General features: G+C 73.4%; 53 protein-coding genes and 2 tRNA genes (1 of these 55 only partly in view). 42 read left to right on the top strand and 13 right to left on the bottom strand.

Annotated elements, in window-relative coordinates; translation table 11 throughout:
- From ispF to rlmB, 3 genes are all read left to right on the top strand, one after another.
- Positions 1–334, top strand: the 3' portion of a protein-coding gene (gene ispF / locus AOM09_RS10130; RefSeq protein ID WP_062387714.1) for a 2-C-methyl-D-erythritol 2,4-cyclodiphosphate synthase. The gene continues 143 nt to the left of window position 1, outside the view; 334 of the gene's 477 nt are visible here — the last part of the coding sequence; its start codon lies beyond the left edge, outside the window; its stop codon occupies positions 332–334.
- 63 nt (positions 335–397) lie between these two features.
- Positions 398–1,822 (top strand): cysteine--tRNA ligase, encoded by a 1,425-nt coding sequence (gene cysS / locus AOM09_RS10125; RefSeq protein ID WP_062387711.1) that lies wholly within the window; start codon positions 398–400, stop codon positions 1,820–1,822.
- 157 nt (positions 1,823–1,979) lie between these two features.
- Positions 1,980–2,945 (top strand): 23S rRNA (guanosine(2251)-2'-O)-methyltransferase RlmB, encoded by a 966-nt coding sequence (gene rlmB, locus AOM09_RS10120; protein WP_062387708.1) that lies wholly within the window; start codon positions 1,980–1,982, stop codon positions 2,943–2,945.
- 22 nt (positions 2,946–2,967) lie between these two features.
- Here the strand turns inward: rlmB and AOM09_RS10115 are convergent, their stop codons facing one another.
- Together AOM09_RS10115 and AOM09_RS10110 are read right to left on the bottom strand one after the other, a co-directional pair.
- The gene (locus AOM09_RS10115) at positions 2,968–4,428 is read right to left on the bottom strand and encodes a DUF4032 domain-containing protein (protein ID WP_082099021.1); all 1,461 of its coding nucleotides are present in this window, start codon (positions 4,426–4,428) and stop codon (positions 2,968–2,970) included.
- 193 nt (positions 4,429–4,621) lie between these two features.
- Positions 4,622–5,785 carry an ABC transporter ATP-binding protein gene (locus AOM09_RS10110; protein WP_062387705.1) on the bottom strand — a complete coding sequence of 388 codons (1,164 nt, stop codon included), beginning with the start codon at positions 5,783–5,785 and terminating at the stop codon, positions 4,622–4,624.
- A 189-nt stretch (positions 5,786–5,974) separates the two neighbouring features.
- Between AOM09_RS10110 and AOM09_RS10105 the strand changes: the two genes are divergently transcribed.
- From AOM09_RS10105 to AOM09_RS10090, 4 genes are all read left to right on the top strand, one after another.
- Positions 5,975–7,570: a serine/threonine-protein kinase gene (locus AOM09_RS10105; protein WP_062387702.1), complete on the top strand. Its 1,596-nt coding sequence runs from the start codon at positions 5,975–5,977 to the stop codon at positions 7,568–7,570.
- Positions 7,571–7,651: 81 nt separating this feature from the next.
- A complete protein-coding gene (locus AOM09_RS10100; RefSeq protein WP_169747641.1) occupies positions 7,652–8,143 on the top strand; it encodes a MauE/DoxX family redox-associated membrane protein in 492 nt (163 codons plus the stop codon).
- Between the two features lie 54 nt (positions 8,144–8,197).
- Positions 8,198–9,022 carry a DsbA family protein gene (locus tag AOM09_RS10095; protein ID WP_062387696.1) on the top strand — a complete coding sequence of 275 codons (825 nt, stop codon included), beginning with the start codon at positions 8,198–8,200 and terminating at the stop codon, positions 9,020–9,022.
- 83 nt (positions 9,023–9,105) lie between these two features.
- Positions 9,106–9,181 (top strand) — tRNA-Thr (locus tag AOM09_RS10090).
- Between the two features lie 44 nt (positions 9,182–9,225).
- Here the strand turns inward: AOM09_RS10090 and AOM09_RS10085 are convergent.
- Entirely contained in the window at positions 9,226–9,900 is a 675-nt protein-coding gene (locus AOM09_RS10085; RefSeq protein WP_062387694.1) for a uracil-DNA glycosylase, read from the bottom strand.
- 81 nt (positions 9,901–9,981) lie between these two features.
- Between AOM09_RS10085 and AOM09_RS10080 the strand changes: the two genes are divergently transcribed.
- The 3 genes from AOM09_RS10080 (at position 9,982) to groL (ending at position 12,732) form a co-directional block, all read left to right on the top strand.
- Positions 9,982–10,275 (top strand): DUF3263 domain-containing protein, encoded by a 294-nt coding sequence (locus tag AOM09_RS10080; protein WP_062387691.1) that lies wholly within the window; start codon positions 9,982–9,984, stop codon positions 10,273–10,275.
- Between the two features lie 16 nt (positions 10,276–10,291).
- The gene (locus AOM09_RS10075) at positions 10,292–10,891 is read left to right on the top strand and encodes a LytR C-terminal domain-containing protein (protein ID WP_062387687.1); all 600 of its coding nucleotides are present in this window, start codon (positions 10,292–10,294) and stop codon (positions 10,889–10,891) included.
- A gap of 215 nt (positions 10,892–11,106) precedes the next feature.
- Positions 11,107–12,732 (top strand): chaperonin GroEL, encoded by a 1,626-nt coding sequence (gene groL / locus AOM09_RS10070; protein ID WP_062387684.1) that lies wholly within the window; start codon positions 11,107–11,109, stop codon positions 12,730–12,732.
- Between the two features lie 148 nt (positions 12,733–12,880).
- On the opposite strand, the gene AOM09_RS10065 is transcribed toward groL, so the two are convergent.
- From AOM09_RS10065 to AOM09_RS10055, 3 genes are all read right to left on the bottom strand, one after another.
- Complete coding sequence (locus AOM09_RS10065) at positions 12,881–13,144, bottom strand: DUF4031 domain-containing protein (RefSeq protein ID WP_062387681.1); 264 nt, start codon at positions 13,142–13,144, stop codon at positions 12,881–12,883.
- Between the two features lie 88 nt (positions 13,145–13,232).
- On the bottom strand, positions 13,233–13,520 hold the full coding sequence (locus AOM09_RS10060) for a WXG100 family type VII secretion target (RefSeq protein WP_062387678.1): 288 nt from the start codon (positions 13,518–13,520) through the stop codon (positions 13,233–13,235).
- Positions 13,521–13,603: 83 nt separating this feature from the next.
- Positions 13,604–14,314, bottom strand: a complete 711-nt coding sequence (locus tag AOM09_RS10055; protein ID WP_062388117.1) for an HD domain-containing protein — start codon at positions 14,312–14,314, stop codon at positions 13,604–13,606.
- A gap of 172 nt (positions 14,315–14,486) precedes the next feature.
- Here AOM09_RS10055 and AOM09_RS10050 point away from each other — a divergent pair, with 172 nt between their 5' ends.
- Genes AOM09_RS10050 through AOM09_RS10040 form a run of 3 tightly spaced genes read left to right on the top strand, consistent with a single transcriptional unit; the run spans position 14,487 to position 16,994 of the window.
- On the top strand, positions 14,487–14,867 hold the full coding sequence (locus AOM09_RS10050; protein ID WP_062387675.1) for a cold-shock protein: 381 nt from the start codon (positions 14,487–14,489) through the stop codon (positions 14,865–14,867).
- Positions 14,867–15,793, top strand: a complete 927-nt coding sequence (locus AOM09_RS10045; protein WP_062387671.1) for a DUF3027 domain-containing protein — start codon at positions 14,867–14,869, stop codon at positions 15,791–15,793. Before AOM09_RS10050 ends, AOM09_RS10045 begins: the two co-directional genes overlap by 1 nt.
- Before the next feature lie 52 nt (positions 15,794–15,845).
- A complete protein-coding gene (locus tag AOM09_RS10040; RefSeq protein WP_062387668.1) occupies positions 15,846–16,994 on the top strand; it encodes an MFS transporter in 1,149 nt (382 codons plus the stop codon).
- A gap of 1 nt (position 16,995) precedes the next feature.
- On the opposite strand, the gene AOM09_RS10035 is transcribed toward AOM09_RS10040, so the two are convergent.
- On the bottom strand, positions 16,996–17,826 hold the full coding sequence (locus AOM09_RS10035; protein ID WP_062387665.1) for a CAP domain-containing protein: 831 nt from the start codon (positions 17,824–17,826) through the stop codon (positions 16,996–16,998).
- Positions 17,823–18,947 carry a phosphoserine transaminase gene (gene serC / locus AOM09_RS10030; protein ID WP_062387662.1) on the bottom strand — a complete coding sequence of 375 codons (1,125 nt, stop codon included), beginning with the start codon at positions 18,945–18,947 and terminating at the stop codon, positions 17,823–17,825. The genes AOM09_RS10035 and serC overlap by 4 nt, the downstream gene beginning before the upstream one ends.
- Positions 18,948–18,988: 41 nt before the next feature.
- Here serC and manA point away from each other — a divergent pair, with 41 nt between their 5' ends.
- From manA to AOM09_RS10000, 6 genes are all read left to right on the top strand, one after another.
- The gene (manA, locus tag AOM09_RS10025) at positions 18,989–20,191 is read left to right on the top strand and encodes a mannose-6-phosphate isomerase, class I (RefSeq protein WP_228375117.1); all 1,203 of its coding nucleotides are present in this window, start codon (positions 18,989–18,991) and stop codon (positions 20,189–20,191) included.
- 30 nt (positions 20,192–20,221) lie between these two features.
- Positions 20,222–21,550, top strand: a complete 1,329-nt coding sequence (locus tag AOM09_RS10020; RefSeq protein ID WP_062388113.1) for a UDP-glucose dehydrogenase family protein — start codon at positions 20,222–20,224, stop codon at positions 21,548–21,550.
- Between the two features lie 4 nt (positions 21,551–21,554).
- Positions 21,555–22,235: a metal-dependent transcriptional regulator gene (locus tag AOM09_RS10015; RefSeq protein ID WP_062387656.1), complete on the top strand. Its 681-nt coding sequence runs from the start codon at positions 21,555–21,557 to the stop codon at positions 22,233–22,235.
- Positions 22,236–22,402: 167 nt separating this feature from the next.
- Complete coding sequence (locus AOM09_RS15645) at positions 22,403–23,119, top strand: C40 family peptidase (protein ID WP_062387653.1); 717 nt, start codon at positions 22,403–22,405, stop codon at positions 23,117–23,119.
- Positions 23,120–23,332: 213 nt separating this feature from the next.
- Complete coding sequence (locus AOM09_RS10005) at positions 23,333–24,319, top strand: aldo/keto reductase (RefSeq protein WP_062387650.1); 987 nt, start codon at positions 23,333–23,335, stop codon at positions 24,317–24,319.
- A gap of 85 nt (positions 24,320–24,404) precedes the next feature.
- Positions 24,405–24,480: transfer RNA gene (locus tag AOM09_RS10000), tRNA-Arg, on the top strand.
- Positions 24,481–24,499: 19 nt separating this feature from the next.
- Here AOM09_RS10000 and AOM09_RS09995 read toward each other — a convergent pair.
- Positions 24,500–25,672, bottom strand: coding sequence for a 4-hydroxybenzoate 3-monooxygenase (locus AOM09_RS09995; protein ID WP_062387648.1), 1,173 nt, complete (start codon positions 25,670–25,672; stop codon positions 24,500–24,502).
- 89 nt (positions 25,673–25,761) lie between these two features.
- Positions 25,762–26,511: an IclR family transcriptional regulator gene (locus AOM09_RS09990; RefSeq protein ID WP_062388101.1), complete on the bottom strand. Its 750-nt coding sequence runs from the start codon at positions 26,509–26,511 to the stop codon at positions 25,762–25,764.
- A 40-nt stretch (positions 26,512–26,551) separates the two neighbouring features.
- Between AOM09_RS09990 and AOM09_RS09985 the strand changes: the two genes are divergently transcribed.
- On the top strand, positions 26,552–27,202 hold the full coding sequence (locus AOM09_RS09985; protein ID WP_062387645.1) for a hypothetical protein: 651 nt from the start codon (positions 26,552–26,554) through the stop codon (positions 27,200–27,202).
- On the opposite strand, the gene AOM09_RS09980 is transcribed toward AOM09_RS09985, so the two are convergent.
- On the bottom strand, positions 27,193–28,110 hold the full coding sequence (locus AOM09_RS09980) for a LysR family transcriptional regulator (protein WP_062387642.1): 918 nt from the start codon (positions 28,108–28,110) through the stop codon (positions 27,193–27,195). The genes AOM09_RS09985 and AOM09_RS09980 overlap by 10 nt on opposite strands.
- Positions 28,111–28,212: 102 nt before the next feature.
- Here AOM09_RS09980 and AOM09_RS09975 point away from each other — a divergent pair, with 102 nt between their 5' ends.
- The 19 genes from AOM09_RS09975 (at position 28,213) to AOM09_RS09885 (ending at position 52,565) form a co-directional block, all read left to right on the top strand.
- The gene (locus AOM09_RS09975; RefSeq protein ID WP_228375116.1) at positions 28,213–29,187 is read left to right on the top strand and encodes an amidohydrolase family protein; all 975 of its coding nucleotides are present in this window, start codon (positions 28,213–28,215) and stop codon (positions 29,185–29,187) included.
- Position 29,188: 1 nt separating this feature from the next.
- Entirely contained in the window at positions 29,189–30,532 is a 1,344-nt protein-coding gene (locus tag AOM09_RS09970) for a protocatechuate 4,5-dioxygenase subunit alpha/beta (RefSeq protein ID WP_082099018.1), read from the top strand.
- On the top strand, positions 30,529–31,485 hold the full coding sequence (locus AOM09_RS09965) for a Gfo/Idh/MocA family oxidoreductase (protein WP_062387639.1): 957 nt from the start codon (positions 30,529–30,531) through the stop codon (positions 31,483–31,485). Before AOM09_RS09970 ends, AOM09_RS09965 begins: the two co-directional genes overlap by 4 nt.
- A complete protein-coding gene (locus AOM09_RS09960) occupies positions 31,482–32,456 on the top strand; it encodes an aldo/keto reductase (RefSeq protein ID WP_228375115.1) in 975 nt (324 codons plus the stop codon). The genes AOM09_RS09965 and AOM09_RS09960 overlap by 4 nt, the downstream gene beginning before the upstream one ends.
- A gap of 76 nt (positions 32,457–32,532) precedes the next feature.
- Positions 32,533–34,818, top strand: a complete 2,286-nt coding sequence (locus AOM09_RS09955; RefSeq protein WP_062387636.1) for a heavy metal translocating P-type ATPase — start codon at positions 32,533–32,535, stop codon at positions 34,816–34,818.
- A gap of 6 nt (positions 34,819–34,824) precedes the next feature.
- On the top strand, positions 34,825–35,979 hold the full coding sequence (locus tag AOM09_RS09950; protein WP_062387632.1) for a lycopene cyclase family protein: 1,155 nt from the start codon (positions 34,825–34,827) through the stop codon (positions 35,977–35,979).
- A gap of 42 nt (positions 35,980–36,021) precedes the next feature.
- Positions 36,022–37,326 carry an ROK family transcriptional regulator gene (locus AOM09_RS09945; RefSeq protein ID WP_062387629.1) on the top strand — a complete coding sequence of 435 codons (1,305 nt, stop codon included), beginning with the start codon at positions 36,022–36,024 and terminating at the stop codon, positions 37,324–37,326.
- A 235-nt stretch (positions 37,327–37,561) separates the two neighbouring features.
- The gene (locus AOM09_RS09940; protein WP_062387625.1) at positions 37,562–38,188 is read left to right on the top strand and encodes a GntR family transcriptional regulator; all 627 of its coding nucleotides are present in this window, start codon (positions 37,562–37,564) and stop codon (positions 38,186–38,188) included.
- Positions 38,189–38,332: 144 nt separating this feature from the next.
- The gene (locus AOM09_RS09935; RefSeq protein WP_062387622.1) at positions 38,333–39,358 is read left to right on the top strand and encodes an ABC transporter substrate-binding protein; all 1,026 of its coding nucleotides are present in this window, start codon (positions 38,333–38,335) and stop codon (positions 39,356–39,358) included.
- 82 nt (positions 39,359–39,440) lie between these two features.
- The gene (locus AOM09_RS09930) at positions 39,441–40,280 is read left to right on the top strand and encodes an ABC transporter permease (RefSeq protein ID WP_082099017.1); all 840 of its coding nucleotides are present in this window, start codon (positions 39,441–39,443) and stop codon (positions 40,278–40,280) included.
- Positions 40,247–41,062, top strand: a complete 816-nt coding sequence (locus AOM09_RS09925; protein ID WP_228375114.1) for an ABC transporter permease — start codon at positions 40,247–40,249, stop codon at positions 41,060–41,062. Before AOM09_RS09930 ends, AOM09_RS09925 begins: the two co-directional genes overlap by 34 nt.
- Positions 41,063–41,064: 2 nt before the next feature.
- On the top strand, positions 41,065–41,940 hold the full coding sequence (locus AOM09_RS09920) for an ABC transporter ATP-binding protein (RefSeq protein WP_082099016.1): 876 nt from the start codon (positions 41,065–41,067) through the stop codon (positions 41,938–41,940).
- Position 41,941: 1 nt separating this feature from the next.
- A complete protein-coding gene (locus AOM09_RS09915) occupies positions 41,942–42,637 on the top strand; it encodes a 4-carboxy-4-hydroxy-2-oxoadipate aldolase/oxaloacetate decarboxylase (RefSeq protein ID WP_062387619.1) in 696 nt (231 codons plus the stop codon).
- Positions 42,634–43,686, top strand: a complete 1,053-nt coding sequence (locus AOM09_RS09910; protein WP_062387615.1) for a PrpF domain-containing protein — start codon at positions 42,634–42,636, stop codon at positions 43,684–43,686. The genes AOM09_RS09915 and AOM09_RS09910 overlap by 4 nt, the downstream gene beginning before the upstream one ends.
- A gap of 39 nt (positions 43,687–43,725) precedes the next feature.
- The gene (locus AOM09_RS09905; protein WP_082099014.1) at positions 43,726–44,745 is read left to right on the top strand and encodes a VOC family protein; all 1,020 of its coding nucleotides are present in this window, start codon (positions 43,726–43,728) and stop codon (positions 44,743–44,745) included.
- Entirely contained in the window at positions 44,742–45,638 is an 897-nt protein-coding gene (locus tag AOM09_RS09900; RefSeq protein ID WP_062387612.1) for an NAD(P)-dependent oxidoreductase, read from the top strand. Before AOM09_RS09905 ends, AOM09_RS09900 begins: the two co-directional genes overlap by 4 nt.
- The gene (locus AOM09_RS09895; RefSeq protein WP_062387609.1) at positions 45,635–46,648 is read left to right on the top strand and encodes an amidohydrolase family protein; all 1,014 of its coding nucleotides are present in this window, start codon (positions 45,635–45,637) and stop codon (positions 46,646–46,648) included. Before AOM09_RS09900 ends, AOM09_RS09895 begins: the two co-directional genes overlap by 4 nt.
- Before the next feature lie 199 nt (positions 46,649–46,847).
- Positions 46,848–48,155 carry an MFS transporter gene (locus AOM09_RS09890; protein ID WP_228375113.1) on the top strand — a complete coding sequence of 436 codons (1,308 nt, stop codon included), beginning with the start codon at positions 46,848–46,850 and terminating at the stop codon, positions 48,153–48,155.
- A 243-nt stretch (positions 48,156–48,398) separates the two neighbouring features.
- Entirely contained in the window at positions 48,399–52,565 is a 4,167-nt protein-coding gene (locus AOM09_RS09885) for a PDDEXK-like endonuclease domain-containing protein (protein WP_062387606.1), read from the top strand.
- Positions 52,566–52,591: 26 nt separating this feature from the next.
- Here the strand turns inward: AOM09_RS09885 and AOM09_RS09880 are convergent, their stop codons facing one another.
- Positions 52,592–52,798: an FmdB family zinc ribbon protein gene (locus AOM09_RS09880; protein ID WP_082099045.1), complete on the bottom strand. Its 207-nt coding sequence runs from the start codon at positions 52,796–52,798 to the stop codon at positions 52,592–52,594.
- Between the two features lie 10 nt (positions 52,799–52,808).
- Positions 52,809–53,438, bottom strand: coding sequence for a 5-formyltetrahydrofolate cyclo-ligase (locus AOM09_RS09875; protein WP_062387603.1), 630 nt, complete (start codon positions 53,436–53,438; stop codon positions 52,809–52,811).
- A gap of 67 nt (positions 53,439–53,505) precedes the next feature.
- On the opposite strand from AOM09_RS09875, the gene AOM09_RS09870 reads away from it, so the two are divergent.
- The 3 genes from AOM09_RS09870 to AOM09_RS09860 are packed head-to-tail and all read left to right on the top strand — an operon-like array spanning position 53,506 to position 56,319.
- Complete coding sequence (locus AOM09_RS09870) at positions 53,506–54,738, top strand: molybdopterin molybdotransferase MoeA (RefSeq protein WP_062387600.1); 1,233 nt, start codon at positions 53,506–53,508, stop codon at positions 54,736–54,738.
- A complete protein-coding gene (locus AOM09_RS09865; RefSeq protein WP_228375112.1) occupies positions 54,738–55,316 on the top strand; it encodes a GNAT family N-acetyltransferase in 579 nt (192 codons plus the stop codon). Before AOM09_RS09870 ends, AOM09_RS09865 begins: the two co-directional genes overlap by 1 nt.
- 52 nt (positions 55,317–55,368) lie before the next feature.
- On the top strand, positions 55,369–56,319 hold the full coding sequence (locus AOM09_RS09860; protein ID WP_156162325.1) for a hypothetical protein: 951 nt from the start codon (positions 55,369–55,371) through the stop codon (positions 56,317–56,319).
- The last annotated feature ends 21 nt before the right edge of the window (positions 56,320–56,340 follow it).

Below are 56,340 nucleotides of genomic sequence, written 5' to 3'. Positions count from 1 at the left end.
GTGCGACGCGCTGCTGTCTGCCGCCGGGCTCGGCGACCTCGGATCGAACTTCGGCACCGCGCGTCCCGAGTGGGCGGGCGCGGCCGGGGTGGCGCTGCTCGCGGAGTCCGCGCGCCTGGTGCGTGAGGCGGGCTTCACGATCGGCAACGTCGCGGTGCAGGTCATCGGCAACCGTCCCAAGCTCGCGCCGCGGCGCGCCGAGGCGGAGGCTGCGCTGACGGCCGCATGCGGCGCGCCCGTGACCGTGGCCGGCACCACCACCGACGGACTGGGGCTCACGGGGCGCGGCGAGGGCGTCGCGGCCATCGCGACCGCGCTCATCGTCGAGGCCTGACCGCCGCGCGACGGCGAGACCGTCGCATCGTTCCCGGCAGCACGCGACCGGTAGCCTGGGCGCGTGACCCTGCGCCTGTACGACACCGCCACCCGCGAGGAGCGAGACTTCGTTCCGATGACCGCCGGCAAGGCGGGCATCTACCTGTGCGGTCCCACCGTCCAGAGCGCGCCCCATGTGGGCCACCTGCGCAGCGCCGTCGCGTTCGACGTGCTGCAGCGCTGGCTCGAGCGCTCGGGCTACGCGGTGACGCTGGTGCGCAACGTCACCGACATCGACGACAAGACCCTCGCGAAGGCCGCGGACGCCGGCTGGGAGTGGTGGGCGTGGGCGCTGCGCTACGAGCGCGAGTTCCAGGCCGCCTACGCGGCGGTCGGCGTCAAGGCGCCCGCCGCGGAGCCGCGCGCGACCGGCCACATCCCCGAGATCCTCGGGATGATCGAGCGCCTTGTCGCGAACGGCCACGCGTACGAGCAGGGCGGGTCGGTGTACTTCGACGTGCGCTCGTTCGTCGGCTACGGCGCGCTCACCCGTCAGGCGCTCGACGACCTGTCACCGGCGCAGGACGCCCCGCTCGAGGACAAGCGCGACACCCACGACTTCGCGCTGTGGAAGGCGCGCAAGGACGATGAGCCCGCGACGGCCTCGTGGGACTCGCCCTGGGGGCCGGGCCGCCCGGGCTGGCACATCGAGTGCTCGGCGATGGCGCACCGCTACCTGGGCGAGGAGTTCGACATCCACGGCGGGGGCCTCGACCTGCGCTTCCCGCACCACGAGAACGAGCAGGCGCAGTCGCGGGCCGCGGGCTACGGCTTCGCGCGCCTGTGGATGCACTCGGCCTGGGTGACCCAGTCGGGCGCCAAGATGTCGAAGTCGCTGGGCAACGGGCTGCTGGTGTCCGAGGTGCTCGCCGAGCACGAGCCCGCCGCGCTGCGCCTCGCGCTCGCGGCTGTGCACTACCGGTCGATGCTCGAGTACTCGCCGTCGACGCTCGACGAGGCCTCCGCCCAGTGGGCCCGCTTCCAGGGCTTCGTCGCGCGGGCCTCCGAGAAGGTGGGCGCGCCGTCGGCCGCGACGGTCGCGACCGCCGAGCTGCCCGCCGCCTTCGTCGAGGCGATGGACGACGACCTGGGCGTGCCGCGCGCGCTCGCGGTCATCCACGAGACGGTGCGCGCGGGCAACGCCGCGCTCACGGCGGGGGACGATGCGGCGGTCGCGGCGGCGCTGCTGGCGGCGCGGTCGATGCTCGACGTGCTGGGCCTCGACCCGGGCGCCCCGGAGTGGGCGGGGGAGAAGGCGGGCGCCTCGGACGCCGCGATGGGCGCCCTGGACTTCCTGGTCAAGGCGGACATCGAGGCGCGGGCGGCGGCGCGTGCCGCGAAGGACTGGGCCACCGCGGATGCCATCCGCGACCGCCTGGCCGGCGCCGGCATCGTGATCTCCGACGGCGCCGACGGCGCCCGCTGGTCCCTCGCCTCGGAGTCCTGACCCCACCCCTCCCGGACACGTCCAACGGACCTGGTCCCGGGTTGTCGGCGTGTCGCGCGGGAGCGGGCCTGCCTCACCCGCGTGTCGCCGCGAGATCCGTTGGCAGTGTCACGGGGTGGGGCGCCGGTGCGCATCGTCCCCTATTACCCTTGTAGCCATGGCTGGTAACTCGAAGCGCCGCGGCGCGACCCGTAATGCAGGCTCGAAGAAGGGCGCGCAGGTCGGCACGGGCGGGCACGGACGCAAGGCGCTCGAGGGCAAGGGCCCTACCCCCCGGGCGGAGGACCGCCCCAACCACAAGGCCTACAAGGCGAAGGTGCGCGCCGAGAAGGACGCCGCCAAGGCGTCGCAGCGACCGGCGAGGTCGACGCCGCGCGACCGCACGTCGGGTGCCACCGACCTGGTCGTGGGCCGCAACAGCGTCCTCGAGGCGCTGCGCGAGGGCATGCAGGCCACCATGCTCAGCATCTTCAACCGGATCGACGCGGACGACCGCATCACCGAGATCGTGTCCCTCGCCGTCGAGCACGGCGTCACGGTGCGCGAGGTGACCAAGGCGACGCTCGACACCCTCGCGGACGGCTCGCCGCACCAGGGCGTCGCGCTCGAGGTACCGCCGTACCAGTACGCCGAGCCGCAGGACCTCCTCGAGGCGGCGTCGCCCGTGCGGATCATCGCGCTCGACGGCATCCAGGATCCCCGCAACCTGGGCGCGATCGTGCGCTCGGCGGCGGCGTTCGGCGCCTCCGGCGCGCTCATCCCCGAGCGCCGCGCCGCGGGCATGACGGTGGCCGCGTGGAAGGTATCCGCGGGTGCGGCCTCGCGCCTCCCGGTCGCGCGCGCGGTCAACATGGTCCGCACGCTCGAGGAGTACAAGAAGGCGGGCCTGTTCGTGCTCGGGCTCGCGGGCGACGGCGAGGTGGACCTGCACGAGTCCAACCTGCTCGACGGCCCGCTCGTCATCGTGGTCGGCGCCGAGGGCGAGGGCCTGTCGCGCCTCGTGCGCGAGGCCTGCGACCAGGTGGTGTCGATCCCGATCGCCGCGACCACCGAGAGCCTCAACGCGTCCGTCGCGGCCTCGATCGCGCTGTACGAGGCGTCCAAGGCGGCCGCGCGGGCCTGACCCGCGTCGCGCCCGGGCGAGGCTAGAAGCCGGACTTCTCGCCCGCATCGTCCTCCGCAGGGGACGATGCGGCGCGCGCCGTGACCTCGCCCGACAGGGGCGAGCGCTCGGGCGCGGGGAGGCGCGTCGACTGGCGCCGCACCTGCGGGGGCTCGCTGACCTCGGGCGCGGGGACCTCGCCCCACGCGTACGTGTTGTCGTTCTCGAACGGGTCGCGCGCCTCGAACTCGGTGCCGACCTCGTCGGTGAGCGCGGGCAGCTCGGCGGTCATCTCCGCGAGGGAGCGGCCCAGCACGGCGCGCTCGTCGGGGCGCAGCGGCAGCACGTTCTTCACGTACGAAGCGGTGGCCACGGGCATCGGCACGTCCTCGCCGGCGGCCTCCGCGAGGTACCAGCGGTGGTCGAGGACCTCGTGGAACACCTGGGCGGGCTCGAGCTTGCCGCGGAGCTCGCGCGGCACGGCGCGGACCGTCGGCTCGAAGATGCTGGTGAGCCAGGCGTGCGCGCCGAAGGCCTCGTCCTCGCCGATCTCGGGGTGGACCAGCCGGAACTCGTCCAGGTCGTTGAGCAGGCGACGCGCCTGGTTCTCCTGCACGTCGAGACCCGTGAGCCGCATGAGCCGACGCGAGTGGAAGCCGGCGTCGACCACCTTGGGGCGGATGCGCAGCCCTTGCCCGTCGGGGGTGGAGAGCATGTCGAGCTCGCCCACGTCGAAGCCCATCTCGTTGAGCGCGCGTACGCGCTCGGCGACACGCAGCGGCACGTTCGCGTCGAACGTCTCGGTCGCGGTGAGCGCGGCCCACAGCCTGCCGTACTTCGACTCGAGGCGCTCGCCGATCTTGAACGGGTCGATGCCCTCGTCGAGGTCCTCGTTCGCCTGCAGGTCGAGGATCTCGCCGATGATGTTGGTGGTCGCGATCTCGAGGTCGTAGGACCGCTGGCCGTCGGTGAGGGCGTCGTGGATGTCGCCGGTCTCGGCGTCGACCAGGTAGGCGCTGAACTCGGACGCGTCGCGGCGGAAGAGGGCGTTCGACAGCGAGACGTCGCCCCAGTAGAAGCCGTTGAGGTGCAGGCGCACCAGCAGCACCGAGAGCGCGTCGATGAGGCGGTTGAGCGTGCCCTTGCGCAGCGCGGTCGAGAACAGCGCGCGGTAGGGCAGGGAGAACGCGAGGTGCTCGGTGACGAGCGCGGCCGACAGCTCCTCGCCCATGGGCGTCCTGCGCTGGGTGACCACCGCGACCGCATGGACGCACGGCGCCTCCATGCGCTCGAGGTCGCGCAGCATCTGGAACTCGCGATGCGCGATCTCGCGGTTGGTCTCCTTGACCGCGAGCACGGTGCCGCCGTGACGCACGAAGCGCACGACGTGACGCGACAGTCCGCGGGGCAGCGCGGCGATGACGTCCTCGGGCCAGGCGGAGAGCGGGATGTCCCATGGCAGCTCCATGAGCGCCGGATCGGCGGCCCCGGTGATGTGCGGCATGGTTCCAGCGTAGCGAGGGCGTGCCCTCGCCCGGACAGCGGCAACGGAGTTCGGCGGCGCGCCCCGGCGCGCCGCCCCCGATCCGGCGCGACACGCCGGCGAACCGGGACCAGCTCCGTTGGCAGTGTCCGGGAGGGGAGACGACAGGAGGGCGGCCCCTGACGGGGCCGCCCTCCTGGTGGAACGCTGAGCGTTAGTTCGCGAGCGTGCGCGAGGCGTCGGTCTGGACCACGTGGGTCGAGATGCGCTCCTGCGTGGCGGACGAGAACACGTGCTGCTCGCCCTCGCGGATGGTCACCCAGATGGTGTCGCCCTTGCCGGGGACGTCGCGCGGGTCGACGCGGACGATGCCCTCGCCGGTGCCGCCCACGACGTTCTTCGAGCCGGTCGCGAGCGGGGTCGGGATGGTGCCGTACACGAAGGCGTCCGAGCCGAGCTCCTCGACCACGTTGACCTCGACCGGGAAGGCGCCGGGCGTGTTCGGCGCGACGCGGTCGAGCGACTCCGGGCGGAAGCCGAGGATGACGTCGCCGCCGTCGGCCTCCGACATGTTGGCGAGCGTGTCGCGACGCAGCGGGACCTTCGAGTCGCCGACGAGCGCGTGGCCGTCCTCGACGCGGAAGGTCGACAGGTTCATGGCCGGCGAGCCGATGAAGCCCGCGACGAACACGTTCTGCGGGGTGTCGTACATCTCGCGCGGGGTGCCGACCTGCTGGAGCACGCCGTCCTTGAGGACCGCGATGCGGTCGCCCATCGTGAGGGCCTCGACCTGGTCGTGGGTCACGTAGACGGTGGTGGTGCCCAGGCGACGCTGAAGCGCGGCGATCTGGGTGCGGGTCTGGACGCGGAGCTTGGCGTCGAGGTTCGACAGCGGCTCGTCCATGAGGAACACCTGGGGCTGGCGCACGATCGCGCGGCCCATGGCGACGCGCTGACGCTGACCACCCGAGAGGGCCTTCGGCTTGCGGTCGAGGTACTCGGTGAGGTCCAGGATCTTCGCGGCGGCCTCGACGCGCTCGCGGATCGTGGCCTTGTCGACCTTCGCGATCTTGAGGGCGAAGCCCATGTTGTCCGCGACGGACATGTGCGGGTAGAGCGCGTAGGACTGGAACACCATCGCGATGTCGCGGTCCTTGGGCTGGACGTGCGTGACGTCGCGGTCGCCCACGTAGATGCCGCCCTTGTCGACGTCCTCGAGGCCGGCGAGCATGCGCAGCGAGGTCGACTTGCCGCAGCCGGACGGGCCGACGAGCACGAGGAACTCGCCGTCGGCGATCTGGAGGTCGAGCGAGTCGACCGCGGGACGCTCGGTGCCGGGGTAGATCCGCGACGCCTTGTCATAGGTAACGGTGGCCATGGCCGTGTTTCCCTTCACCGGCAGGTACGTGCCGGACGATCCGTAGTGAAGAAATGCCGTTGTGGTGTCCACAGTGACACTGCCGGGGTCCTCCCGGCCCGCCCATCATGACACAGCCCGGACGGGACCCGGCACCCCCGCAGGTCCCACGCGGGTCGAGCCTGGACGATGCGCCGGTAGGTTGGGTCCATGGCCGGGCTTCAGCGCGAGGTAGGTGACGTCGTCGGCGGCTATCGCGTGCAAGGGCGGCTGGGCTCGGGGGGCTCGGGCTCCGTGTACCGCGTCGTGGATGAGGGCGGCCAGGAGGCCGCGCTCAAGCTGGTCGACGCGCGCGAGGACGAGGTCGCGGCCGCGCGCCTGGCCCGCGAGGTGCGCGCGCTGCAGTCGCTGCGGCACCCCGCCGTGCCCCACATCCTCGACGCCGAGCTCGACGACGCGGAGACCTTCGTGGTCTTCGAGATCGTGCCCGGGGAGACGCTGTTCGACCACATCCGCCATCACGGCCCGCTTGCAGGGGAGGCGCTCGCCGCGTTCGCCGAGCGCACCGCCTCGGCCCTCGAGGCGGTCCACGCGGCCGGGGTGGTCCACCGCGACGTCACGCCGTCGAACGTCATGATGGGACCGGACGGCCCCGTGCTCATCGACTTCGGCCTCGCGCACCGGACGGAGGACGCGCGACTCACGCGCGAGGGGCTGGTGAGCGGGACGCCCGGCTACGTCGCGCCCGAGGTGATCGACGGTGCCGAGCCGGGCGCGCAGGCCGATCGGTGGTCCTGGGCCGCGACCGTCGCGTTCGCGATGACGGCGCAGGCGCCCTTCGGCTCCGGCACGGGCGCGATCAGCCGGACCCTCGAGGCCGAGGTGCGGCTGCCCGACGTCCCCGGCGCGGCGACGCTGCGCGCGGCGCTCGGCCGCGACGTCGCGGCGCGTCCCGGCATGCGCGACGTGGTCGCGGCGCTCAGCGGGGCCACCGACGTGCTGCCCGCGCTCCCGCCCACCGCGGTCGCGCCGGTCGGCCTCGCGGAGGCGGCGTGGGGCGCGGACGCCGAGGCGACCGCAGTGCTGCCCAGCGGCGAGCACGTCCCGGTGCACGATGCGGCGGCAGGGTGGGGCGACCAGGACGGCCTCGAGCCCGACGAGCCGGCGTGGGAGGACCTGGTCCCCGAGGACGACGAGGGCTACCTCGAGCCCGCTCCCCGGCGCCGGCTGCTGCTCCTGCTCGCCGCGCTCGTGGTGATCGCCGCCGCCGCGCTCGCGCCCGTCGTCACCGCGCTGGTGCTGCTCGGCGTCGCGATCCTCGCGCGCGGCGTGCAGCGTCGCGAGCTCGCGCTCGAGGCCGCCGATGCGCGTCGCGGCAGGCGCCGCACCACGGACACCGTCGTGCAGACCATCGGGCTCCCGTGGCACGTGCTGCGCGCCGCGGTCGAGACCATCCCGGCCGCGCTCACGGCTGCCGCCGCGGGCGGCGGCGTGGCGGCGGGGGCCTGGTGGCTCGTGGGCTCGGGCAGCCTGGGCCTGAGCGCGGACGCCGTGGAGTACGCCCAGGCGGGAGCGCTCGCGCTCGGCGCCGCGGCGGCCGTGGTCGCGATGGCCTACGGACCGTTCATGCGCGAGACCCGCGCGGGCGCGCATCGCCTCGCCGCGGCGGTGTCCCCGACCGCCGGTCTCGCGGCCGCGTGGGCGCTCGTCGCGGTCAGCGCGGTCCTCGTCGCGGGCATCGCCGTGTACGCGCACGTGGGGATCTGGTGGTGGCCGCTCACGGTTAGCATGGGCGCATCGTCCTGACACCCCGGAACACGCAGGCGACCTCGGGCGTTCGCCCGGCAGCGAGGCACGGGTGACGAAGGGACCACGATGAGCTCGGAGATGACGGAGACGACCGCGACCGCAGGGCGCTGGGAGACGGTGCAGCCGTGGCTCAGCACCGTGGTCCGGCTGGCGATGGCGGGCATCCTCGTCGCCGCCGCCATCCCCAAGATGCTCGACATCCCCCAGTCGATCATCGCCGTGCGCGCGTACCGCCTGCTCCCCGAGGCCATCGTGCCGTTCGTGGGCACCATGCTCCCGTTCTTCGAGCTGCTGCTCGCCGTGTTCCTCCTGGCAGGCCTGTTCACCCGGACGGCGTCGATCGTGTGGCTCGTCATGATGGCCGGCTTCGTCACGGGCGTGATCTGGGCGTGGGCGAACGGGCTCAGCATCGACTGCGGATGCTTCGGCGGGGGCGGCGACGTCGCCGAGGGCACCACCAACTACCCGCTCCATATGCTCGAGCGCGCCGGCTTCATCGTGCTGGGCACGTACCTCGCGATCTGGCCGCGCAGCCGCTACTCGCTCGACGGCTGGATGAAGGCCGCCTGACGAGCATCGTCTAGATTTCATGTGACACCCGACCGCAGAACCCTGGAGAGATCGATGTCGAGCAAGGACCAGAAGACGGACGCGCGCGCCGCCGCCAAGGCGAAGGCGCAGGCGCAGGTGCGCGCACAGGAGCGCAGGACGATGCTGATGATCGTCGCGGGCTCCGTGGTGGGCATCGCGGTGTTCGCCGGCCTCATCCTCTTCATCGTCAACCAGGGCAAGGTGGAGCCGCTCGGCACCGAGGGCGCGACGGCCCCCGCCGCCGCGGACGCGACCGGCGGCATCCCCGTCGGCACGGGCGGCGTGGTGGGCGAGGACGTCGCCACCGACGCACCGCGCGTCGACGTCTACCTCGACTTCATGTGCCCCATCTGCAACGTCTTCGAGCAGACCAACGCCGAGGACATCGACGCGATGCGCGAGGCCGGCGAGATCCAGGTGTACTACCACCCGATCTCGATCCTCGACCGCTACTCGAACGGCACCAGCTTCTCGACCCGCGCGGCGGGCGCGGCCGGCGTGGTCGCGCACCTCGCCCCCGAGGCGTACCTCGACTTCACCACCGCGCTGTTCGCCAACCAGCCCGAGGAGAACTCGGACGGGCTGAGCGACGAGCAGATCGAGCAGATCGCCGTCGACGCGGGCGTGCCCGCGGACGTCGCCGCGAGCCTCACGGACGATGGCATGCGCAAGTGGGCGACCGCCGCGACCGAGCAGGCGTCGATCGACGGCATGCAGGGCACGCCGACCATCCGCGTCTCCGAGACCGGCGACTTCGCGGACGGCGTCATCCTCAACGACCAGAGCAACGAGAACTCGCCCTCGGTCGACTACTTCACCGCGGGCAACTTCAAGGCGTACATCGAGAGCCTGGGCTAGCCCGCAGCAGCCGAGCGCCGCATCGTCCCCTGCCGGGGGCGGTGCGGCGTCGGCGTGTCCGGCCCCGGTATCCTGGGTGCCCTGCTGGCATGGCGCAATTGGTAGCGCACCGCTCTTGTAAAGCGGTGGTTGCGGGTTCGAGTCCCGCTGCCAGCTCCACTGTCACCCGTCGGGACCGAGCGTCCCGCACGGCGGGGGAGCGCTCAGAAGAGGGCGGAGCCGTCCGGCGGTGCGCCCCAGCGGACCGGCGCGGCGTCCTGCTCCTCGAGGAGCGCGTTCACGCGCGAGAACGGCCGCGAGCCGAAGAAGCCGCGGGACGCGCTCAGCGGGCTCGGATGCGCGCTCTCCACCCGCGGCACGTCCCCGAGCAGCGGCGCGAGGGCCTGCGCCTGGCGACCCCAGAGGAGCGCGACCAGCGGCCCTCCCCGCGCGGCGAGCGCCTCGATCGCGATCGCCGTGACCGCCTCCCAGCCCCGGCCCTGATGCGAGCCCGCCTCGCCCGGCCGCACGGTGAGCACGCGGTTGAGCAGCATGACGCCCTGATCGACCCACGGGGACAGGTCCCCGCTCGCGAGCTCCTCGCCGGTGTCGGCGCGCAGCTCGCGCGCGATGTTGGCGAGCGAGCGCGGCATCGGTCGCCCGGGGGCGACGGAGAAGCTCAGCCCGACTGCATCTCCCGGCGTCGGGTACGGGTCCTGCCCGACCAGCAGCACGCGCACGTCCGCGAGAGGCAGCGCGAACGCGCGCATGACCGACTCGGGTGCCGGCAGGTACGCCTCGCCGCCCAGCTCCGCCGCGAGCCGCTCGAGCGTGGGCGCCGCGGGGGCGAGCACGCCGGCCCAGTCCCGCGCCATCGAGTCGAGCCACTCCGCGTGCATGGCGCTCACCCTAGCGACGGGGGACGATGCACCGCGCGCCTGTGCTCGACGCCTCCCGCGCGCGATTACTGTGGAGGCGACATGAACGAGGAGACCACGGACGCGGACGTCGCCACGGCACCGGTGTCGGTGCTCGACGCGCGCGCGCTCGAGATCCTCGCTCTCGAGCGGCGGTGGTGGCGCTACGCGGGTGCCAAGGAGGATGCCGTACGCGACGCGCTGGGCCTCAGCGCGACGCAGTACTACCAGGTCCTCAACGCGCTCATCGACACGCCCGAGGCGCTCGCGCAGGATCCCGTGCTGGTCCAGCGGCTGCGTCGCGTGCGCGACGCGCGGGGGCGTGGACGCGCGGCAACAGCCCGCGCACGAGGGTGAACGGTAGGGTGTCCGCGTGACGAGCGACTACCAGCCCGACGAGTTCGACGAGATCGCCGCGAGCGGCGGCCCCGTGGGGGTCCACCGCGCGCCGCGCCCGTGGTGGACGGTCGCGCTGGTGCCTCTCGTGGTGTTCGTGGTCGCGGGGCTGGTTGCGTTCGTGGTGGCGCAGCTGTTCTGGAACACCGGAGTGACGCCCGCCTCATCCGCCAGCGAGTCGCCCACCGTGGAGGCGACGGTCAGCGGGGAGGCGAGCACCGAGCCGAGCGCCGATGCGTCCGAGACCACGTCGCCGGAGCCGAGCGAGGAGCCCTCCGAGACCGCCGAACCCGAGCCGGTGATCGACTACGACGCCTCGATCGCCGTGCTCAACGGCTCGGGCATCACCGGGCTCGCGGGCACCCAGGTGTCGATCCTCGAGGGCGCCGGCTTCGCGACGCTCTCGGCGGACAACCTCTCCGGCGAGATCCCGACCGCGAACCGTGTGGTGTACGGCGACGATGCGATGGCGGACACCGCGGCCGAGGTCGCATCGCAGCTGGGCATCGACACCGTCGAGCAGGGCACGCCCACCACCGACGTCGACGTCGAGGTGCAGCTGGTCTCCGAGCCGTAGGCCCGGCCGCTCCACGCCCTCGGCGAACACTGCTCAGGGCGTTTGCACTCTCCCGGGGAGAGTGCCAGAATCGGCGTTAGCACTCGGCCTACCCGAGTGCTAAGAGACCTAGGGTTCTCCGCCGAGGTGCGGGGTGCGGCGTGACGTGAACGCCGGACCGCGCATCGTCCGTCGCGGGCGGTGGGAACCGTCATCTTCGAAAGAGGACATACCCCATGGCAAAGATCATCGCCTTCGATGAGGAGGCCCGCCGCGGCATGGAGCGGGGCATGAACGCCCTCGCCGACGCCGTCAAGGTCACCCTTGGCCCCAAGGGCCGCAACGTGGTGCTCGAGAAGAAGTGGGGCGCCCCCACGATCACCAACGATGGTGTCTCCATCGCCAAGGAGATCGAGCTCGAGGAGCCCTTCGAGAAGATCGGCGCCGAGCTGGTCAAGGAGGTCGCCAAGAAGACCGACGACGTCGCGGGTGACGGCACCACCACCGCCACCGTGCTCGCCCAGGCGCTCGTGCAGCAGGGTCTGCGCAACGTCGCCGCCGGCGCCAACCCGATCGCCCTCAAGAAGGGCATCGAGAAGGCCGTCGAGGCCGTCACGGCCGAGCTGCTCGCCGCCGCCAAGGAGGTCGAGACCAAGGACGAGATCGCCGCGACCGCGGGCATCTCCGCCGGCGACCCCGCGATCGGCGAGCTCATCGCCGAGGCGATGGACAAGGTCGGCAAGGAGGGTGTCATCACCGTCGAGGAGTCCTCGGCTCTGGGCCTCGAGCTCGAGCTGACCGAGGGCATGCGCTTCGACAAGGGCTTCCTCTCGGCGTACTTCGTCACCGACCCGGAGCGCCAGGAGGCCGTCCTCGAGGACGCGTACATCCTGCTCGTCGAGTCGAAGATCGGCTCCGTCAAGGACCTGGTCCCCGTGCTCGAGAAGGTCATGCAGACCGGCAAGCCCCTCGCGATCATCGCGGAGGACGTCGAGTCCGAGGCCCTCGCGACGCTCGTCGTCAACAAGATCCGCGGCACGTTCAAGGCCGTCGCCGTCAAGGCGCCCGGCTTCGGCGACCGCCGCAAGGCGATGCTGCAGGACATGGCGATCCTCACCGGCGGCACCGTGATCTCGGAGTCGGTCGGCCTCTCGCTCGACAACGCGGGCCTCGAGCTCCTCGGTCAGGCGCGCAAGGTCGTCGTCACCAAGGACGAGACCACCATCGTCGAGGGTGCCGGTTCGGAGGAGCAGCTCGCGGGCCGCGTCCGCCAGATCCGCTCCGAGATCGACAACTCCGACTCGGACTACGACCGCGAGAAGCTCCAGGAGCGCCTCGCCAAGCTCGCCGGCGGCGTCGCCGTCATCAAGGCGGGCGCGGCCACCGAGGTCGAGCTCAAGGAGCGCAAGCACCGCATCGAGGACGCCGTCCGCAACGCGAAGGCCGCCGTCGAGGAGGGCATCGTCGCCGGTGGTGGCGTGGCCCTCATCCAGGCCGGCACCACCGCGTTCGAGGGCCTCGAGCTCGAGGGTGACGAGGCCACCGGTGCCCGCATCGTCGAGGCGGCCATCACCGCGCCGCTGCGCCAGATCGCGATCAACGCCGGCCTCGAGGGCGGCGTCGTCGTGGAGAAGGTCAAGGGCCTCCCGGTCCACTTCGGCCTCAACGCGGCGACCGGCGAGTACGTCGACCTGCTCGCGGCGGGCGTCAACGACCCGGTCAAGGTGACCCGCTCGGCGCTGCAGAACGCGGCGTCCATCGCGGCGCTGTTCCTCACCACCGAGGCGGTCGTCGCCGACAAGCCCGAGCCCGAGCCGGCCATGCCGGCCGGCGGTGGCGACATGGGCGGCATGGGCTTCTAAGCCCTCGCCTCTCGGCTGAAGCCAGCGCGCAGGCCCCCGTCCCGGGTTCTCCCGGGCCGGGGGCCTGCGTCGTCTCCGGGGCACGATGCGGGCGGCGGCCCGGCGGCCCGGCGGCCCGGCGGGCGGCGCGCGAGGTGCGCGGGGGCGTTCAGCGACGCTGGGCCGCGGTCACCCGCAGCCCCGAGGCGCGCAGCCGCGTGATGAGCTCGCGCGTCGAGACCTCGACGGCGCCGAGCCCGGCGAGGTCGCCGCGGCGCTCGATCGGGTAGTCGTAGTGGTCACGGTCGAAGGCCCGGGGCGGGATGCCCGCGCGCGCCGCGAACTCGTGGAGCTCCTCGAGCGACGCGTCGGACACGAGGTGGCCCCACACCGTGCCGTGGCGCGGCCACAGCGGCGGGTCGATGAGGATCACGCCCCGAGCCTAGGATGCGGCGGACCTGGACGTCCCGCGAACCGCGGATCCGGCACCGTCGCCAGCACGGCGTGTCCCGAGCCCGGGGTCAGCGGCTGAACAGGCGTGACGCGGTCGCCTCGGCCTCCTCGTAGGAGCGGGCCGCGTTGCCGAGCGCCTGGGTGATGGCGTCGAGCGCGGACTCGACGTGCGCCTGCGCACCCCGCCAGCGCTCGCGCACGTCGCCGAACGCGGAGGCCGCGCCTCCGCGCCACGTGCTGTCGAGGCTGGTGAGCTCGGCCATGAGGGAGGCGACCTCGGCGCGGATCGCGTCGGCGGTGCGGGCGGCGCGGGCGGAGGCGGCCGAGACCTCGGCCGCATCGACGTGGTACTGCATGGGTCCTCCTCGGGATCGGGTGATCCCGACGCTAGGACGCGTGCGGCCCGGGGCGGCGTGGGCGCCGGCGACCTGTGGAGGGCTCAGCCGGCGTCCGCGGCGGTGGACATCGCCGCGATGGCCTTGTCGAGCCGCGCGAGCTCGGCGGTGAGGTTCTGGCGGGCCTGCGCCTCCCACGTGGTGCCGAGCGGGCTCGTGTAGAGGCGGTCGCGCGACAGCAGCCGGGCGACGATCGCGCGCCTGCTCGCCAGGAACCGGTCCTCGGGGATCTCCGCGTACTCCTCGCGCACATCCGTGATGTAGGCCTTGTACCGCTGCGGATCGGACGCGAGGATCGCGAGATCGGCGTCCGAGAGCACCGCGGCGTCGGGGCTGTCCGGCACCGTGACGTGGCGCGCGAGGCCCTTCACCATCGCGGCGACCGCGTCGATCTTCTTGTCCGGGACGCCCAGGTCGCGTAGCTCCATGCGGGCGTACTCGGCGCTCGCGTCCTCGTCCTCGCCGCCGCGCGCCGCGTAGGCCGACTCGGAGTCGGAGGCGAACACGGCGCCGTGGTACCAGGCCGCGAGGCGTACGCAATGCGGCAGGCGGGTCTCCTGCTGAAGCTCGTCGACGCGCGTGAGCAGCTCGACCAGGTGACGCACGTCGTGGAACCGGCGCGCGGGGTTCTGCCAGCGCGTCAGCAGGCGCGCGCCCGCCTCTGCCACGTCCTCCTCGGACGCGGTGGCGCCCGCCGCGATCGCCTCCCGCACGAATGCGGGGAGGAGCCAGGCGGGCGTGGTGGCCGTGGGCATGTTCACCTCGAGTGGTTCCGGGATTCCCTCTACGCCTCCAGTCTGCCCACATCACACCGTCCGAGGCAAAGCCCCGGCGGGCGCGTCGCGGCCAGGGGCCGCTGTCCCCGGCTGCGGCTAGAATCGTGCGGGGTGCCGAGCAGCGGTGCCCTCGAGGACGAACGAGGTAGATGTGCCCACTGGCAAGGTGAAGTGGTTCGACTCCGACAAGGGGTTCGGATTCATCGCGAGCGACGACGGCGCGGAGGTCTTCCTGCACGCCTCCGCGCTGCCCGCAGGCACCACGGTCCGCCCGGGTGCCAAGGTCGACTTCTCCGTCGCGGACGGTCGTCGAGGCCCGTCCGCGCTCAACGTGACCGTGGTCGAGGCCGCGCCGTCCGTCGCCGCGAACCTGCGCAAGAAGCCCGAGGAGATGACGGTCATCGTGGAGGACCTCATCAAGATGCTCGACGGCGTCTCCAACGCCCTGCGCAAGGGGCGCTACCCCGAGCCGGCGCGCGGCTCCCAGGTCGCCGCCGTGCTGCGTGCCGTCGCGGACCAGCTGGACGTCTGATGGCCAAGGATGCAGTGCTCACCGAGGCCGTCGACCTCGCGCGCGAGGTCGCGGTGGAGCTCGCGGGTGACGATGCGCTGGTGGGCGACCACCTGACCGTCACCACCGTCGAGGACCGCCTGGTCACGCACCTGTTCGCGTGCACGATGCCCGGGTATCGCGGGTGGGTGTGGTCCATCACGCTCGCGCGCGCGCCGCGCCAGAAGGCCGCCTCCGTGTGCGAGGCGCACCTGGTGCCCGCGGACGATGCGCTGCTCGCGCCCGCGTGGGTGCCGTGGGCGGACCGGGTCCGCCCCGGTGATCTCGAGGCGTCGATGGTCCTGCCCTACGTCGCCGGCGACGGCAGGCTCGTGCAGGGCTACGAGGCCACCGGCGAGGAGGACGAGGACCGCCTCGCCAACTGGGAGCTCGGCCTGGGCCGCCCGCGCGTGCTCGGACCCGACGGCCGCACCGAGGTCGCCGACCGCTGGTACCGCGGCTCGCACGGCCCGAGCGCCGCCTCGGCCATCGCCTCGGCCTCGCCGTGCTCGACGTGCGCGTTCTTCATCCCGCTCACCGGCTCGATGCGCCTGCGGTTCGGCGCGTGCGCCAACGAGTGGTCGCCGTCCGACGGTCGCGTGGTGAGCGTCGACCACGGGTGCGGCGCACACTCGGAGACCGACATCGAGCGCGGTGCCACGCAGTGGCCCGACCCCGACCCGGTCTTCGAGAACGACGTGCCCGTCGCGCTCGACCTCACGGCCGAGCCGGAGCCGGAGCTTGAGCCTGAGCCGGAGGTCGTCGACGAGGCGCCCGCGCCGGAGGCCGAGCCCGCGCCCGAGGTCGCCGACGAGGCGCCCGCGCCGGACGCCGCCGAAGCGGACGTATCCGCGGACGCGCCCGCCGACGAGGCGCAGGCCGAGGACCCGGAGCGCCAGGCTGACTGAGGCCGCGAACCCGGCCTCCTCGAGGCACGTCGCGCGCGCGCTCGCCGCGCGCGTGTACGTGCCCACCTTCGTCGCCGAGATCGGCATCGGCGCGATGCTGCCCGTGCTCGCCCTCACGGTCATCGACATGGGGCACACGGCGGCGTTCGCCTCGCTCGCGGTCGCGGCCTATCAGCTCGGGCGGCTCCCCGGCTCGGCGCTCGGCGGGGCGCTCGCGCATCGGCTCGGCGCGGCCCACGCGGCGCTCGCCTCGCTCGGAGTCCTGGGCCTGGGCGCCGTGGTCGCCGCCCTCGAACCCGATCTCGCGGTGTTCCTGGCCGGGACCGTGCTCGTCGGCCTGGGCCACGCGGCGTACCACGTCGCCCGTCAGGAGCAGATCCTCGGCGTGATCCCCCGGGAGCGGACGGCGCGCTCGCTCACGTCGCTGGCGGGCGTGTGGCGCATCGGCAACTTCATCGGCCCGCTGCTCGGCGCGGGCGTGATCGCGGCCTGGGGCGTCACCGCGACGTACTGGCTGGGAGCGGCCTGCATCGCCGTGGCCATGGCGCTCCTCGCGCTGGTCGGGATGCGCGGCGACCGGCGCATCGTGCCCCGCCGGGACGGCGTGGAGCTCGGCGAGCTGATCCGCGCGCATCGGCGCACGCTCTCGACGCTCGGGCTCACCGTCGTCGCGACCGGGGCGCTGCGGCAGGCGCGGATCGCGGTGATCCCGCTGTGGGCGTCGTACGTCGGGCTCAGCCCCGAGGTGTCGACCCTGATCTTCTCGATCTCCGCGGGCATCGACATGCTCCTCTTCTATCCCGCGGGGGCCACGATGGACCGGCGCGGCCGCCTGTGGACCGCGATCCCGTCCTCGCTCCTGCTCGCGGCGGGCTTCCTGCTGCTGCCGCTCACGCACGGCGCGGCGCAGGTGACGGCCGCGGCGCTCGTGCTCGGCGTCGGCAACGGCTGGGGCTCGGGGCTCGTGATGACGCTCGGCGCGGACGTCGCGCCGCGCCGCGGGCGATCGATGTTCACGGGAGTGTGGATGGTGCTGCAGGACGTCGGCGGGCTGGCCGGTCCCGCCCTCGTCTCGGCGGGGGCGCTGATCGCCCTGCCGGTCGGCTTCGTCGCGGTCGGCGGCATCGGTCTCGCGGCGGCGGCGGGGCTCGCCGCATGGGTGCCGCGCCGGCCGCCGGCGCGCGCGCACCGCGTCGACTGACCTAGCGGAAGTTCTCCGTCGCGTACCACGTGGTGCCGTCGGAGGTGACGGCGGAGCCCGCGCCGAACTGCGTGTACGCGGGGTTCATGAGGTTGGTGCAGTGGCCGTACGAGTACACCCAGTTGACGTGGAGCTTGTTCATCGCCGCCGACTCGGAGATGCCCGTGGAGCGGTAGGTCACGCCCACGTTCTCGGCGCCCGGGCGCGAGGGGTTGTGCGCGAGCGCGTCGGCGAGCGCCTCGGTCGACGAGTCCTTGGCGGCCATCGACTGCGACCACGAGGTCGCGGCGGAGGCGAGCGCGCTCGACCAGATGAGCGGCGCGATGCCGGCCTTGGCGCGCTCCGCGTTCGCGGCGCTCAGGAGGCCGCTCACGCTCGAGGCGCCCGACGGCGCCTGGGGGTTCGCGCAGTAGGCGGCGAAGTCGACCGTCGCGGGGGCGCTCGCGGCCGGGGCGCCGGTCGAGCCCGTCGATGCCGTCGAGCCCGTCGACGGGGTGCTGGCGGGCGCAGCCGTGGTCGCGCCGGACGATGCGGGCGTCGCGACGGGAGCGGGGGTGGGCTTCGGCTTCGGCTTGGTGACCTTGACCGTGTGCACGCGGGGGGCGGCCACCGCATCGTCCGCGGTGATCGCGTCGAGCGCGGGGACGGTCACCGTGTCGAGCACGGGTGCCTCGATCGCCTCCTGCGCGTAGGAGGCGGAGGCGGGTACGAAGGTGTAGGCGCCCACGAGGGCGGTGGACGCGATCACGACCGGCAGCCCGCCGAGCAGGATGGCCGGAGCGTGACGACGTCGTCGGCGCGTGTGCTCCAGCACATCCTGCGTCTCAGTCATGTCAGCAATCTCTCCACGAGGTAGTCCATCGACTGCACCAGGCGCCCGACGTCGTCCGGGTCCACGGCGGGGTACACGCCCACGCGGATCTGATTCCGGCCCAGCTTCCTGTACGGGTCAATATCGACAACCCCTTGAGCGCGCAGGTGACGTCGCAGCTCCGCGCTGTCGACGCGCTGGTGCAGATCGATGGTCGCAACCACGGGGGAGCGCAGGCCAGGGTCTGTGACGAATGTCTCAGTCCATCCGGTTCGTCCCGCCCACGCGTACAGGAGGTCCGACGAGGCCCGCGAGCGGCCGGCGGCGAAGCCGAGGCCGCCGCCCGCGAGCATCCACTCGAGCTGCGCGCGCATGAGCACCAGGGTCGCGACCGCCGGCGTGTTGAGGGTCTGGTCCGCGCGCGAGTTGTCGAGCGCGACCTTGAGAGACAGCGACTCGGGGATCCACCGGCCGCTCGCGGCGATCTCCTCGATCCGCGCGATCGCGGCGGGGGAGACGATGGCGAACCACAGCCCGCCGTCCGCGGCGAAGCTCTTCTGGGGTGCGAAGTAGTAGACGTCGGCCTGGGCGATGTCCAGCTCGACGCCGCCCGCAGCCGAGGTCCCGTCCACCACGGTGAGCGCGTCGCCGATGCCGGCGGGCCGCTCGACGGGCACGCACACGCCGGTCGACGTCTCGTTGTGCGGCCATGCGTACACGTCGACGCCGTCCTCCGCCTCGGGCGCGATCGCGCCTCCGGCCTCCGCGGTGCGGATGGACGATGCGCCCAGGTGCGGGGCCGCATCGGTCGCCTTCGCGAACTTCGAGCCGAACTCGCCGAACGCGCAGTGCTGCGCCCTCTCGCGCACGAGCGAGAACGCCGCGGCGTCCCAGAACATCGTCGAGCCGCCGTTGCCGAGGATGACCTCGTACCCGTCGGGAAGCGCGTAGAGCTCGCCGAGCATCGCGCGGATGTCGCGCACGAGCCCCTTGACGGGGGCCTGGCGGTGGGAGGTGCCGAGCACGCCGGGCTGGCTCGCGACCAGGGCGGCCACCTGCGCGTCCGTGACCTTCGACGGGCCGGAACCGAAGCGTCCGTCGAGGGGCAGCAGGGCAGGCGGGATCGTGATGATGTCCGTCATGGCATCACTGTAGTGGCGGGGGTGCTGGCATCATGGCGGGCGTGTACCGCCTTCAGCCTGCCCTTCAGAACTACGCGTGGGGGATGACCGAGGTCCTCGAGGACCTGGTCGGCCTGCCCGTGTCCGGCGCCCCCGTCGCGGAGGCCTGGTGGGGAGCTCACGCCTCGGCGCCCGCGCTCGCGACCGCGGCGCACCACGCCGGCGCGGACGAGGTCGGGATGCTGCCGGGCGCGACCGAGCCGCTCGACGCGCTCATCGCGCGCGCCCCCGAGACGATGCTCGGACCCGCGCTCGCGGCGCGCTGGGAGCGGCTGCCGTACCTGCTCAAGGTGCTCGCGATCGCCAAGCCGCTGTCGCTCCAGGTCCACCCCACGCTCGACCAGGCCGAGGCAGGCTTCCGCGACGAGGAGGGGCGCGGCATCCCCGTCGAGGCGGCGACCCGCACGTTCAAGGACCGCTCGCACAAGCCCGAGATGATCGTCGCGCTCACGCCGATGACGCTGCTCGCGGGCTTCCGGCCCGCGTCCGCGGTCGCACAGGACCTCGTGTGGCTGGGTCAGCCGTGCACGCGCAGGTGGGCGGAGGACCTCGCGAACGCGACCGAGCCGACGATCGCGCTCGGCGAATACATCCAGCGGGTGCTGCGCGATCCCGAGGCGCCCGCGGCGCTCGCGGCGCTTGTCGAGGTCGGCGGACGTTCGGGGGTGCCCGAGGCGCTCGCCGTCGCCTCGGCCGCCGCGCTCGAGTTCCCGGGCGACCCCGGCGCGCTCGTCGCGATCGCGCTCAACGTGGTCCGCCTCACCCCCGGCCAGGCGTGCTTCACCGGCGCGGGGGTCATCCACTCGTACCAGTCGGGCGTGGGCGTGGAGATCATGGCCAACTCCGACAACGTGGTGCGCGCGGGCCTCACGCCCAAGCCGGTCGACATCGACCTGCTGGTCGAGCTCACCGACGGGACGCCCACGCCGCCGCCCGTCGTGGTGCGCGAGACGGAGGGCGTGCTGACGCGGTACCCGGCCCCCGTCGACGAGTTCAGCCTCGCGCTCGTCGAGCGCGGCAGCGCCGCGTTCGAGCCCGGCCCGCGCATCGTCCTCGCCGTCGACGGCACCGCGTCGGTCCACGGCGAGAGGGGCTCGGTGAGCCTGCGCCGCGGCGAGGCCGCGTTCGTCCCGTACGCCGACGGCCGCCTCATCGTGGACGCCGTGGGCTCCGCGGTGGTGGTCGAAGCGCCTATCTCGAGGTAGCGCTCACCCACTAGCCTGGGGCGCATGACGATGCGCATCTCTGTATTCGGCACCGGCTACCTGGGGGCTACTCACGCGGCGGGCATGGCCGAGCTCGGCCACGAGGTCATCGGGGTCGACATCGACCCCGCCAAGATCGAGCGCCTGCAGCGCGGCGAGGTCCCCTTCTTCGAGCCCGGGCTGCCCGAGCTCCTGCGCAAGCACGTGGAGTCCGGGCGCCTGCGGTTCACCACCGACGCCGCGGAGGCCGCGGAGTTCGCGGACGTGCACTTCATCGGCGTCGGCACGCCGCAGAAGAAGGGCTCGTACGCCGCCGACATGACGTTCGTTGACGCCGTCATCGACACGCTCGCGCCGCTGCTCACGCGCCCTGCGGTGATCCTCGGCAAGTCGACCGTGCCGGTGGGCACCGCGGCACGCCTCGCGGCGCGCGTGCGCGAGCTGGCGCCGGTGGGCGACCAGGCGCAGCTGGGGTGGAACCCCGAGTTCCTGCGCGAGGGCTTCGCGGTGGAGGACACGCTGCGCCCCGACCGCCTCGTCATCGGCGTCGAGTCCGGCCGCGAGGGCCGCGTCGAGGCGGTCGCCCGCGAGGTCTACGCCGACGCGATCGCGCGCGACACCCCGTTCCTGGTGACCGACCTCCCGACCGCCGAGCTGGTCAAGGTCAGCGCCAACGCGTTCCTCGCCACCAAGATCTCCTTCATCAACGCGATCGCGGAGGTCTGCGAGGCGACGGGCGCGGACGTCATGCAACTCGCCGACGCGATCGGGCACGATGCCCGCATCGGCCGCAAGTTCCTGGGTGCGGGGCTCGGCTTCGGCGGCGGCTGCCTGCCCAAGGACATCCGCGCGTTCATGGCGCGCGCGGGCGAGCTCGGCGTCGACAGGGCGCTGACGTTCCTGCGCGAGGTCGACGACGTCAACCTGCGGCGCCGCGAGCACGTGGTGAGCCTGGTGAAGCGCGAGCTCGGCGGCTCGCCCGTCGGCCGCCGCGTGGCCGTGCTGGGCGTCGCGTTCAAGCCCGAGTCCGACGACATCCGGGACTCGCCGGCGCTCGACGTGGTGGGCCAGCTCCACCTCGCCGGCGCGGACGTCCGCGCGTTCGACCCCGAGGCGATGGCCAACGCGGCCACGGTGTGGCCGACCATCACGTTCGCCGACAGCGCCGCGGAGGCGCTCGCGGATGCGGAGGTGGTGGTGGTGGCCACGGAGTGGAAGGAGTTCCGCGGGCTCGATCCTCACGCCGTGGGCGACGCCGTCGCGGGCAAGATCGTCATCGACGCGCGCAACTGCCTGCCCACCGAGGCCTGGATCGACGCGGGCTGGCGCTACATCGGCATGGGCCGGTACGCCTCCTGAGCTCATGACGGACCTCATCGACACGACGGAGATGTACCTCCGGACCATCTACGAGCTGATCGAGGACGGCGTGACGCCGATGCGCGCACGCCTGGCCGAGCACCTGGGCCACGCCGGCCCGACGGTGTCGCAGACCATCGCGCGGATGGAGCGCGACGGGCTCGTGGTCGTCACGCCCGACCGTCACCTCGAGCTCACGGCCGAGGGAGAGGCGGTCGCGACGCGCGTCATGCGCAAGCATCGGCTCGCCGAGCGGCTGCTCACGGACGTCATCGGCCTCGACCTCGCCCACGTCCACGACGAGGCGTGCCGCTGGGAGCACGTCATGAGCGAGCGCGTCGAGCGCCGGCTGCTCGAGATCCTGGGCGAGCCGACGGTGTCGCCCTACGGGAACCCGATCCCGGGGCTCGACGAGCTGGGCATCGACGCCGAGCCGGGACCGCGCGCCGACAGGGGCCTCACGGAGCTCGTCGACGCCGGTGTGACGCAGGTCACAGTGACCCGCATCGGCGAGCACCCCCAGGCGGACCTCCAGCTGCTGCGCGAGATGGTCGAGAACGGACTGCTGCCAGGCGCGACGGTGGAGCTCGCGGCGGAGGGCGAGCACGTGGTGATCTCGCTCGGTTCGACCCGGGGCGTCTTGGGCCGGGATCAGGCCCGACACATCTTCGGCTTGCCTTCTTAGCGTTCTTTGATAAATTTTCGGTAACAACGACGGCCTGCAGGGCATGGAGACCATCTCCGCCGCGCCCCCCACAAGAGGCAACGCTCGAAGATGACGCGAGCGTAGGGGTGCAGAAACATCGACGCGCACGGGGCGCGGAAGGAACGAAAACTTTGAAGTACGGATACATGCGCGCCAAGACGCGCGCGGTGGCCGCGGCCACGGGTGCAGCACTCGTGGTGGTTCCCCTCACCGGAGCCGCAGCCGCCGCCCTTGTGACCGACGACTCGTCGGACACCGGCACCCGTCTCGACGCCGCCGCGTACACCTCCGATGTCGCCGACATTCCCGAGGTCACCACCGCCGCGAAGAAGAGCGCGTACGAGATCGACACCCCGACCGTGAAGGTCAAGGTCCCGCCGCCGCCGGAGCCCGAGCCTGAGCCCGTGGTCGAGGAGCCGACCGCCACCGTCGAGGAGTCGACCGAGTCGACCACCACCACCGACACGAGCACCGCGACCGAGGTCTCGAGCTCCGAGTCCACCACCGCGGCGTCGGCGGACGTCCAGGCCGCGATCAGCGGCTCGGCCGTGATCGCCGAGGCCTCGAAGTACGTGGGCGTGCCCTACGTCTCCGGTGGCTCGTCGCCGTCGGGCTTCGACTGCTCCGGCTTCGTCTCGTACGTGTACGGCCAGCTCGGCATCTCGCTGCCGCGCTCGTCGGGCGCCTACTTCTCCGTCGGCACCCAGGTGTCGAGCCCCCAGCCCGGCGACATCATCGTCACCCCGGGCCACGTGGGCATCTACGCCGGCCCCGGCCTGCAGATCGACGCGCCGCGTCCGGGCAAGACCATCCAGTTCCGCGCGATCTGGCAGTCGAACCCGCAGTACCGCCGCGTCACCTGATCCACGCATCGCGCGAGGGCCGTCACCGTCTCGGTGGCGGCCCTCGCTGCGTTCGGGCCGCGGTCGCATCGTCCCGGCGCGCCCCTCGGCGTCCTGGGAGGTGCTGAGTGCTCGAAATTGGCCAGATTGGGCACCCAGCACCTCGGGGGGTGCTGCGCTCGGGCCGCGGGCGCATCGTCCCGGCGCGCCCGGGAACCGGGATACCGTGGACCCATGCGTACGACGATGGTGCCGAACCTGGGACGTGAGATCTCGCTGGTGGGTCTGGGGACCTGGCAGCTCGGTGGCGACTGGGCCACGGTGGACGATGCGACGGCCCAGGAGGTCCTGAACGCCGCGGCGGACGCGGGCACGCGCCTGTTCGACACCGCCGACGTGTACGGCGACGGCCGCTCCGAGAAGGCGATCGGCCGCTTCCTCGTGGGGCGCGAGGACCGCGACGAGTTCACGGTCTTCACCAAGATGGGCCGGCGCGCGGATCCGCACGTCCCGTCCGAGTACAGCCTCGACAACTTCCGTCGCTGGACGGACCGCTCGCGCGAGAACCTCGGCGTCGACACCCTCGACCTGGTCCAGCTGCACTGCCCGCCCACGCCCGTGTTCTCGGACGCTCGCGTCTACGACGACCTGCGGACCCTCCAGCAGGAGGGCCGCATCGCGCGCTGGGGCGTGAGCGTCGAGCTGGTCGACGAGGCCCTCGCGGCGCTCGAGCAGCCGGACCTGGCGACCATCCAGATCATCGTCAACATCTTCCGCCGCAAGCCGCTCGAGCGGGTGCTTCCCCTCGCCGCGGAGCGGGGCGTGGGCATCATCGCCCGCCTGCCGCTCGCGTCGGGGCTGCTGTCGGGCAAGTACGACGAGCACACCACCTTCGCGCCGGAGGACCACCGCACCTGGAACCGCGACGGCTCGAAGATGAACATCGGCGAGACGTTCTCGGGCATCCCGTTCGAGGTGGGCGTCCAGGCGGCACGCGAGGTCGCCGCGCTCACGCCCGAAGGCTGGACCACGGCGCAGATGGCGCTGGGCTGGCTCGCGCAGGTGGGGGTGGCGACCATGATCCCCGGTGCGTCCAAGGTGGCCCAGGCCCGGTCGAACGCCGCGGCGGCCGAGTTCCCCGAGCTGTCCCCCGAGGTCATGGAGCGCCTCGAGGGCATCTACGAGACGTACTGCCGGGAGCACGTGCACGGGGTCTTCTGAGCGTCCGGTCCGGCGATCGCGGGTGGCACGATGCGCGAGGACCGGTTCTCGCAGCCGGTACCCTGGTGCGCGTACCCCGATGCAGGCGCCTGTAGCTCAGGGGATAGAGCACCGCTCTCCTAAAGCGGGTGTCGCGCGTTCGAATCGCGCCAGGCGCACCACGGCCGCGGCGCGGCCCCGTCAGCCGAGCGGCCAGCCCGTGTACGCCTCCGCCAGGTAGGTGCGGCCCGCCTCCGACTCGACCACGGTGCGGAGCTCGCCGAGCTGACGCGCGCGGTCGAAGTCGGTGGCGCCGGGGACGGTGTGCAGCATGCTCGTCATCCACCACGAGAAGTGCTGCGCCTTCCAGATGCGGGCGCGCGCGGCATCGGCCCATCCGTCGATGAGCGAGGCGTCCGCTCGCTTCAGCAGCGCCTCGAGCGCACGTGCGAGGAGGACCACGTCGGCGACGGCGAGGTTCATGCCCTTCGCGCCGGTCGGCGGCACGGTGTGCGCGGCGTCCCCGACGATCGCGACGCGGCCCGCGCGCAGGTCGCGTGCGACGAAGGAGCGGAAGCGCAGCACGTCGCGCTGGAAGATCGGCCCCTCGACCAGCTCGGTGCCGGGCACCCGGCGCTGCAGCTCGTCCCAGATCTCGCGCTCGCTCATGGCGTGCGGGTCGGCGTCGGGGTCGCACTGGAAGTACATGCGCTGGACGGTGGCCGAGCGCTGGCTGATGAGCGCGAAGCCGTCGGGGGAGTTCGAGTAGATGAGCTCGTCCGCGCTCGGCGCGGCCTCGCAGAGGATCCCGAACCAGCCGAACGGGTACTCGCGGAACAGGCCCGCGTGCGGACCGCTGATCGCGTGACGCACCACCGAGCGCGAGCCGTCCGCGCCGACCACGAAGTCGGCCTCGATGTCGACCACCCCTCCGGCGGCGTCGGTGGCGACCACGCGCGGGCGCGTGCCGTCGACGCCCTCGATCGCGGTCGCCGTCGTGCCGAAGCGGATGTCCTGACCGTCCGCGAGGCGGGCCGCGAGGAGGTCCCTGAGCGCCTCGTGCTGCGGGTAGAGCCACACCGAGCGCCCGACGAGGCGGTGGAAGTCGATCCGGTGCCCGGCCCCCTCGAAGCGCAGCTCGATGCCGTCGTGGCGCATGCCGACCGAGTGGACGCGTGAGCCGGGGATGGTGGCGAGCAGGTCGACCGTGCCCTGCTCGAGGATGCCCGCCCGGATGGTCTGCTCGATGTCCTCGCGCGAGCGCGCGTCGACGATGATCGACGCGATGCCCTCCGCGGCGAGCAGATGCGAGAGGACCAGGCCGGCGGGTCCCGCTCCGACGATGGCGACCTGGGTGCGGACGGTCGGGCTCATGCTGTCTCCTTCGACGTGATGCGTCGCCATTGTGGGACGGTGCGCCTCGTCGCGGGAGCGAACTCCCGTTGAACGGGAGTCCGAATCGTTCAGCCGGCGCCCAGCGCCCGCTCGACCGCGCGCGCGGCGCCGCGCAGCTCCTCGAGCGCGAGGGCCGTCGGAGCCTCGCGCGGGAGGACCACCGACAGCGCCGCCGTCGCGCGGCCCGCGGCGTCGCGCACCGGCACGGCGACGCCGGTCGAGACCACGTCGACGTACCCCGGCGCGATCACGTGCCCGAGGCGGCGCACCTCGGCGAGCGTGCGGCGTACCGTCGCCGGATCGGTGGGCGTCGCGGCCGTGAGACGGCGCAGGGGACGGGTGAGCACGCGCTCCTGGACGGCGCGGTCCGCGAACGCGAGGAGCACCAGCCCCGAGGACGCCGCGTGGAGCGGCAGGCGTCCGGCGATCCGGGTGATGTTCGCCCCGGCCTCCGGGTGGCTGAGGCGTTCGAGGAACAGCGCCTCGTCCTGCTCGAGGATGGCGAGCTGGGTGTGCTCGCGCACGCGCGCCTGGACGCGCTCCATCGCGGGCAGCGCCGCCTGGCGCATCCGGAGCGCGTGCGACGAGCGGGTGGCGAGCGCCCACAGGCGCAGCCCCACGCTGACCCGCCCGTCGCCGTCGCGGTCGAGCAGGCCCGCCGCCACCAGGTCGCCCACCACGCGATGCGCGGTCGACGACGGCAGCCCGGCACGCCTCCCGATCTCCGCGGCGGTCTGCACGGTCCTCGTGGGCGTGAACGTCTCGAGGACCCGGACCAGCCGGTCGGTGACCGAGTCGCCGGTCGGGGAGTTCGCCACGTCGGCAGGATGCCACAGCGCACGGCGGTAGCCTCGGACCATGTCGACGCCGACCCCCGCCTCCGCCACCCCCTGGGCCGCGCTCGACGCCGATGCGGTGGCGGAGCTCCTCGCGCCCGGCGGCGCGCGCTGGTGGCTCTCGGGTGGGGCGGCGCTCGACCGGTGGCTCGGGGCGCCCGTCCGCGTCCGCGAGAACATCGACGTCAGCACCCTGCCCGGCGACCTCGACGCACTCCTCGACGCGCTGCCCGCGACGTGCAGCGCGTGGGTGCCCGACGGCGACGGCGTGATGCCGATCGCACAGGCGGAGGACGATGCCGACCTCCAGCCGGTCCTCATCAGGGACGATGCGACGGGTGCCTGGGTGCTGCGCGTCAACGTCGAGGACGGCGCGCCGCGGGCCTGGGTCTACCGACGCGACGCGCGGCTCCAGCTCCCGTGGGAGCGCGCCGTGCTCGACATCGGGGGCATCCCCACCGGCGCGCCCGAGGTGCAGCTCGTGTGGAAGTGCTTCAGCCCGCGGCCGGAGGACGATGCCGACAAGGACGCGGTGCTGCCCCGCCTGTCCGAGGAGGCGCGGGCGTGGTGGGAGCGGGCGCTCCTCACCGTCCACCCTCACTCGTCGTGGACCATCCCCGTGCGCAGCCCGATGTTCCCGGCGCGTGCGAGCTGGAACCGCCCTCAGCGCTGAGCGTCGTCGGTGAACTCGCCGCTGCTCACGGCGCGCAGCACGAGGCGCCGGAACCACCGCTGCGCGGGTGAGAGGTTCATCTCGCGGCGCGTGTACAGGGACACGGGCGAGCTGGTGCCGGGCCATGGGAGGTCCGCGACCTCGAGCGTGGGGAACCAGCCGCAGAACACGTCCGCGACGTGCCTGGGCAGCAGCGCGACCAGGTCGGTCGAGACCAGCACGGCCGGCACCGTCGAGTGCTCCTCGACGGTGAGCGCGACCTGGGGGACGAGCCCGTGCTCGACCAGCGCCTGGTTGGGGAACACGTGGCCCCCGCGCGCGGACACCCGGATGAACCGGCGGCCCTCGAACATCGCCGGACCGGGCTCGGGAAGCGGGTGATCCCGCGAGACGAGCGCGACGTACTCGACGCCTCGCACGGGTGTCCGCCAGAGGCGCGCCGTGTCCATGACGGAGACGGTGAGCGCGACGTCGAGCGCGCCGCGGACGATCTCCTCCTCGGCGGCGCCGGCGTCGAGGCGCCTCACCACGAGGTGCGGGCTCGCGGCCGCGCGGGACAGCGCGGCCATGAGGGGCGGAAGGAACGTCTGCTCGCCGATCGAGGTGAGCCCGAGCACCAGCTCGCCGTCGAAGTCTTGGGGGACGAAGTCGGCGCGGTCCGCGACCGTCGCGTCGATCTGGGCGAGGGCCTCGTGCAGCGGGCCGAACAGCTGCGTCGCGCGCGGCGTGGGCACCATGACGTGCCCCTCGCGCCGGAACAGGTCGTCGCCGAACCTCGTGCGCAGCCGCGCGAGGGTGTAGCTCACGGTGGGTTGCGTGACGTGGAGCCGGTCGGCCGCGCCCGTCAGGCTGCGCGCCTCGTAGAGCACCACGAAGGTGCGCAGCTGGTTGAGGTCCGCCACCGACATGCATCGATCCTCTCTATGGGGCGGTCTGGCCGAATCTATTGGACCACAGTTCGGCGCGGACCTAGGCTGGCGGCAGACCCGCAAGTGACAAGGACGCCACTCGTGCTCAAGGACATCCCCGACACCGACCCGGACGCCCCGGCGCGCCACGGCGAGACCACCGGAGGCTTCGAGAAGACCGCCGGCTGGCTCGACTGGTACGACGGCCCGTCGGCCCCGACCTTCCGGCTCCCGGCGGGCGCCGTCGACGCCCACTGCCACGTGTTCGGCCCTGGCGCGCAGTTCCCGTTCGCGCGCGAGCGGAAGTACACGCCGTGCGACGCGTCCGCGGCGCAGCTGTTCGCGCTGCGCGACCACCTGGGCTTCGAGCGCAACGTGGTGGTGCAGGCCACGTGCCACGGCGCCGACAACCGGGCGCTCGTCGACGTGCTGCGCCGCAGCGAGGGCCGCGCGCGCGGCGTCGCGACGGTGCGCCGCGACGTCACCGACGCGGAGCTGCACGAGCTGCACGCCGCGGGCGTGCGTGCCGTGCGGTTCAACTTCGTCAAGCGCCTCGTGGACCGCGTGCCCACGGATGCCCTCGACAGCATCGTCGAGCGGATCGCCCCGCTCGGCTGGCACGTGGTGATCTACTTCGAGGCCGCGGACCTCCCCGAGCTCTACGACTTCTTCTCCGCCATCCCCACGGACGTGGTGGTCGACCACATGGGCCGCCCCGATGTGGCGAAGGACGTGGACGGCCCGGAGTTCGCGCTGTTCCTCCGCTTCATGCGCGAGAACCCGAACGTGTGGACCAAGGTGACGTGCCCCGAGCGGCTCAGCGCCGCCGGTCCCGTCGCGCTCGACGGCGAGCAGCATGCGTACGCCGACGTGGTGCCGTTCGCCCGCCGCGTGGTCGAGGAGTTCCCCGACCGCGTGCTGTGGGGCACCGACTGGCCGCACCCCAACCTCACGGACCACATGCCCGACGACGGGCTGCTGGTCGACTTCATCCCCCGGATCGCCCCGAGCCCCGAGCTGCAGCGCAAGCTGCTCGTCGACAACCCCCAGCGCCTGTACTGGCCGGAAGGAGCATGACATGGCACTCGACAAGCCCTACAAGGACATCCCCGGCACCATCATCTTCGACGCGGAGCAGGCGCGGAAGGGCTTCCATCTCAACCAGTTCTCGATGTCGCTGATGAAGCCCGAGAACCGCGAGCGCTACCTCGCCGACCGCGCGGCCTACCTCGACGAGTGGCCGCTCACCCCGGCGCAGCGTCAGGCCGTGCTCGACATGGATCTCAACGCCATGATGGCGGAGGGCGGCAACATCTACTTCCTGTCCAAGATCGGCGCCACCCACGGCCTCAGCTTCCAGCAGATGGCCGGGTCCATGACGGGCATGAGCGAGGCCGCGTACCGTGACATGATGGTCGGCGGCGGGCGCCGCCCCGAGGGGGTGCGGCTCAAGGACCTCGACGGGTGGACGCCGCCGTCGACGGAGAAGGCCACGACGATGCGCGAGGACCCGCGCGCGCGGTTCACCTCGGCGCTGTTCACGTCGCACGTGCCGGCGATCGGCGCGGCGATCGACCTGGGCAAGACCGAGGAGCCGTACTGGCGGAAGATGTTCGCCGGCTACGAGTGGACCAAGCGCTGGGCGAAGGAGAACACGCCCGACGTCATCATCCTGGTCTACAACGACCACGCCACGGCCTTCGACTCGACCATCATCCCGACCTTCGTGCTGGGCACGGGGGCCCACTACCCGGTCGCGGACGAGGGCTACGGGCCGCGCCCCGTGCCGGACGTCCACGGCCATCCCGAGCTCGCCGCGCACATCGCGCAGTCCGTGATCCAGGACGACTTCGACCTCACGCTGGTCAACCAGATGGTGGTCGACCACGGGCTCACGGTGCCGCTGTCGCTCGTCTTCGGCGACGTTGACGAATGGCCGTGCAAGATCATCCCGCTGCCCGTCAACGTGGTGCAGTACCCGGTGCCGTCGGGGCGCCGCTGCTACGAGCTCGGCAAGGCGATCCGCCGCGCGCTCGATAAGTGGGACGGGGAGCCGCTGAACGTGCAGATCTGGGGCACGGGCGGCATGAGCCACCAGCTCCAGGGCCCGCGTGCGGGCCTCATCAACGAGGAGTGGGACAACGCCTTCCTCGACCACCTCATCGCCGACCCGCTGGGCCTCACCGAGTGGCCGCACATGGAGTACGTCGACGAGGCGGGATCGGAGGGCATCGAGCTGGTCGACTGGCTCATCGCCCGCGGCGCGATGGACGATCAGTTCGAGGGCGGCGCGCCCAGCGTCGACCACCGCTTCTATCACGTGCCCGCCTCGAACACGGCGGTCGGGCACCTGGTGTTGAGCAACCCCGTCGCGCAGCCCGCGCCCGCCGAGGAGCAGCTCCCGCAGGAGGTGCATGCATGAGCGGGGACAAGGTCCGCATCGCGGTCGTGGGCGCCGCCGGCGCGTTCGGACGCAAGCACCTCGACGGGCTCATGCAGATCGAGGGCGCCGAGGTCACGGTGGTGAGCGGCACCCGACCCGAGCCGACGCAGGCGGTGGCGGAGAGGTACGGCGTCCCCACGGCGCTGCTCAGCTTCGAGGAGGTCCTCGAGCGCGACGACGTCGATGCGGTCATCCTCGCCACGCCCACCGGGATGCACGCCGCCCAGACGCAGGCCGCGCTCGCCGCGGGCAAGCACGTCCAGGTGGAGATCCCGCTCGCCGACTCGCTCGCCGATGCCGAGGCGACGCTCGTCGCGGCCGAGGCGTCGGACCTGGTCGCGATGGTGGGCCACACCCGTCGCTTCAACCCGTCCCACCAGTGGATCCACCGGCGCATCACCGCCGGCGAGCTCGCGCTCCAGCAGATGGACGTCCAGACCTACTTCTTCCGCCGGACCAACACCAACGCCCAGGGCGAGCCGCGCTCGTGGACCGACCACCTGCTGTGGCACCACGCCGCGCACACCGTCGACCTGTTCGCCTACCAGGCGGGGCGCATCGTCCAGGCGAACGCGCTCCAGGGACCGCTGCACCCGGAGCTGGGCATCGCGATGGACATGTCCATCCAGCTCAAGGCGGAGTCGGGCGCCATCTGCACGCTGTCGCTGTCGTTCAACAACGACGGCCCGTTCGGCACGTTCTTCCGCTACATCGGCGACACGGGCACCTACGTCGCGCGGTACGACGACCTGGTCGACGGGAAGGAGCAGGCCATCGACGTGTCGCACGTCGACGTGAGCATGAACGGCATCGAGCTCCAGGACCGCGAGTTCATCGCGGCCATCCGCGACGGCCGCGAGCCGAACTCCTCGCTGCGCCAGGTGATCGACTGCTACCGCGTGCTGGGCGACCTGGAGCGGCAGCTCGCGTGATCCTGCCCCGGATGGGCCTCGGCTGCATGGAGCTGAGCCACGCGTACGGCGTCGCGCCCGCACCCGAGGACGGCGTCCGCATGCTCCGCGCCGCGCTCGACGAGGGCGTGGGCCTGCTCGACACCGCCACGCTCTACGGCGGCGGGCGCAACGAGGAGCTCGTGGGGCGGGCGCTCCGCGGACGCCGGGACGATGCGCTGCTCGCCAGCAAGGGCGGGATGGCCCTGGTCGACGGGGTCAAGGTCATCGACGGCAGGCCCGCGACGCTCCGCGCGCAGGTCGACGCCTCGCTCGCGCGCCTCGGGGTCGAGCGCATCGACCTCTACTACCTGCACCGCTGGGACCGGGCGGTCCCCATCGGGGAGAGCGTAGGCGCGCTCGCGGAGGCGGTGGCGGCGGGGAAGATCGGCGCGATCGGGTTGTCGGAGGTGTCGGTCGCGCGCCTGCATGATGCGCTCGCCGTGGCCCCGATCGCCGCGGTGCAGAACGAGTACTCGCCCTGGAGCCGCAACCCCGAGCTCGGGATCCTCGAGGCGACGCGCGCTGCCGACGTCGCGCTCGTCGCGTTCTCGCCCGTCGCGCGCGGGTTCCTCGCGGACGCCGTCGCGGACCCTGCCGCGTTCGCCCCGAAGGACATCCGCCGCGCGATGCCGCGCTTCCAGCCCGCGCACTGGCCCGCCAACGCCGCCCTGCTGCCCGGGTGGCGTGCGCTCGCGGCCGAGGCGGGCTGCACGCCCGCGCAGCTCGCGCTCGCGTGGGTGCTGTCGCGCGGGCCTCACGTGGTCGCGATCCCGGGCACGACGCGCCTCGACCACGCGCGCGAGAACAGCGCCGCCTCGACGCTCCACGTGGATCCGGCGATCCTCGCGCGCGCCGGGGGGCTGGTCGGCACCGCGACCGTCTCGGGGTCCCGCTACGCCGCGGCGCAGGCGGCGGAGGTCGACGCGGAGTCCTTCGACGAGGTGGCCTGACGCGGAACCTGCCGATGCGCCGGGGCCGTGACCTTCGCCCCGGCTCCGCGCCGGGACGCGCGCCTACCGTGGTGGCATGGTCGGGATGGTCCGGCGTCATCTCGAGACGGTCGTGCTGATCGTCTCGAGCCTCCTGCTGGCCGGGGGCGCCGTCGCATGGTGGACCTCCGCCCCCGACGCCGCGACCGCGCTGTGGGTCGCCGGCACCATCCTCGGCCTCATCCTCGCGCTCGCGGCCACCCTCGACGCGGCCCGCCATCGCCGCCCCACCGTCGACGTCATCGCGGTGCTCGCGCTCGCGGGCTCCCTCGCGGTGGACGAGCCGCTCGCCGGGGCGATCGTCACGCTCATGCTCGCGACCGGGCAGGTGCTCGAGGCGCGCGCGGACGCGCGCGCCCGGCGCGAGCTCGGTCTGCTCACCGCGCGCGCCCCCGGGACGGCGCGACGCGTCACGGACGCGGGCATCCTCGAGGTCCCCGTGGACGATGTCGGCGTGGGGGAGCGGCTGCTGGTCCGCGCCGGTGAGGTGGTCCCGGTGGACGGGAGGCTCGTCTCCGCGGCGACGTTCGACGAGAGCGCGCTCACGGGCGAGCCCGCGCCCGTGTCGAGGGACGCGGGTGACGACGTGAGGTCGGGCGTGGTCAACGCGGGACCGCCCGTCGAGATCGTCACCACGACCGCGGCGGCGGACTCCACCTACGCCGCGCTGGTGCGCCTGGTCGAGGAGGCTCAGGCGCGCTCTGCGCCGTTCGTGCGCAGCGCCGACCGCTGGGCGGTGGTGTTCGTCCCGGTCACGCTGGTGCTCGCGGGCGTCGCGTGGTGGGTGGCGGGCGACCCCGTGCGCGCGGTGGCCGTGCTGGTGGTCGCGACCCCGTGCCCGCTGCTGCTGGCGGCGCCGATCGCGCTCGTGTCCGGCCTGTCGCGCGCCGCGCGCATGGGCGTGGTGATCAAGGGCGGTGGAGCGCTCGAGCGGCTCGCGGCCGCGACGGTCATGGTCGTGGACAAGACGGGGACCCTCACGCGCGGGCGGCCGGAGGTCGCGGACATCGTCACCGCCGGCGGCGACGCCGACGAGCCCCTGCGGCTCGCGGCGAGCCTCGACCAGATGTCCGCGCACGTGCTCGCCGGGCCGATCGTCGCCGCGGCGCTCGCGCGCGGTCTCGCGCTCGAGCGGGCCGGCGAGGTCGAGGAGATCCACGGTCAGGGAGTCGTCGGCACGGTCGCAGGGCGGCGGGTGCGGGTGGGGCGCGCGGGCTGGATCCTCACGGGGGACGCGCCGCCGTGGGTCGCCCGGGTGCGGCGTCGCGCCGCGCTCGACGGCTCGATGACGGTCCTGGTCGAGGTGGACGGCGTCGCGGCCGCGATGCTGACCCTGCAGGACCCGATCCGCCCCGATGCGCCGCGCATGGTGCGCGCCCTGCGCGAGGCGGGGATCACCCGCGTGGTGCTCGCCACGGGGGACCGGCCGGACGTCGCGCAGGCCGTGGGGCGCATCGTCGGCGTGGACGAGGTGCTCGCCGACTGCACGCCGGCCGACAAGCTCGCCGCGCTTGCGCGCGAGGCGGAGCGCGGCGCGACGGTGATGGTGGGCGACGGCGTCAACGATGCCCCCGCGCTCGCGGCCGCAGGGGTGGGCGTCGCGCTCGCCGCCCGGGGCGCGACCGCATCGTCCGAGGCGGCCGACGTGGTCCTCACCGTGGACCGCATCGACGCCCTCGCCCGCGCGAAGGCGGTCGCGGTGCGCTCGCGGAGGATCGCCCTCGAGGCCGTGGCGATCGGGATGGGGTTGTCCCTCGTCGCGATGGTCGCGGCGGCGCTGGGCCTCCTGGGGCCGACCGTGGGAGCGGCGCTTCAGGAGGTGATCGACGTGCTGGCGATCGGGATCGCGTTGCGCGCCGTGATGCCCGGCAGGGAGCGCACGCGGGCGCTCGGCGCCGAGGAACGCGCGGTGCTCGAGCGGCTGCGGGTCGAGCACGACGGGTTGGGACCCCTGGTCGAGCGCGTCGCGACGGTCGCGGACGCGCTCTCTGTCCAGGCGCCCGACCTCGCGCCCGTGCGCGACCTGGCGCACGCTCTCGAGACTGAGCTGCTGCCTCATGAGCGCGCGGACGAGCAACGGCTGGTGCCCATCGTCGCCCGCGCGCTCGGCACGCGCGAGGCGGTCGCCGCCCTCAGCCGCACCCATGCGGAGATCGAGCATCAGGTGGCGCGGTTGGGCCGCCTGCTCGACGGCGGCGACGACGACGCGGAGACCGTGGTCGAGGCGCGACGGCTGCTGTACGGCCTCTACGCCGTGCTGCGGCTGCACAACGCGCAGGAGGATGCCGACGCCTTCGGCCTGCTCCCGGCGTCCGGCGGGTGACGAGCCGTGGCGGTCGCACGGGCGGACGCCCTGATCGTGGGCGGAGGGGCCGCGGGTCTGTCGCTCGTGTGCCACCTCGCCGCCGCGCGATGGGACGGCCGCCTCACGCTGGTCGACGACGGCGCGCGACCGCCCGCGACGCGGGCGTGGGCGTGGTGGTCGCGCGGGGACGGGCTGACGGACCCGCGTGCCGCGGCGGCGCTTCCGCGCGCGCTGGTCGCAGGTCCCGGATGGGAGCGGCGCATGAGCCTCGCCCCGTACGCGTACCGGCTGATCGAGGGTGCCGCGCTCGAGGCGGCGGCGCAGGCGGCGATCGCCGGCCGGCCCACGTGGAGGAGGGTGCGCGGTCGCGTCGTCGCGGTGACGGCGGACGATGCGGGGGCGAGGGTCGCGGTCGAGTCCCCGGGCGGCCCGGTCGAGCTCCGCGCGCGCCGCGTGCTCGACTCGGTGGGCGTCGGCGCGACCACCGCGCCGCGCGAGGCGTGGGCGCTCGACTTCCTGGGCGTGCGCCTGCGCTCGCCGGCGCCCGTCTTCGACCCCTCGACCGTGACCCTCATGGACTTCCGCACCGACCAGGAGGACGGGGTCGCGTTCATGTACGTGCTTCCGAGGTCGCCGTACGAGGCGCTCGTCGAGCGCACCGTCTTCGCGTCGCCGGGCAGCATCCACGCGCACGAGCCCGCGCTCGAGCGCTACGTGCGCGCCGTCGTGGGCGGCGCGGGCGCCGTGACGCTCGGCCGCGAGCACGGCCGCATCCCGCTGCTCACGGCGCCGCCCGCCCGGCCCGCCGGCGCCGTGGTGCCCATCGGCGCGCACGCCGGCCTGGTGCGCGCGAGCACCGGATACGGCTTCGCCCGGATCCAGCGCCACAGCGCGGCGCTCGCCGGCGTGCTCGCGACCGGCGGGGACCCGGCGCGCGCCGCGCCCCCTCACCGCTGGCACCGCGCGCTCGACGCGGCGCTGCTGAGGCTGGTTCGCGAGGACCCGGACGGCGCACGCGACGTGCTCGGCGCGATGCTGCGCCGCAACCCGCCGGGCCGGGTGCTCGCGTTCCTCGACGAGGACGCGTCGGCGCTCGCGCAGCTGCGCCTGTTCGCCTCGCTGCCCGAGTTCGCCCGCGCGGGCCTGCGCTCGCTCGTGCCGCACCTGGGTGCGCGGTGATGCTGCGCGGCCCGCGCATCGTCCGCGCGTACCCTGCTCCCCATGGGATCCGTGCCTGAGAGCCGCCGCGGCGCGCCCGCGCGCGGCGCGAGCAGGGCCCCGCATCTCGCGGGCGAGGCCGCCGCCGACCCGTCGGCGCTGCGCTCGCACAACCTGGGCATCGTCATGCGCATGCTGCGCGAGCACGGCACCCTCACGCGCAAGGACATCGAGCACGCGACCGGGCTGGTGCCGGCCTCGGTCACCAACCTGATCGCCGATCTCGCGGCGCGCGGGCTGGTGCGCGACCAGCGCGCCGGCGGCATCGAGGCGCGCGGCCGCGGGCGTCCACGCGTGACGGTCGAGCAGGTCCCCGACCGCTGTCTGGGCCTCGCGGTGCGCATCGAGCGCGAGCGCCTCACGGCCGAGCTGCACTCGAGCGCCGGCCTGCTCCTTGACTCCGCCTCCCGCACGGTGTCCCATGGCTGGGGCCAGCCGGGCGATGTCGCGGACGCGATCGCCGCGCTCATCGCGCGCGCGGAGTCGCTCGCGGCCGAGCACGGCGGGGTGCTCCTCGCGTGCACGGTCACCGCCCCGGGACCGGTGGGCGGCGACAACCGCATCGCCGACACGCTCGACTTCGGATGGGGGCACCTCGACCTCGTGGGGCTGGTGCGCGCCGCTGGTGCGCCCGAGTCGCTGCGGATCCAGGTGATCAACGACTCGCGCGCCGCCGCGCTCGCCGAGCACTGGGCGCTTGCGCGTCCGCGCCCCCACGTCACGCTGTACGTGGAGAGCACGTCGGGACCGAGCCTCGGCGGCGGGATCGTGGCGGACGGCCGGATCCTCGCGGGCGGCCGGGGGTACGGCGGGGAGATCGGCCACATCACGGTCGACTGGCGCGGGCGATCGTGCGTGTGCGGCGCGATCGGATGCGTGTCGACCTATGTCGGGCCCGACGCGCTGCTGACGTCCGCCCGCCTCACCGATCTCGCGCAGATGGCGGGGCGCGCCGCGGCCCTCGATGAGCTCCGCGCGCGTCTCGACCGCGGCGAGAAGCGCGCGGTCGACGTCGCGCTGCGCGCGGGGGACATCCTGGGGGCGGCGCTGCGCTCGGCGTACGACGTGGTGAACCCCAGCGCCGTGGTGCTCGGCGGCTATCTCGCGGGCCTGCGACGCTGGCTCGAGCCCGGCATCCAGATGCAGCTCGCGCCGCGCAGCGAGAAGCTCGCGCCCGTGACGGTCGAGTCGGGAAGGCTCGGGCGGCGCGCGGGCCTGGTCGGCGCGGCGCGTCACGGGCTGCAGCCGATGTTCGAGGACCCGACGGTGGTCCCGCTGCTCCGCGCGGACGATGCGGCCGCCGGCTGACACTTTCAACGGACCTGGTCCCGGGTCGGCGGCGTGTCGCCGGGGTATCGCCGTGGATCGCCCGCGTGTCGGCCCGAGATCCGTTGCCAGTGTCAGGTGGTGGAGGGCATGGCTGACACGTCATCTTGCTGGAACCATGTATTGTCGACAATATTGTCGGTGAGGTGCACCGGTCGGCAGCGTGGCCGGCGGGAGGCCGCCGGTGACGGCGCGCCGGCGCCAGGGGAGGAGTGCCATGGTCGCGGACGTCCGGGTGATCGAGGAGCTCAAGGCCGCGATCCTGCGCGGGGACTTCGCGCCGCGTCAGCGGCTGGTCGAGATCGAGCTGTGCGAGCAGTTCGATGCGAGCCGCTTCGCGGTCCGCGCGGCGCTCCAGGCGCTCGAGGCCGACGGCCTGGTCGAGCGCCAGCGCAACCGCGGCGCGCGCATCCGCGAGATCGGCATCGACGAGGCCATCGAGATCACCGAGGTGCGCCAGGTGGTCGAGGGGCTGATCGCCCGTCGCGCCGCCGAGCGGGTGTCCGATGCGGAGGCCGAGTCGCTCGCCGCGATCGGCCGCGCGATGCATGCGGCCGTCGCCGCGGGCGAGGGGGTCGAGTACAGCGACCTCAACGCGCGCCTGCACGCGTCGCTGCGCGACATCGCCCGTCACGAGAAGGCGAACGGGATCATCGCCCACCTGCACGGGCAGATGGTGCGCCACCAGTTCGCGCTGTCTCGCGTACCGGGGCGCTCGAAGGTGTCCGTGGTCCAGCACCAGGCGATCATCGACGCGGTCATCGCGCGCGACGGCGACGCCGCCGAGACCGCGATGCGGGCGCACATCGCGTCGGTCGCGGACGCGCTGCGCGGCATCGGCTGAAAGGGCTCCGGGCCGCGGGTGGCGCGGTCCGCGCCGCCGTGACCACACCGTTACCAATTTCGTCTACAGAATTGTCGACAATCTTGCTAACGTGACGCATGCGGCGCTCTCAAGGGTGAGGGCGCTGGTCTCAAGGAGGAGCCCATGCAGATCAAGTCCCCGACGTCCCGGGTGCGTACCGCGTTCGGCGCGGTGGCCGCCTTCGGCGTCCTCGCGCTCGCGGCGTGCAGCTCGGAGAGCCCCACGCCGGCCGAGTCCTCGGGCGCGCCCGAGCCTGCCACCAGCGACTCGGCCATGACCGAGCCCATGGAGATGACCGACATCACCGTCGGCGTCATCCCGATCCTCGACGTCGCCCCCCTCTACCTCGGCGTGCAGGAGGGCTTCTTCGAGGACGAGGGCCTCAACGTCACCCTCGAGCTCGCGGAGGGCGGCGCCGCCATCGTCCCCGGAGTGGTCAGCGGCCAGTTCCAGTTCGGCTTCAGCAACGTGACGTCTCTGATCCTGGCGACGGCGAACGACCTGGGCCTCCAGTCGGTCGCCGCCGGCGTCTCCACCACCGGCGACGTCGAGAACGACTTCGGCGGCGTGCTCGTCAAGGCGGACTCCGGAATCACGGGCTATGCGGACCTCGCGGGCAAGAAGGTCGCGGTCAACACGCTCAACAACATCAACGCGTCGACCGTGAGCAAGGCGGTCAAGGATGCGGGCGGCGACCCCTCGACCATCGAGTTCGTGGAGCTCGCGTTCCCGGACATCGTCCCCGCCGTCCTGTCGGGCGACGTCGACGCCGGCCAGGTGGTCGAGCCGTTCCTCACCGCGGGCCTGGGCCAGGAGCTCACCAACCTCGGCTCGAACTTCGCGCTGACGGACCCGAACCTCATGGTGGCGGAGTACTTCACCTCCACCGCGTACGCGGGCGAGAGCCCCGAGGTGGTGGCGGCGTTCGCCGCGGCCATGCAGGAGTCGCTCACCTACGCCAACGAGAACCCCGACGCGGTCCGCGCCGTGCTCGGCACCTACACGAGCATGGACGAGGCGACCATGGCGGCGGTGATCCTGCCCAAGTGGAACAGCGAGATCGACGCGAACACCGTCGACCTCCTCGCGGAGCTGGCCGTCGGCGACGGCTACCTCGACGAGATCCCGGACGTCTCCGTCCTCAAGTGATCCACGGTCGGGGCCGCGGCGCTCGCCGCGGCCCCGACCGCCCACCCCCCATCGGAATCAACGAGGATTCGGAGGCTGACACGTGACCTCGAGCCCGGCCACGCTGGCACCACCCGCCCGTCGCGGGCCCACCGCACGCACCCGCAGATCGCCACGACGTCACGACGTCTGGCTCGGCATCGCGGGCGTCGCGATCGTCCTGGGCGTCGCCGAGACGCTCTCGCGCACCGGCATCGTCAACCCAGCGTTCCTGCCGCCGGTGACCGAGATGTACGCGAAGCTGTTCGAGCTCCTGGGCGAGGGCGACTTCTGGCACGCGCTGGGCCTCACCGTCCGCGGCTGGGCCATCGGCCTCGCCGCCGCGATGGTCCTCGGCATCGTGCTCGGCTTCGTCATCGGCAGCGTCCCGTTCCTCCGGGCGTTCACCAGCTCGACCATCGAGTTCCTGCGTCCGATCCCGTCGGTCGCGCTCATCCCGCTGGTGGTGCTGCTCTTCGGCACCAAGCCGCAGTCGGCGTTCCTGCTGGTCGTCTACGCGGCGGTGTGGCAGGTGCTGGTGCAGGTCCTCTACGGCGTCGCCGACGTCGACCCGGTGGCCCGCGACACCGCCCGCTCGTACCGGTTCGGCCCCCTGCGCATCGCACGCTCGGTCATCTACCCCACCGCGCTGCCGTACATCATGACCGGGTTCCGGCTCGCGGCCGCCGTCGCGCTGATCCTCGAGATCACCGCCGAGCTGGTCATCGGCGTCCCCGGGCTCGGACGCGAGATCGGCGTGGCCCAGAGCTCGGCGGCCTACGCCGAGACGTACGCGCTCGTCATCGTCGTCGGGCTCATCGGAGTCGCGGTCAACCTTCTCGCCCGCCTGGTGGAGCGCAAGGCGCTCTGGTGGCACCCGTCCGTCAGGAGCGAACACTCGTGAACGTCGCCGGCCTCGCCCGCAGGACCCTCATGGTCCTCGGCCTCCCCGTCATCCTCCTCGCCGCCTGGTGGATCGCCTCCGCCGGCTCCACGAGCCCGTTCTGGCCGCCGCTGTCAAAGATCGTCGCGACGTTCCCCGACGTGTGGACGTGGGATCGGATCGTGGAGGACGTGTTCCCGAGCCTCGCGCGGCTCGGCATCGGCTTCGCCATCGCCGTCGTGGTGGGCGTCTCACTCGGCACGGCTATCGGGCTCATGCCGAGGCTGCGTGCCCTGTCCGAGCCGGTGCTCGAGTTCTTCCGGGCGATCCCGCCGCCGGTGATGGTCCCCATCATCGCGATCTTCGCCGGCTACACCGGGTGGCTCGGCAAGATCATCACGATCGCGCTCGGGTGCCTCTGGCCCATCCTGCTCAACACGGTCGAGGGCGTGCGCGGCCTCGAGCCGGTGCTCGGCGACACCGCCAAGAGCTACCACCTGAGCCCGTGGCGCCGCTTCGTCTTCGTGGTCCTGCCCGGCGCGAGCCCCCGCATCTTCGCGGGCGCCCGCCAGGCGCTGTCCATCGGCGTGATCCTCATGGTCATCTCGGAGCTGTTCGGCGCCAATGCCGGGATCGGCGCCGCGATCGTCCAGTTCCAGAGGAGCTTCGCCATCCCCCAGATGTGGACCGGCATCATCGTGCTCGGCCTCATCGGTGTCCTGCTCGCCGCCCTGTTCAAGGCCGTCGAGAACCGCATGCTCGCCTGGTACCTGGGCCAGCGTCAGATCGAGCGAGGAGAGTAAGCATGTCCTTCACCACCCCCCTGGTCGCGCGCCTCACGGAGCAGTCGCCCGCCGACGCCCCGCGCGACGAGGCCGTCGCCCTCGACCTGCGCGGCGTCCAGAAGACGTACGACACCCCCGGCCGTCCGCAGGTCGAGGCGATCCGCCACCTCGACTTCTCGATCCGCAAGGGCGAGCTCGTGTGCGTCGTCGGCCCCTCGGGTGCGGGCAAGACCACGCTGCTGCGGTCCATCGCGGGTCTGCTCGAGCTGACCGCCGGCGAGGTGGTGCTCGACGGCAAGGCGGTCACGGGTCCGCCGCTCGGCATGGCGGTGGTCTTCCAGGAGTACGGCCGCAGCCTCTTCCCGTGGATGACCGTCCGCCAGAACATCGAGCTGCCGCTCAAGGAGAAGGGCCTGGACAAGGCGGCGCGGCGCGAGAAGGTCAACCGTGCGCTCGAGGAGGTGGGCCTCACCGAGGCCGCCGACCAGCACCCCTGGCAGCTCTCGGGAGGCATGCAGCAGCGCGTCGCGATCGCCCGCGCGATCGCCTTCGAGCCGAGCGTGCTGCTCATGGACGAGCCCTTCGCCGCGGTCGACGCGCAGACGCGCGCCGAACTCGAGGACCTGGTCCGCTCGCTGTGGAAGCACCTCGGGGTCACCGTGCTCTTCGTCACCCACGACATCGACGAGGCGGTCTACCTGGGCGAGCGCGTCATCGTGCTGTCGAACCGCCCGACCGTGCTCATGGAGGACGTCATCGTGGACCTGCCGACGGAGCGCGACCAGCTCACCACGCGATCGCACCCCCACTTCGGCGAGCTGCGCGGCCATGTGTACTCGCTCATCCAGCGCGCCAAGCGCGGCGACCGCCCGGACGCGCCGCTGCCGGGGGCGTGACGTGGAGACCGTGATCCTCACCGACCCCCCGCGGCCGTCGCGCGAGACCGTCGAGGCCTTCGCGAGCATCGGCGTCGCGACGGTGCACGAGGCGATGGGGCGCACCGGCTCGATCTCCGCGCTGCGGCCCATCCAGCAGGGGGTGCGCGTCGCGGGCACCGCGGTGACCGTGATGAGCTGGCCCGGCGACAACCTCATGATCCACGCGGCGATCGAGCAGTGCGGTCCCGGCGACATCCTGGTGGTCACCACGCGCGAGCCGTCCTCGCACGGCATGTTCGGCGAGCTGTTCGCGACCGGGCTCCAGCGCCGCGGCGTGGTCGGCGCGCTCATCGACGCCGGGGCGCGTGACACGCAGGAGATGCGTGACATGGGCTTCCCGGTGTGGTCGCGCCACGTCAACGTCATGGGCACCGTCAAGAGCACGCCCGGGGCGATCAACGTGCCGATCGTTGTCGGCGGGCAGGTCATCGACGCCGGCGACATCGTCGTGGCCGACGACGACGGCATCGTCGTGGTGCCCCGCGAGGGCGCGGACGATGCGCTGGCGGCCTCGCGTGCGCGCCTCGCCAAGGAGGAGGCGACGCGTCAGGCGTTCCTGGGCGGCGAGCTGGGGCTCGACCGGTACGGGATGCGCCCCGTGCTCGCCGACCTGGGCGTGACGTACCGCCGCCACCCGGAGGCTGACGCGTCATGAGCGGCATCCCGTGCGCGCTCATGAGGGGCGGGACGTCGAAGGGCGGGCTCTTCCTCGCCGCGGACCTTCCCTCCGACGCGGCCGCGCGGGACGAGCTGCTGCTGCGGATCATGGGCAGCCCCGACCTCCGTCAGATCGACGGGCTCGGGGGCGCGCACCCGCTCACCAGCAAGGTGGGGGTGGTGTGCCTGTCCGCGGACCCGGACGCCGACATCGACTACCTGTTCCTCCAGGTCGCGGTCGACCGGCCGGTGGTGTCGACGTCGCAGACGTGCGGCAACATCCTCGCCGCGGTGGCGCCGTTCGCTATCGAGCGCGGGCTGGTGCCGGCGCTCGACGGGCGCACCGTGGTCCGCGTGCGCATGGTCAACACCGGCGCGATCGCCGCGCTGACGGTGCGCACGCCCGGAGGCGAGGTGACCTACCAGGGCGACGCGGAGATCTCCGGCGTGCCCGGCACCGCCGCCCCGATCGAGGTCGCGCTCGACCCCGCGGCAGGCGCGCTCCTGCCGACGGGCAACGCGATCGACCGGATCGCGGGCGTCGAGGCCACGCTCATCGACAACGGCATGGCGTCGGTGCTGGTCCGGGCTGCCGACCTGGGTCTCACGGGTGGCGAGGAGCCGGCCACCCTCGAGGGCGACCCTGAGGTGGTGCGCCGGGTCGCGGAGATCCGCGCGGCGGCCTTCCCGCTCATGGGCATCGAGGGGACGCCCGAGACGACCACGACCCCCAAGATCGTGCTGCTCTCGGCGCCGGCGGAGGGGGGCACTCTGCGCACCCGCAGCTTCATCCCGTTCCGCGTGCACGAGGCGATCGGCGTGCTCGGCGCGGCCTCCGTGGCGGCGGGCGCGCGCCTTGCCGGCACGGTCGCCGCCGGGCTGGCGCAGCTTCCGGAGGACGATGCGCCGCTGAGGATCGAGCACCCGACCGGCTTCCTCGACCTCTACGTCGATCCGGATCCGAGCGATCCGTCCCGCGTGGGCGAGTCCCGCGTGGTCCGCACCGCGCGGATGATCATGGACGGCTCCGTCCATCCCCGCCCCTGACCGACCCCGTCCCACCCCTCGTTCTCTAGGAGTCACCCGATGACGATGCCGCAGGGCCACATCGCCCACCTCGGCTACGCGCAGCTCAACACCCCCGACCTCGACGCGACGGTGTGGTTCTTCGAGAACATCCTCGGCATGACCGAGACGCGTCGCGTCGACGGGATGTCCTTCCTGCGCGCGTACGACGACTACGAGGAGTGCTCGATCGTCGCCGTGCAGGCACCCGCGGCCGGGGTGGGGCGCACGGCGTTGCGCGCGTCGAGCGAGCGCGCCCTCGAGGAGCGCGTGGTCGCGCTCCAGGACGCCGGGCGCGGCGGGCGCTGGGAGGACGGGATCGCGGGACGCGGGCGCACCTGGGTCACGGCCGACCCCGACGGGCATGAGCTCGCGCTCTACTACGACACCGTCTGGTACGAGGCGCCCGAGAACCTCGCTGCAGGCCTCAAGAACCAGGCGCAGGCCAAGCCCAACCGCGGCATCGGCGTGCGCCGCTTCGACCACATCAACTACCTCGCCGCGAGCCCCGCCGAGAACGCCGACTTCCACATGGAGCTGCTCGGAGCGAGGCCCACGGAGCAGATCCGCATGGAGGACGGCAGGATCGCGGCGAAGTGGCTCACCTTCGGCCAGAAGTCGTACGACGTGGTCTACACCGAGGACTGGACCGGGGCCAGCGGCCGCCTCCACCACCTCGCCTTCGCGACGGACACGCGCGAGGAGATCCTCCGCGCCGCGGACCTGTGCCTCGACCTTGGCGTCCACATCGAGACCGGCCCGCACAAGCACGCCATCCAGCAGACCTTCTTCCTCTACGTGTTCGAGCCCGGCGGCAACCGCATCGAGATGTGCAACCCGCTCACGCGCCTCGTGCTCGCGCCAGACTGGCCGCTCGTCACGTGGACCGAGCCCGAGCGCAAGCGCGGCCAGGCCTGGGGCCTGGGCACCATCGAGACCTTCCACACGCACGGCACGCCGCCCATGGAGGGGCAGGACACGCGGGTCTACCGCCCGACCGGGATGCTGGGCATGCGCCCCAGCGGGGACGCGCGCCGATGACCCGGGTCGCCCTCGTCGGGCTCGGTGAGGTGGGCCGCGTGTTCGCCGAGGACCTGCGTGCGCTCGGCGTGACGGACCTCTCCGCGTGGGACACCGCGTTCGCGGACGATGCCTCGCGCGCCTCGCGCAACGCCGCCGCGCTCGGGCTCGCGCCCGCCGGCTCGGCGGCCGAGGCCGTGGCGGGCGCCGACCTGGTGGTGTCCGCGGTGACGGCCATGAACTGCGTGCCCGCCGCATCGTCCGCCGCCGCCGGCATCGACGCCGGCGCGTGGTTCTTCGACCTCAACTCGAGCTCGCCCGGGCACAAGCGTGAGGCCGCCGACGCGATCCACGGCGCGGGCGGTCGCTACGTCGAGGCGGCGCTCATGTCGCCCATCGAGCCTCGCCGCCTCGCCTCGCCGTTCCTCCTGGGGGGACCGCACGCAGCGGGCTTCGGCCGGGCCGCCGCGGGCTTCGGCATGAGCGAGGCCCGGGTCGGCGCGCCCGAGATCGGGGTCGCGGCGGCGACCAAGCTGTGCCGCTCGGTGGTGGTCAAGGGGCTCGAGTCGTTGCTGTCGGAGTCGCTGCTCGCGGCGCGTGCGTACGGCGTCGAGGACCAGGTCCTCGCGTCGCTGTCCAACATCCTCCCCGAGGCCGACTGGGAGGCGATCGCCGGCTACTTCGTGTCGCGCTCGCTCCAGCACGGCGGGCGTCGCGCGGAGGAGATGGAGGAGGCCGCCGCGACGGTGGCCGATGCGGGCGTCGAGCCGTGGATGGCGCGCGCCACCGTGGAACGGCAGCGGTGGGCCGCCCGCTACGGCGACGTACTGCCGCAGCCGAGCACGCCCGCGTTGATCGACGCGGTGCGCGAGGCCGCCGGGCTCGCGGGGACCAGGACAGGGGAGGGCTCATGATCATCGACTGCCACGGGCACTACACGACCGCTCCGGCGGCGCATGCCTCCTGGAGGGACGCCCAGCTCGCCGCCTGGGAGGCGGGCACGGCGGCGCCCGCGTACCCGTCGATCTCCGACGAGGAGATCCGCGGGACCATCGAGTCCAACCAGCTGCGGCTCATCCGTGAGCGCGGTGCCGATGTCACGATCTTCTCGCCGCGGGCGTCTGTCATGGGCCACCACCAGGGCGACCTGTCGACGTCGATCGCGTGGACCGAGGCGTGCAACGACCTCATCGGACGCGTGGTGGGCCTGTTCCCTGGCACGTTCGTGGGGGTCGGGCAGCTGCCGCAGTCGCCGGGCGCGTCGCTCGACGCGTCGCTGCGCGAGATCGACCGCCGCGTGGGCGAGGGCTTCATCGGCTTCAACCTCAACCCCGACCCGTCGGGCGGGCATTGGACGGCCCCGCCGCTCACCGACCGCTACTGGTACCCGCTCTACGAGCGGCTGGTCGAGCACGACGTGCCCGCGATGGTCCACGTCTCCGCCTCGTCGAACGCGGCGTTCCACGCGACCGGGGCGCACTACATGAACGCGGACACCACCGCGTTCATGCAGCTGCTCCAGGGCGACCTGTTCGCGGACTTCCCGAGCCTGCGCCTCGTGATCCCGCACGGCGGGGGAGCGGTGCCGTACCACTGGGGCCGCTACCGCGGGCTCGCGGACATGCTGGGCAAGCCGTCGCTCGACACGCACCTCATGGGCAACGTGTTCTTCGACACGTGCGTCTACCACCAGCCCGGGATCGACCTGCTGCTGTCCGTGATCGACCACAGGAACGTGCTGTTCGGATCGGAGATGGTCGGCGCCGTGCGCGGCATCGACCCCACCACCGGACACTACTTCGACGACACCCTGCGCTACGTCGAGGCCGCCGCGCTCGCGCCCGAGGACCGGGAGGCGATCCTGTCCGGCAACGCCCTGCGCGTCTACCCCCGCCTGGAGGCGGCCCTCACCGCCCGCCAGTGACCCCGCCCTGACAGTGGCCGAACCTCCTGACAGTCACAACGGAATCGAGCGCGACACGCCGGTGAGCGGGGCCCTCGCGGGCGTGGACGCCGGGGTGTCGCGGTGAGATCCGTTGCAAGTGTCACGGGAAGGGTCTGGGTCCGAGGTCCGAGGCGGCGCGGGGTCACGCCGCATAGCGTGAACCGACCCAGGAGGACCCGTGACCGAGCACGCCCGCGCGCCCCGTGCCGCGTGGCTGGTGCTCGCCGCGGGCATGGCGCTCTACTTCGTCGCGATCGTCAACCGCACCGCGCTCGGGGTGGCGGGCGTGGCGGCGCTCGACCGGTTCGGGATCGAGGCGGCGTGGCTGTCGGTGCTCGCGGTCGCGCAGGTGGCCGCGTACGCAGCGCTCCAGCTGCCCGCCGGCGCGCTGCTCGACCGCTGGGGCGCGCGACGCCTCATGATCGGCGGGGCCCTGCTCATGGCGCTCGGGACGGCGCTGCTCGCGCTCACCGCGAGCCTGCCGCTCGCGATCGTCGCGCGCGTGCTCATCGGGGCAGGCGACGCGCCGATCTTCATCTCCGCGTGCCGCCTCATCCCGCTGTGGTTCCCCGCCAGGCGTGTGCCAGTGCTGGTGCAGACCACCGGGCTGGTGGGTCAGGCCGGTCAGCTCGCGACCTCGCTCCCGGTCGCGTGGCTCCTGCGCGACCTGGGCTGGAGCGCCACGTTCGGGGTGCTCGCGGGCGCCACGCTCGCGGTGGCCGCGCTCGCCGCGCGCAGCATCCGCGTGCCCGTCGCCGCGGGTACGGCCGCGACGCCGTCCGTCCGCGCATCGTCCCTACGCGAGTCGATCCGCGACGCCACCCGCCCCGCCGGCACGCGGCTGGGCTTCTGGACGCACTTCCTGTCGCTGTGCTCGGCGAACACGGTCGCGCTGCTGTGGGGCGTGCCGTTCTTCGTCACCACGCAGGGGCTGGACCTCGGGCAGGCGAGCGCGCTGCTCATGGTGATCACGCTCACCAAGATGGCCGCGGGCCCGCTCGCGGGCGCCTTCACCGCGCGGCACCCGCTGCGGCGCAGCTGGCTGGTGCTCGGCTCGGCCGTCGCGACGCTCGCGGCGTGGGTCGCGATCCTCGCGCCGTCGACCCCGCGCCCGACGTGGGAGCTGGCCATCCTCATGGCCGTGATCGGCGCGGGAGGCCCGGTGTCGCTCATCGCCCTCGACTACGCGCGCACGTTCGGGCCGGAGCGCGCGATGGGCACCGCGACCGGCTTCGTCAACGTCGGCGGCTTCGTGTCGACCATCCTCGGCATCGTGCTCGTGGGCGTCGCGCTCCAGCTCGCGTCGCCGCCGGGGGCGACGGAGTACACGCTGGGGGAGTACCGCATCGCGTTCGCGACGCTGCTCCTCCCGTGGGTCATCGGGGTCGGCGGGGTCCTGCGCAACCGGCGGCTCACGCGCGCCGCGATGGCGCGCGGGGGAGTGGTGGTGCCGCCGCTGCGCGAGGCGCTCAGGCGCCTCCGATAAGGGACGATGGTGACGATCACATCGCCGGTTTGACGTGGAGGCCGGGGCGGTCCCACAATCCTCGCAACAGTGCGTGTCGGCTGCACAAGTCGGCGCGCACTGTCCTTTTTCCCGGGCGCCGACGGGGCCCTCGCCCGGTTGCTCCTGGTAGGTCCGTTTGGTCCGCGACCCGCGCGCCGCGGCGGGGCTCCGACGGCGGCGTGGTGTGCTGAGCCGCCGTGACCTGACCGTTACCGTAGGACGGTGGTCGACTACATCGGGCGCGCGCTCGTCGCGGACGCCCTGCGCGAATGGAGGGAGCAGCTCCAGCAGCTCGCGTCCGTCTCACCCCTGCGCGATCTCGCGGCGAGCGAGACCACGCTCGTCGACCTGCGCGGATCGCACCCGGGCGGCCTCGCCCCCCTGTTCGCCGGCCGCGCCACGTCGCTCGCCTCGCTGATCCGCGACCCCGAGCACTACGCCCAGGCGCTCCACCGCGTGCGCGTCATCCGCGAGAACGCGGACCGCGTCAAGGCGGCCACGGGCGTGTGGACCGCCGCGATGGTGATAGGCACCGTCACGTGGACGGAGGACGGGCGTCGCCGCGAGATGCCGCTCGTGATGCGGCCCCTGCACTTCGAGCCCGCCCGCCAGGGCGACGTGCTCCTCACGATGCTCGACCAGGTCGCCGTCAACCCCGTGTTCGTCGCCGAGGCGCGCGAGCGCGGCGCCGGGGCCGGCCTGCCCGCCGTCACCCCGGCCGCGGGTCCGGGCGTGGAGTTCGACCCGCGCCCGCTGTGGCAGCACGTTCGCACGCTGGGCGACTTCTTCCCCGACATCGACGTGGTGGACCGTCTCTTCGTGGGAGCGTTCGACGACCCGGAGCAGCGCCTGCTCGACGACCTCGACGACATGGACGCCGTCATCGGCGCGTCCGACGTGCTCGCCGCCACCGCGGGCGACCGCGAGGCTCAGGCCATGCTCGCGCAGCCGCTGCCGGCGTTCCCGGTGGGCGATCGCGACCCGTTCGCCGAGCGCGGCGTCGGCGACCTCGACGACGCGGGCTTCGCGGCGCTCGACCTCATCGCGACGGGCCGCTCGGTGTTCCTCCAGGCGCCGCCCGGATCCGATCCCGCGGGCACCGTGGCCGCGATCGTGGCCGATGCGGCGGCCTCGGGCCGCGCCGTGATGGCCGTGGGCGGCACCGAGCAGGCGGCCCGCACCGTGGCCCGTCGGCTCGACCGCGTGGGCGCCGCGGATGCGTACGTGTCGGGTGCCGTCGGCTCGTGGAACGAGACCGCGCGCCGCCGCCTCCTCACCTCGATGACGATGGGCATCGACGAGGTCGACGACGAGGCCCTGCGCGGCGCCGGCGAGGCGCTGCTCGCCGCCCGCCACGAGCTCCAGGGGCGCATCGACGCCCTCCACCGCCCGCATCGTCCCTGGGACGTGAGCGCCTACGACGCCGTGCAGGCCGTGGTGCGGCTCATCTCCACCGCTCCCGCGCCGCAGACCCAGCTGCGGCTCGGGCCCGAGGCCGCCGCGCTGGTGGCCGAGCATGGCTTCGCGTCGGTCGCGCACGCCATGGTCGAGCGGCTGCGACCCGAGAGCGCCGCCGAGGCGCCCGAGCCCGAGCCGGAGCCGGTCGCGACCACGCTCGTGCCGTGGTGGTCGGCGGTCACCGATGACCCGGCGGAGGGGGCGCGGCTCGACGAGGCGCTCGCGACTCTCGTGGTGCGCCACCTGCCTAAGATGCGCGCCGAGGCGCAGATCGCGGCCCACGAGACGGGCATGGACGAGGCGCCGACCATCGCCGCCTGGGCGGATCAGGTGGGGCTGTTCACCGACCTCCGCGTCACGCTCGAGATCTTCTCGCCCGCCGTGTTCCACCGATCGCTGCACGATCTGGTGGCGGCGACGGCACCCCCCGGCACCCCGCAGGCAGGCGAGCTCGCCCGCCGCGACCGTCGCGCGCTGCGCCGGCGCGCCGTCGAGCTGCTGCGCCCGGGCCGCAGCAAGGACGACCTCCACCAGCACCTGGTCGCGGCCCACGCGCAGGCCTTGCGGTGGCGCGCGCACTGCTCGGCCGGCGGCTGGCCCGTGGTGCCGGACGACTTCGACCTCTACTCGGACCGCATCGACCAGGTGCTGCGCCTGTGGTCGCGCATCGCGGTGCCCGTGGCGACCGTGTCGGGCGAGCCCGAGCTGCTCGACCAGCCCTGGGATCGCGTGCGCGAGATCCTCGAGCATCTCGCCGAGGGCGTGCCCGGCACCCTCGAGGCCGCGGAGACCCTCCCGGTCGAGCGCAACCTCGAGGACGCGGGGCTCGCGCCGCTGCTCGCGGAGCTGCGTGCGCGCGAGGCGGCACCGGAGCAGGTCCGCCGCGACCTCGAGTTCGCGTGGTGGGCGTCCGCCTTCGATGCGATCGTCTCGGCCGACTCCCGCCTCACCGAGGAGGGGGCGATGGGCCGCGTGGTCGAACGCTTCCTCGTGTGCGACCGCGAGTTCGCGGACTCGCGCGTCGGGCCGCTCATGCGCGCCGTCGCGGAGCGCCGTCGCCTCGCGATCGCGCGCCACCCGGAGTCCGCGCGAGACCTCTTCGCGACCCTGGTCGAGGGCGCCGACGCGCCGTACCGCGAGCTGTGGCGCGCCCACCCGACGCTGGTGACGGCGCTGCGGCCCGCGGTCGTCGCGACCGCCGAGCAGGTGTCGCGGCTCGCCCCGCCGTCACGATGCGTCGACCTCGCCGTCGTGTTCGGCGCCGAGTCGCTCGCGCTCGCCGAGACCGTGCCCACCCTGGCGCGCGCGCGCCAGGTGGTGGTCGTGGGCGACGGCGAGTCCGCCACCCGCAGCGCCGTCACCGCACTGTCGCGCCTGCTCCCGCGCCTGCCCCTGCACGCGATCCCGCAGCCGCGCGATCCGCGCGTCACGGGCGTGCTCGGCACGCTCGCGTACGGGCGTGCGCTGAGCTCCCTGCCGTCCGCCGGGCATCCGCATGCGCTCGCCGTCACCGTGCTCGACGCGCGCGGCACCGCCGTCGCCGGCGAGCGTGCCGTCGAGTCCACGCGCGCGGAGGTGACCGCCGTCATCGAGCACGCGGACCGCGTGGTGCACTCGATGCCCCGGCGCACGCTCGCGGTCGTCGCGGGCAACGAGCTTCACGCCGCGCGCCTGCGCGAGGCCCTCGAGGACCGGGGCGCACGTCTCGCGGAGTCGGTCGACGTGGTGACGCTCGGCAACGCGGCCGGCCTCGACGTCGACGAGGTCATCCTCACGCTCGGCTACGCCCGGGACGCCGACGGCACCCTGCCCGCGCGGCTCGGCGTGCTGTCCGAGGAGGCGGGCGCGCACGCCCTCGCCCAGGCGCTGGTCGCGACGCACGAGGGCGTGACCGTGGTGACCGCGCTCGGCGTGGACGATCTGGCGGCCGTCGCCGAGGGCTCCGACACCGAGGGCGTCGACGGGCTCCGCGACCTCCTGGTCGCCTCGGACGGCGAGCCCGTCCCGGCCGAGCGGCCCGAGCCGGCGCCGGGCGACTGGCTGCTCGCCGACATCGCCGGCCGGCTGCGCGCCCAGGGCTATGCCGTCCACGTGCGCTACGGCGCGGGCGCCGACGCGATCCCGCTCGTGGTCGGCGGGCGTCACGATCGCGGCTACAGCGTCGCGGTGGTGACCGACGAGGCGGCGCGGCTGGGCGGCGCGAGCGTCCGCGACCGCATGCGTCACCAGTTCGCGAGCCTCGAGGCGCTCGGCTGGGTGGTCGTGTCGCTGTGGACGCTCGACGTGTTCATGGACCCCGAGGCGGCGGTCGCCGCCATCGTCGACGCCGTGGAGAGCCAGCGCGCGCCGCTCGTGTGGGAGCAGCCCTCGCTCGACCTCGGCGTCGAGACGTCGGCGATCCGCGTGCCGCACGAAGAGGTCTTCGACCTCGACGCGGTCTCGGAGGTGCTCGAGGACGATGCGACGGCCGAGGACGAGCCCGAGGCGGAGTCCCCGCCGGTCGAGGCCCCCGACGTGACGCTCGGGATCTCGGTGATGCTCGCCGAGCAGATCCTCGCCGACAAGGTCGAGACCCGCGCGCTGGCGGTCCAGCAGGAGCTCGACCTCGACGCGCTCGACGTCGAGGCGCAGGATGAGGAGATGACGGACCCCACGATCCCCGAGGACGCCTTCGACGAGCCGGAGATCGAGCCGGAGGCCGACGCGGCCGAGGAGCAGGTGGAGGAGCCGGAGGCCGACGACGCCGAGCCCCAGGCGCCCGAGGCGACCCCTGCATCGTCCACCCCGGTCATCCGCCCGGCGTCACGCGCGGCGGGACGCCCGCTCATCCCGACGCGGGCGAGCGAGGACCTCGACGAGGGCTGGGGCGGGTCGCACGGCGGCTCGAGCCGCGACGACGAGATCAGGCGCGAGAAGCCGCCGCACTGGTGAGCGCGCTCCGGCGCGGGTGAGCCGCGTCAGGAGGCGCTGGACGAGGCCTTCGACTCCGAGCGGGAGTCGGTGCGGTAGAAGCCCGAGCCCTTGAAGGTCACGCCGACGGCGCCGAAGCGCTTGCGCACGGGCGCGGTGCACTCGGGGCACTCGGTGAGGGCGGCGTCGTGGATGGACTGGACCGCATCGAACGCGTGGTCGCACGCGGTGCACGCGTAGGAGTACGTAGGCATGCGGGCCATTCTACGCGGGCAGCGCGTGTGCCCCCTCGGGGGTGATCACCATGTCGACGCCCAGGTCGTGGCGTTCGCGCGGCAGGGGGTCGCTCACGCCGTCGCGAACCTCGTTCGCGAAGGTGAGCGCGATCACCGGCGTGCTGGGGCGGGCCTCCATGAGCGCGCGGTCGTACCAGCCGCCTCCCTGGCCCAGGCGCGTGCCGGTCGTGTCGACGGCGAGCGCGGGCACCACGATGACGTCCGCCTCGGCCAGGGTCTCGGAGGGGAGGAAGTCGCCGCTCGGCTCCGGCGGCCGGCCCGGCGCGCGCTCGACCAGGTCCTCGACGCCGCGGTAGACGCCCCATCCGCGCTGGAGGCCGTCGCCGAGCAGCGGGACGAGGACGCGCACGCCGCGTCGGTGGAGCGCCTCGATGAGCGGCCCCGTGCCGGGTTCGTGAGGACGGGAGGCGTAGACAGAGACGCAGCGCGCCTGCTGGATCGAGGTCAGCGCGAGCACATGGTCGCGAAGAGCGGCGGCCGCCTCGTGGCGCCGCCGCTCGCTCCGCTGGAGCCTCTCACGTCGGATCTCTGCCCTGAGGTGCGCCTTCGCCTCGTCCGGTTCGAGTGCGCGCACAGAGCTGTCGGACATCGGCGTCATGGGATCCATTGTGCCAAAGTTCGGTAAATCTTTGTTCCACCCTCGGGCATGTCCTTAGGCTTCGCACATGCATCGTCCAGGAGGAGAGCTGCTCTCCCGCACCCTCGACCAGCACCGTGACGCGCTCACCCGGGCGCTCGCCCCGATCCCGCCGCTAACGGTCCTGGTGGGCGATGCCGCGGGGGCCACGCTGGTCGAGCCGCTCATCGCGACCGCCGCCGTCCCCACGCATGATGTCGCCTCGTGGGACGGCTACGCGGTGCGCGCCGCGGACGTGCCGCTCGCTCCGAGCCTCCCCGTGGCGCACGAGGTCTCCTTCGCCGACCGCGGTCCCCGCCGGCACCTGCCCGGCACCGCGGCGAGGCTCGCCTCGGGCATGGCGATGCCGGTGGGCGCCGATGCGGTGGTGCCGCTCGCCGCGACCGACGGCGGCATCGCGCGCGTGGCGATCTCCGGCACGGTCGCCTCCGGCACGGGCATCCGGCGCGCGGGCGCCGACGCCGAGTCCGGCCGCCTGCTCGTGCCCGCGGGACGGCGCCTGGGCGGCCGCGAGCTCGCGCTCGCCGCCTCGCTCGGGCACGCGCGCCTCACGGTGCGTCCCGTGCCTCGCGTGGTGGTGCTCGCCACCGGCGGCGAGCTCGTCGACGCCGGGTCCGGGCGTCCGGGCGTGCCGGAGGCGACGGCCCACCTCGTGGCCGTCGCGGCGCGCAACGCGGGAGCGCAGGCCTTCCGCGTGGGACCCGTGGCGGACGATGCTCGCACGCTGCGCACCGCGCTCGAGGATCAGCTGGTGCGCGCCGACCTCCTCATCGTCACGGGCGGGCTGAGCGGCGGCCAATCCGACACGGTCGTGGACGTGCTGCGCAGCCTGGGCACGGTGGATGATGTCGCGCTCGCGTTCGCGCCCGGCCCGCACCACGCGTTCGCGATGCTGGGCGAGGACGGGGCCCGTCAGGTGCCCACCATCGCGCTGCCCGGCTCGCCGGTCGCGGCCGCGCTCGCCTTCGAGGCGTACGTGCGGCCCGCGCTGCGCCGGATGTGCGGCTTCACCGAGGCGGTGCGTCCGGGGGTGCGGGCGCGCCTCGACCGCGGCTGGTCGTCGCCCGCCGGCGTGACGCAAGCCGTGCCCGTGTGCCTCGGCATCGACCGCGAGGGGACCGTGACGGCCACGCCGGCCTGCGAGCCGGGCGACGTCACGCTCGCGGCGCTCGGCGACGCGGACGGGATCGCGTGGGTCGAGGCCGCCACCACCGAGGTCCGGGCGGGCGACGTCATGCGCTGCAGCGTGTGGGACGACTGATGCCGCGCGACCCCGAGCTCGCGAGCGACGGGGTGCTGCTGCGCGCGCTGCGCCCGCGCGACGAGGCGGAGTGGATGGACCTCCGCGCCCGCAACCGCGACTGGCTGCGGCCCTGGGAGGCGACGCTGCCACCCGAGGGGCGCGCCTCGGACATGTCGTTCCGCGCGTTCACCCGCCTCGAGCGGCGCCAGCGCCGCGAGCTCACGGCGCTGCCCTTCGCCCTCGTGGTCGACGGCGCGCTCGTGGGCCGGGTCGCGGTGGCGGGCATCCAGTGGGGCGCGCAGCGCTCGGCGTCCCTCGGCTACTGGATCGACCAGCACCACGCCGGTCGCGGCATCGTCACGCGCGGCGCCGCGCTCGCGGCGACGTATGCGTTCGGGGTGGGACTGCATCGTCTCGAGATCGCGATCCGCCCGGAGAACGGCGCGAGCCGCCGCGTCGCGGAGAAGCTGGGCTTCACCGAGGAGGGGCTGAGGCGCTCGTACCTCTACATCGACGGCGGCTGGCGGGACCACGTGATCTTCGCCAGGACTCAAGACGAGCCGCGCATCGGTCGATATTGGGACGTCGACGGCTGACACGCCGCGCGCCCTCCGCGTGTCGCGGCCCCGGCGGCCGTACCGTCGTGCCATGCCTCCCGCTGGACTGCTCGCGATCATCGCCCTGGGTATGGTGCTCGCCTATGTCATCCCCCAGCGGATCCGCGAGCGCGGGGACTACGCGCTCGTGCGGACCGAGGACCGCTACTCCGCCGAGATGCGGGTGGTGAAGACCACCGCCGAGCGCGTCAAGCGGGCCGTGTCCCGCGCGTCCTCCGACGCGGCCGAGGTCCCCCTGCTGGTCACCGGTGCCGTCCGCGCCTCCATCGCGAGCCTCGGGGCGGACTCGATGTCGCGGCCCGCCGGCCCGATCGACAAGGCCGCGACCTCCGCCCAGCGTCAGCTCATCGCGATGCGCACCGACCGCGCCTCGGCCCTCGCCGAGCGCAAGGCCCGCGCGCGTCGCCGCGCCCGTGTCGCGCTCGGCGCGGGCGCTCTCGCGGCCACGTCGTGGGTGCTCGTGCCGTTCACCGCCGTGCCCGCCGTCGTCGGCGCGATCATGACCGCGCTGTTCGCCGGCGTGGTCGTCTTGGGCGCCCGCGCCGCCGCCGCTCAGCGTCGCGTCGACGCGCGACTCGCCCTGGTCGCGCGCGAGGTCGGTGCGGCCGCGACCGCCACGCAGGCGCTGCGCAAGGTCACGCGCGAGCGCGCCGCCGGCCTCGACTCGCAGCCCTCCGACGTGGCCACGCAGGCCATCAAGGTGGTCACGTCCGCGGACATCGCGCCGCTGTCGGTGCCCGTGCCCGTGGTCGAGCGCCCCGTGGTCGAGGCGCCTGCGGTCGAGGAGTCCGCCGCGTGGAGCCCGCGCGAGCTCCCGGCCCCCAGCTACACGCTCAAGGCGGAGGTGCGCCAGGCGCAGGCCCGTCCCCTCGAGGACGGCGACATCGCCGCAGCCTCGTACCGCGAGGACGCTCGCGCCCAGGCGCCCGAGACCGGGTCGCTCGACTCAATCCTCGCGCGCCGCCGCTCCGCCTCCGCGTAACCCTCCCGCGGACACTTCCGG

It is taken from the genome of Demequina iriomotensis (assembly GCF_000971395.1).
In the GTDB taxonomy this organism is placed as follows: domain Bacteria; phylum Actinomycetota; class Actinomycetes; order Actinomycetales; family Demequinaceae; genus Demequina; species Demequina iriomotensis.
Note: the sequence above shows the minus strand (reverse complement) of the source record. Positions and strands in the feature narration are given on the sequence as shown.

Coding starts and splice junctions, on each gene's coding strand:
- AOM09_RS10115 (WP_082099021.1), bottom strand. CDS start 4,428: ATGCCGCACATCACCGGGGCCGCCGATCCGGCGCTCATGGAGCTGCCA.
- AOM09_RS09965 (WP_062387639.1), top strand. CDS start 30,529: ATGAGCGGGGACAAGGTCCGCATCGCGGTCGTGGGCGCCGCCGGCGCG.
- AOM09_RS09900 (WP_062387612.1), top strand. CDS start 44,742: ATGACCCGGGTCGCCCTCGTCGGGCTCGGTGAGGTGGGCCGCGTGTTC.
- AOM09_RS10095 (WP_062387696.1), top strand. CDS start 8,198: ATGTCGAGCAAGGACCAGAAGACGGACGCGCGCGCCGCCGCCAAGGCG.
- AOM09_RS10060 (WP_062387678.1), bottom strand. CDS start 13,520: ATGCAGTACCACGTCGATGCGGCCGAGGTCTCGGCCGCCTCCGCCCGC.
- groL (WP_062387684.1), top strand. CDS start 11,107: ATGGCAAAGATCATCGCCTTCGATGAGGAGGCCCGCCGCGGCATGGAG.
- AOM09_RS09995 (WP_062387648.1), bottom strand. CDS start 25,672: ATGAGCCCGACCGTCCGCACCCAGGTCGCCATCGTCGGAGCGGGACCC.
- AOM09_RS10055 (WP_062388117.1), bottom strand. CDS start 14,314: ATGCCCACGGCCACCACGCCCGCCTGGCTCCTCCCCGCATTCGTGCGG.
- AOM09_RS09985 (WP_062387645.1), top strand. CDS start 26,552: ATGTCGACGCCGACCCCCGCCTCCGCCACCCCCTGGGCCGCGCTCGAC.
- AOM09_RS10020 (WP_062388113.1), top strand. CDS start 20,222: ATGCGCATCTCTGTATTCGGCACCGGCTACCTGGGGGCTACTCACGCG.
- AOM09_RS15645 (WP_062387653.1), top strand. CDS start 22,403: ATGCGCGCCAAGACGCGCGCGGTGGCCGCGGCCACGGGTGCAGCACTC.
- AOM09_RS09870 (WP_062387600.1), top strand. CDS start 53,506: ATGCATCGTCCAGGAGGAGAGCTGCTCTCCCGCACCCTCGACCAGCAC.
- AOM09_RS09945 (WP_062387629.1), top strand. CDS start 36,022: ATGGGATCCGTGCCTGAGAGCCGCCGCGGCGCGCCCGCGCGCGGCGCG.
- AOM09_RS10085 (WP_062387694.1), bottom strand. CDS start 9,900: ATGCACGCGGAGTGGCTCGACTCGATGGCGCGGGACTGGGCCGGCGTG.
- AOM09_RS09980 (WP_062387642.1), bottom strand. CDS start 28,110: ATGTCGGTGGCGGACCTCAACCAGCTGCGCACCTTCGTGGTGCTCTAC.
- AOM09_RS10100 (WP_169747641.1), top strand. CDS start 7,652: ATGACGGAGACGACCGCGACCGCAGGGCGCTGGGAGACGGTGCAGCCG.
- AOM09_RS10080 (WP_062387691.1), top strand. CDS start 9,982: ATGAACGAGGAGACCACGGACGCGGACGTCGCCACGGCACCGGTGTCG.
- AOM09_RS10045 (WP_062387671.1), top strand. CDS start 14,867: ATGGCCAAGGATGCAGTGCTCACCGAGGCCGTCGACCTCGCGCGCGAG.
- rlmB (WP_062387708.1), top strand. CDS start 1,980: ATGGCTGGTAACTCGAAGCGCCGCGGCGCGACCCGTAATGCAGGCTCG.
- AOM09_RS09970 (WP_082099018.1), top strand. CDS start 29,189: ATGGCACTCGACAAGCCCTACAAGGACATCCCCGGCACCATCATCTTC.
- serC (WP_062387662.1), bottom strand. CDS start 18,947: ATGACGGACATCATCACGATCCCGCCTGCCCTGCTGCCCCTCGACGGA.
- AOM09_RS10110 (WP_062387705.1), bottom strand. CDS start 5,785: ATGGCCACCGTTACCTATGACAAGGCGTCGCGGATCTACCCCGGCACC.
- AOM09_RS09865 (WP_228375112.1), top strand. CDS start 54,738: ATGCCGCGCGACCCCGAGCTCGCGAGCGACGGGGTGCTGCTGCGCGCG.
- AOM09_RS09895 (WP_062387609.1), top strand. CDS start 45,635: ATGATCATCGACTGCCACGGGCACTACACGACCGCTCCGGCGGCGCAT.
- AOM09_RS10035 (WP_062387665.1), bottom strand. CDS start 17,826: ATGACTGAGACGCAGGATGTGCTGGAGCACACGCGCCGACGACGTCGT.
- AOM09_RS09875 (WP_062387603.1), bottom strand. CDS start 53,438: ATGACGCCGATGTCCGACAGCTCTGTGCGCGCACTCGAACCGGACGAG.
- AOM09_RS09905 (WP_082099014.1), top strand. CDS start 43,726: ATGACGATGCCGCAGGGCCACATCGCCCACCTCGGCTACGCGCAGCTC.
- AOM09_RS10015 (WP_062387656.1), top strand. CDS start 21,555: ATGACGGACCTCATCGACACGACGGAGATGTACCTCCGGACCATCTAC.
- AOM09_RS10005 (WP_062387650.1), top strand. CDS start 23,333: ATGCGTACGACGATGGTGCCGAACCTGGGACGTGAGATCTCGCTGGTG.
- AOM09_RS09880 (WP_082099045.1), bottom strand. CDS start 52,798: ATGCCTACGTACTCCTACGCGTGCACCGCGTGCGACCACGCGTTCGAT.
- AOM09_RS09910 (WP_062387615.1), top strand. CDS start 42,634: ATGAGCGGCATCCCGTGCGCGCTCATGAGGGGCGGGACGTCGAAGGGC.
- AOM09_RS10105 (WP_062387702.1), top strand. CDS start 5,975: ATGGCCGGGCTTCAGCGCGAGGTAGGTGACGTCGTCGGCGGCTATCGC.
- AOM09_RS09935 (WP_062387622.1), top strand. CDS start 38,333: ATGCAGATCAAGTCCCCGACGTCCCGGGTGCGTACCGCGTTCGGCGCG.
- AOM09_RS09940 (WP_062387625.1), top strand. CDS start 37,562: ATGGTCGCGGACGTCCGGGTGATCGAGGAGCTCAAGGCCGCGATCCTG.
- AOM09_RS09860 (WP_156162325.1), top strand. CDS start 55,369: ATGCCTCCCGCTGGACTGCTCGCGATCATCGCCCTGGGTATGGTGCTC.
- AOM09_RS09920 (WP_082099016.1), top strand. CDS start 41,065: ATGTCCTTCACCACCCCCCTGGTCGCGCGCCTCACGGAGCAGTCGCCC.
- AOM09_RS09955 (WP_062387636.1), top strand. CDS start 32,533: ATGGTCGGGATGGTCCGGCGTCATCTCGAGACGGTCGTGCTGATCGTC.